We start from the raw sequence: 43,484 nt of genomic DNA on the forward strand, positions 1-43,484 counted from the left end.
GCGTTTGTCGTCAGTTTCGCTGGTGCCTTCGGAAGACAATTATATGGTGGAGATTGCCTTCCCGGACGGACTGACCACCAATTATAGGAAGAATCTGCCTGTTTCTTATGAAATGAAAGCCACTGCTGAAATTGTAACTGATGATGTACGTTTGATAGAACGTTTCTTCCAGCCACTAAAAAAGATATTGAAAGAGGGATTCTAACCTCTTTTTGTTATATTTGCCTTCTAAACCACTATAAAGTAATGTATTATGAGTAAATTTCTACTAAGGATTTTGTGCTGTGTCCTGATTATTAACGGAGCGGCTTTTTTTAGTTATGTTAGTGCCCAGTCTGTTCCCAATGGCGATTTCTCTGCTGAATGGGAGACCGGCTATAATGGAGTCGGCAAGCAACCTGCTTTCTGGAAAGCATCGAATGTCAGTCAGATGGGTGTGAAGAAAGAGTTGGTAACTCGCAATTCGGATGGCTCCGTGCAGTTGACCAACCAGTTTGTCGGTTTGTTCGGACTCGGAGCGCCTGCGCCTGCTTATATCTCTTTGGGAACTCCCTGGGTATATGCCAATATTTCGGATATATCCAAGAGTGACGGAGGAACAACCGGAGGATTGGAATTTACCCACCGTCCGGATTCTATTGTCGGCGTATTCAAACGTAAAGTTGTTGCGGAAGAGATAGGCTGGATGGTCCTTTATCTTTGGAAAGGAACAGTCGTTTCCCAAAGTCCGGATGGCAAAGAGTTGATCGATAATGAGAAAGACGTGCTGGCGGAGAATGGCTCTGTCACCCTGATCGGTAAAGCTGAATTTAAAATAGAAGGCGAGTTATCCGACTGGACGCGTATCTCGGTACCTGTCGACTACCTGTCGGAAGAAGCCCCGGAGAAGATGAATATAACTATATCCGGTGCCGATTACCGTAATCGCAGCCTGATAAAGGAGAATAACACCTTGTCGGTGCAAAGTGTGGAACTGATCTATAAAGACCCGGTTTCAACAGAAAAAGTACAATTGCCATCCGATTTGATTTCCGTCGTTGACAATATCCTGTATCTGAATGGTAATTACAAAAACCTGACGGTTTATGCAATGAGTGGAAAACAGGTCTACTATTCTGCCCGTCCGGGAGAAACCGTTTCCCTGTCCTCCCTTCCTGTTGGAATTTATTCCTTGAGAGTCGAAGGAGAACAAGGTGTGCAGACGATGAAGTTCCGGGTTCGTTAAAAGATATTATTATTCGGAGGATGAAGGAGATTCTGACTAGAATGGCGTATATTTGCCCTATATCCAACAAACACTTTAATTTATCAATTTGAAATGAAAAGACTATGTATGGCTGTTATGGCAATGTGTTTATTGCTGTCATGCGGCGAAAAAAGAGAAGAGGCTACACTCTCCGGGTTAATGAAGTCTGATTTTGTATCGGAAGTGGAAGGTAAGCCGACTGCCTTGTATGTGTTGAAGAATAAAAATGGGGCAGAGGCTTGTATTACAAACTACGGTGGACGCCTGGTTTCTGTAATGGTTCCGGATAAGAATGGCAAAATGACCGATGTCGTGCTGGGTTATGACAATATCGGGCAGTATGTGCAGTCAGACGGAAACTACGGTGCTTTGATCGGACGTTACGGAAACCGTATCAATCAGGGTAAGTTTACTTTGGATGATGTAGAATATACTCTTCCTCAAAATAACGGTGCGCATTGCCTGCATGGTGGTCCGCAGGGGTATCATGCCCGCATGTGGGATGCTAAGCAGCTGAACGACCAGGCGCTGGAGTTGACTTATCTTTCAAAAGACGGTGAAGCGGGTTTCCCCGGAAATCTGGATATCAAGGTTACTTATACACTGACAGATGACAATGCAGTCGGTATCAAATATGAAGCAACAACCGACAAGAAGACGGTTGTGAACCTGACAAACCATAGTTATTTCAATCTCTCCGGTGTTCCCGGTTCCGATGTGTTGGACCAGTTGGTTATGATTAATGCGGATAACTATACTCCGGTAGACAGTACCCTGATTCCAGTAGGTATCAGTCCTGTTGAAGGTACTCCGCTGGATTTGCGTACTCCGGTAGCTATCGGCAAACAGATTAACGACCCGTTCCAGCAATTACTGTTCGGGCGTGGGTATGACCTGAACTGGGTACTGAATACAAACGGCGATAAGAATGTTCTGGCAGCCAAGGCGTATTCTCCGACCAGCGGTATCGCTCTGGAAGTATATACCAATGAACCGGGTATCCAATTCTATACCGGAAACTTCATGGATGGAAAAGATACCGGAAAGCATGGTGTTTTATATCCGCATCGTGGTGCTTTGTGTCTTGAAACACAGCATTATCCGGACAGTCCCAATCACCCGGATTTCCCGAGTGTAGTGCTTAATCCGGGAGAAAAGTACCTCAGTGAATGTATTTATAAGTTTACGGTGGAGTAAGTAGTTCCAGTTTGTAGAAAGGAACGCGGACGACGCAGACGGAGCGCAGAATAACGCAGATAATATTTTAATTAATAAGTCTGCGTTATTCTGCGCTTTCTGCGTCGTCTGCGTCCGGTAATATCCTGTATATCTTTTTTTCTTGTTAATAATTCTTTGCAAAGAATATATATTATTGCTTTTAACTATCTTTGTTTCGTTCAATGGGGAAGCCGTCCTTTGAGTTTCGGTTACTCTCCAGGGGAACGATATGTAAGCGTTTAAGATATTATCTTTGGAACTGAAAATCGCCAAGTTTCTAGTCGGACGAAGATGATAGACAACTGAACGCTCACGCTTGTTATATATACTCCTGTATGTAGAATAGAGCGTGGGCTGTTGTCTTATTATTTGTTCGATGGGTGTTTGGCGATACCTCAGTTCCGAATAATGGATTAACAGTTTCCACGCTTCTTTATGATATAAAATGCCAAACGAGGGAAACGGGGCGGCTTGATTGACGTATGAATCCAAAAGAAAGAGAACGGATTGCTGTTTGCCGTGTTTTACTGGATATCGCCGAAGGAACGGAGGGCTATGCCTCCGTATCTGATTGTCCTCATTATCAACAGTTGCAGAATAAAATCCTTTTGACGGAGCAGGATTTCGAGAAGGCACGGGATACCTCGGTCCTGGAAAGTCTGGTGATCCTGAAAGGGGCGCATTACAACACCAAGATGATGCTGGCACTGACCGTATGTGACCTGTATTCGGAGTATATGGTTATTCCGCTTAACTACCGCCTGGTTTTCGAAACATTGATGAGTGCGATTGACTGGCCCATCTCTTTTTCCGAAGTGCTGGCGAAGAGTAAAACGGAATAACGACTTTTAGAACAGGTTATAGTTTGTTCTGAGTACTTTAAATTCTGTGCGGCGGTTTATCTGGTCTGCTATTTCCTGTTGTTCGGGAGTCAGCGTCAGGATAAACTCTTCCGTCAATACATCTCCTTCATTCAGGAAATCGTAGTTCTTAGCCATTTTCTTATTGATAACTTTCGGTACGCTTTCGCCATAGCCTTTGGCTTCCAGGCGTTCTTTTTCGATACCTCCTGCAATCAGGTAATCCACCACTGATTGGGCGCGGCGTTGTGCCAGACGTTCGTTATACTGGTCGCTTCCTTTACGGTCGGTATGAGCTCCCAACTCGATTGTCACGTTCGGGTTATCGTTCAGCATCTTGATCATTTCATCCAGCGCCTTCTGTGATTCGGGGCGCAGGGTTGCTTTGTCGAAGTCATAGAAGATATTTTCGATAACTACCGGTTTGCTTATCGGGGAGAGGTAGAAGTCTACGATATACGTCTCGTTCTTTTCTTCCGGTCCGGTTTTCAGTTCGAAATTCTGGTTGAGGTAACCGCGGGCGCTTGCCATCATTACGTAACGGATGTCACGTTCCAGTTCTACGCGGTAGGTTCCGTCTTTTTTTGCCAGTACTTTTTCGTTCAGACCGTCTTTACCGACGATGCGGACTGTTGCGTCTTCAATCGGATTCTCGTCCACATCAAACACGATACCTTCGATAAAGATGGTTATGATAGGAAGCTCGAATGAGTACAGGTGGTCGTAGCCGCGGGCGTCATTGCGGTTGGAGCTGAAAAAGCCTTTTTCCTTATCTCCTTCGAAGGTGATACCGAAATCGTCTCCCATCGAGTTGATGGGTGCTTTCAGATTCTCGACATGCCATTTGCCGGTGCTGTCCTGGGTCGCTTTGAACAGGTCCAGTCCGCCCATGCCCGGATGGCCGTTGGAGGCGAAATAGAGTGTGACGGAATCGCGTACGTACGGAAACATTTCGTCGCCGGGCGTATTGATGTCCGGCCCTAGGTTTTCCATGGGGCCGAAGTCATTACCTACGAGCCGGGAGCGGAATATATCTTTTCCTCCGAAACCGCCGACAGCGTCCGATACATAATACAGGTATTTCCCGTCGGGTGAGACTGCCGGGTGTCCCAGGGCAGTAACCGAGTCTTTCACGATGCTGGCACGCGTCCCTTTTCCCCATTTGGCGCTGCTGCGGGTGGATACATATATTTCTGACGTGCGCGGTCCTTCCGGGTCCTGTGCGCAGTAGGTGTAGTACATGGTGTTGCCGTCTTTGGAGAAAGAAGGGGTTCCTTCATCAAATTCGGTGTTTACTTCATCTTCCAGTTCGACGGGGGCGAGCCAGTTGCCCTGTTCATCCTGTTTGACCAGGAAGAAATCGTTGTTTCGCTGGCCGGTGATGGCACTGATCGTTTCGTCTTTGTCCTTGTTGGCACCTTTCGGTGTACGGGAAGAGGTGAAGTAGAGTTGGTCGTATTTCTCACCGTAAAGCATCGGGCAGAATTCGCCGCGGCGGGAGTTGAATTTCTCCATCCGCTTGACGATATAACGGTTCGGGTTTTGTTTCCATTGCGGGGCCAGTTCGCTTCCTTTGATACCGTTAAGGGCCAGTTGACTTTCCGGGTTTAATAACAGGAAGTCGTTGTAATGGCGTATGGCGTCCATATATTTTCCGCTTTTCTGGTACATCTGTCCCAGGCGCAGGCTCACGATACTGTCGGGATAGTCATAACGCAGCGCATTCATATAGGCACTGGTCGCCCTCGGGGTGTTATTGATAAGCCGGTTACATTCAGCCATCCGGTAGGCGATGTACCCGCGTAAGTCCCGTTTCTGCGGAGACGTTTTCGTATACACCTTCCGATAAATAGCCGCCGCCTCAAAGTATTCACCAATCCGTTGCTTCTCTTCTGCATCGCTCAGCTTCGCCGATTTGCAGGAAAACAGCAGTAATGCGGTTAAAAACAGTAGTATATAGGGAGTAATCTTCTTATTCATCACCGGATAATCTTTATATTATGTAATAACGAACGGATTGATAGGATATTGCCCGGACCGGGATTCATTATTATAATAGCAGCGAACTATCCCCATAACTCAAAAAACGGAAATCATGTCCCAGGGCATAATCATAGATGTTTTTCCAATCGCCTTTTACGAAGGCTGAGATTAACAGCAGTAAAGTGCTTTTCGGCTGGTGGAAGTTGGTGACGATTCCCTTTACAATCTTGAATTCATATCCCGGGGCAATGATAATCTGCGTGGCTGTAATCAGCGTATTTAGCTGGTGTTTGTCCAGATAATCGAGTATGTTTTGCAAAGCCTCGGCCGGTGTCAGGCGGTTATTGGCGTCCTCATACGGCATCCATTGTCTGACAATCAGCTCTTCGGAAGTCGCATCCGGATGGGCGGCAAGCGTGACGCCGATATAATACAGGCTTTCGAGCGTGCGGACAGAAGTCGTGCCGACAGCAATGATTTTGCCGAAATTCTGCATTACCCGTTCAATAGTGCTGCGGTGTACGGAGATATATTCGGTATGCATCTCGTGTCCTTCTATCGTTTCGCTCTTGACAGGTTTGAATGTCCCGGCCCCGACATGCAACGTCAGTTCTTCACGACCGAAACCTTTGGCATCCAGGTCGGCCAGTACTTCCGGTGTGAAATGAAGCCCGGCTGTCGGTGCGGCAACCGAACCTTTTATCTTGGAGTAAACGGTCTGATAAGTCTTTAGATCACTTTCTTCCGTTTTCCGGTGAAGATACGGAGGTATCGGAAGTTCTCCCGCAGCATCCAGTACTTCGGCAAAGCTGAAACCGCCATCCCAACTGAAACGTATCTGATGCGTCTCTCCGTAACTCTGCACTTTTTCGGCAGATAGTCTGACCGTCTGGCCCGCGACGGTAATCTCCCGGGAAAGAACCGGCTCCTTCCATTTTTTAGCGTTTCCTATCAGGCAAATCCAGTTACATGCTTCTGTCTGCTGAAAGATGAGTTCATAATCGTGCGGGGCGGCAGGGTCGAGGCAGAACACTTCGATTTGTGCCCCTGTTGCACGTTGGAATAACAATCGTGCCTGGATTACGCGGGTATTGTTGAATACCATCAGTGAGCCTTCCGGCAGATAATCCGTAATATGCTTGAAGACGCTTTCGCTGACCTTTCCGTCACGGTAAAGTAATAATTTGGACTCGTCCCGCTTGGGGAGGGGAAAATTGGCGATTCGTTCATCAGGCAACGAATAATTATAATCTTCAATACTTATCTGTTGAGTTTTTGTAACCATTGCTATCTCTGTTTATCAGGCACATTCTTGTTGAACCCGGGTGCAAAAGTACAAATTTGTATGATATTATGGTATAATGAAGTATCTTTGTCGATACGAAATATAAACGACAAAAGCTATGAGTAATATAAAGGTAGGTGATAAAGTCCGCTTCCTGAATACAACGGGAGGCGGTATCGTGCGTGGTTTTAAAGGAAAAGACCAGGTACTGGTGGAAGATGAAGACGGATTCGACATTCCGGCGCTGATTCGTGAATGCGTTGTGGTTGGCGGAGAGAATGAGATGCAGGTGCATAGTTCGAACCGTCCGAAAGTACAGCCGCAACCGCAGGTGCAACAGTCGGCCCCTAAACCGCAGCCGAAACAGGAGGAAGTGAAAATAGAAGAAACAGCCGAGGGGGAACGGATGAATATCTACCTGGCTTATCTTCCGCTCGAACCGACAAAGGTCATGCAGCAAAGCGGTTATGAAGCCTATTTCATCAACGACAGCAACTACTATCTGTTCTTCAACTATATGAACCGCCATAACAACAGCTGGGTCAGCCGTTACAATGGTCTGATAGAACCGAATACGAAAATCTTCCTGGAAGAATTCGGCAAGGAAGACCTGAACGACCTCGAACGGATATGCGTGCAGTTGATTGCTTTCAAGAAGGACAAACCTTATTCCCTGAAGAACTCCATCTCTGTAGAGTTACATCTCGATACGGTCAAGTTCTATAAGCAGCATTGTTTTATGGAAAACGATTTCTTCGAGGAAGACGCAATGGTGTATCCCATCGTTCGCAACGACGTGCCGGAAAAGGAATTGCTTGTTTCTGCGGCCGACCTGAAAGAGGCGATGTATCAGAAAGCTCAGGAAGACCGTCGTGCCTCCCAGACTATCGTGAAGAAGAAATCGGACAGCGCCGTATTGGAAGTCGACTTGCATATCACGGAACTGCTGGACAATACAAACGGATTGAGCAACGCGGATATGCTGACCTACCAGTTGGATAAATTTCATGAAATACTGGGTAAGTACGCAAATCATAAAGGACAAAAGATTGTCTTTATCCACGGCAAAGGGGATGGCGTTCTGCGTAAAGCGATAGAAAAGGAACTGAAAACAAGATACAAACAATACTATTATCAGGATGCTTCTTTCCGTGAATACGGTTTTGGTGCCACTATGGTGACTATCAAATAAGAATTACCTCCTGATAAACAGCCAATAACAACCGGGTAAATCTTATTTACCTTTGCAGGAAATCTGTTGCCGACAGTGTCGAAAGCTTTGCCGACAGCGTCGATAATTTTGCTGACAGTGTCGACAATATTGCCGACGTCGTCGGCAACAACTTCCCTGCTGAGGAAAAAGGTATTAGCTCCGGTTTATAACAGCAACAGCTATGGCAACCGAAATAGAAAGGAAATTCATTGTAAAGGGAGACTTCTCTAAAGATGTCTGCAATTCCCAGCGTATCGTGCAAGGTTACATCTGTTCGCAACCCGGTCGTACGGTGCGTATCCGTATAAGAGGTGAGAAAGGTTTTCTTACCATTAAAGGCCCTTCCGATGATAAAGGCCTGAGCCGTTACGAGTTCGAGCAGGAGATTCCTTTGCCGGATGCCGAACAGCTTCTGACCCTCTGTGAACCGGGAGCTATCGACAAAGTGCGCCATCTGGTCCGCGCCGGCAAACATACCTGGGAGGTCGATGTCTTTCACGGAGCCAACGAAGGCCTGGTTATGGCCGAAATAGAACTGGCCTCCGAAGATGAGCCGTTTGAGAAACCCGACTGGATAGGGGAAGAGGTCAGTGGCGTCCGTAGATATTACAACTCGATGCTGACTAAGGAACCCTATTCCCAATGGACAAAGAAATAATAATAATTTAAACAATAAAACACCATGAAGAAAATCTTATTATCCGTTCTGGCCGCCGCTTTGTCATTGCCCGCTGTTGCGGATGAAGGCATGTGGTTGCTTCCGTTGCTCCAGCAGCAGAAGTTTCCGGAAATGCAGGCGCTGGGACTTAAATTGCAGGATTACGATATCTACAGTCCTGATTCCGCATCCCTGAAAGATGCAGTCGTTATCTTCGGCGGAGGCTGTACAGGTGAAATCGTTTCGCCGGACGGCCTGTTGCTGACAAATCATCATTGCGGATACGGCCAGATACAACAACACAGTACGCTGGAACATGATTATCTTACCGATGGCTTTTGGGCGACAACCCGCGATCAGGAATTGCCGAACCCCGGACTGACCGTCACCTTCATCGACAAGATAGAAGATGTAACCGACTATGTAAAGAAAGAACTGGAGAAAGATACAGACCCGCAAAGTATGAACTTCCTTTCCCCGAAATACCTGAACGGGCTGGCGAAAGCCAAAGTCGGAGAAAAGTTCCTGCAGGATAATCCCGGTACGGAAGTAGAGATTAAGGCCTTCTACGGAGGTAACGTATATTATATGTTTACGAAGAAAATCTATTCCGACATCCGTCTGGTCGGTGCTCCCCCTTCATCTGTCGGTAAGTTCGGTGCGGATACCGACAACTGGATGTGGCCGCGTCATACCGGCGACTTCTCCGTCTTCCGTGTTTATGCCGATGCGAACGGTAATCCGGCGGAATATTCCGAATCGAATGTCCCGCTACGTCCGAAACGCTGGTTTAAAATATCCGTCAAAGGTGTTGAAGAAGACGATTATGCCATGATGATGGGATTTCCCGGCCGCACAAACAAGTACTATACCTCCTGGGAGGTGGCCGAACGTCGCGATATAGACAATACTGTCCGTATCAATATCCGTAACCTTCGCCAGGAAGTCATGTTGGACGAGATGCTGAAAGACCCTTCTGTCCGTATCCAGTACGCCAGCAAGTATGCCGGTTCGACCAATGCCTATAAGAATGCTATCGGAAGCAACTGGGCAATAAAGAAACGTAACTTCGAGCAGGTAAAGAAAGAAGAACAAGACCGTCTGATTGCCTGGGCGCAAAAGAATAACGAATCAAGCTACCCGGAAGCCTTGTCGACCCTTGAACAGATAGTTTCCGACCGGAAAGACCTCCGTTTCCGTAGCTGGATGCTGGATGAGGCCATCCAGCGTGGAATTGAATTTACAAAAGTACCGACAGAGGTGCAGTCCGTCAGTGATGCCCTGAGCGGAAAAGACCGCAACGAGCAACAGAAACAAATCCGTCTGCTGGATATGGCTTACCATCGTTTCGCCGATAAGGATTATGCCCCGGAAGTAGACAAGAAGATTGCAAAAGTTATGCTGAAGGAATACCGCCGCCTGGTTCCCGCAAAGTCCCAGCCAGCTTATTTCTCTTTGATTGACAAGAAATTCAAGGGTGATGTAGACCGTTTTGTAGATTACCTGTTCGAAAAATCTATCTACGGAAGCGAAGAGAACTTCGACAAGTTCAAAACGCGCCCTTCCGTGAAAGCTCTGGAGCAGGACCCGATGATCTTGTTTGCCAAATCTGTGCAGGAGGAAAAAGCGAATCTGAATGCCGCCCTGGCTGATTTCGATACCGGATATGCGTTGGCTCATAAAGAATATGTAAAAGGATTGCTGGCAATGTATCAGGATAAAGCCAATTTCCCCGATGCCAATTTCTCTCTGCGCCTGACCTATGGACAGGTGAAAGGTTATCGTCCGAAGGATGCCGTTTATTATAACTGCCAGACCACTCTGGACGGTGTGATGGAAAAGGAAGATTCTACGAATTGGGAGTTTGTTGTACCGTCCCGCCTGAAAGCGCTTTATGAAGCCAAAGACTTCGGCCGCTATCAGATGCCCGACGGACGAATGCCGGTAGCCTTCAGCGCAACGACCCATACTACCGGAGGTAATTCCGGCAGTCCTGTCCTGAATGCGAACGGCGAACTGATTGGTATCAACTTCGACCGTAACTGGGAAGGTGTAGGCGGCGATATCCAGTACTTGCCGGACTATCAGCGCAGTATCATCGTCGATATCCGTTATGTATTATTCCTGATCGACAAATATGCCGGAGCCGGCTATCTGCTGGAGGAGATGGATTTGGTAGAATAATAGGAAAGAAATCTGAATTCCGGATAGCAGGATGTGAACGTCTGGCTATCTGGGATAGGATTAAAGTCATAAAAAAAGCGAATGATTGATACAATCACTCGCTTTTTTTATATTCTGATATAATTAAAACATGCCTTTTTCAAGTTCAGCTGCTTTTACGCGGAAAATATATCCGTTACGTGAGAATACTAATTCTCCGTCTTCTTTCTTTTTCTGGTTAACTAAGCGTTGAAAAGCTATATTGGCTCCTTTAACTATATTCTCTTCAAATTCTCTTACTTCTTGTTCACTCATGATGTTCAAGTTTAGTGTAAATATCCGAATTATATATCTCTTTTTTTTCATTCTTGAATCCTTTGGCGATTACTTCCATCGGAGACATAGAATTGTCTGTTACCATCCAATAATCACTAATGGGGATATATAGTTCAAAAAGATTGTGAATACCCGCCTCGTATCTGCGACGGATAGTACTTTCCGGTATGTTATGACCACCGGCAGCCACTCTCATTTTTACCCGTTCCACTGCCAAATCCGGCGTATTCAACCAGAAATATAACAATGTCACATAATATCCTTCCCTTTGTGCTTCCCTGATCAGGTTTGCGACTGATCGGGTGGCGAGCGTAGTTTCCATTGCAAAAGTCTCACCGGCTGCGATGAGTTCTTTGATGCGCTTATACATAATACGGCTTGCTTCTACAGCTACGGCGATACTATCTGCATTAAAAGGGGAAAGCCCCTTGGCTATCTCGTCGGAATTCACGAACTCCTTACACTTCAACATTTCTGGAAGTATTGTAAAGGAAGCCGTTGTTTTTCCTGCTCCGTTGCAACCTGATATTATATATAAATATGGCACTATTTGCTGCTTTTGACAGGGCAAATATAGATAATAGTTTTATATGTTGTACAATTTATTTCTCAAAAATCGTGAAAATGTGCAGAATTTGTACGAATAACCCCGCATTTCGTTGTTTCGGAGGGCTGTTTTGTTAAAATTAGACCCATAAAAGGTCGCTCATGATGCCATCGGAGATAAAAATCCCTTCCCTGGAAAGGAGTAAAGTTTCGCCTTTTTGAATAAGCAGGCCCTGTTTAAGGTAAGGGGCTGCCTGCTTTTGGCAGTAGGCAAGTTTCTCTTTTCCGAACAGTCTTTGAATTTCAATTAAACTGACGCCCCACATGGTGCGAAGTCCGGTGATAATGAAGTCATTGTAGCGGGTGTTTAAATCCAGTTCCTCTATTTCTATGTCGGGTGAACCGCTGTCGATTCCCCGGAGATAGGCTGGGAGTGAGGATATATTCCATTGGCGGCTTATTCCGTTATAGGAATGGGCGGACGGGCCTATCCCCAGGTATTTCCTGCCGGTCCAGTACGAGCTGTTATGGCGGGAGAGCATTCCGGGACGTGCAAAGTTGGATATTTCATACTGCTGATATCCGTTTGCCGTCAGCCGTTCTATCAGTGAGGTGAAAAGGGCTACGCTGACCTCTTCTTCTACGGGAGAAATCTTTCCGGCTTCCTTTAGTTTATATAAAGCCGTTCCTTCTTCATATATTAAATGGTAAGCGGAGATATGTGGAATGTCGAGCCGGATAGCGGTGTCGAGATTGGCTTCCCATTCTTTTACTGTCTGCCCCGGCAGGCCGTATATCAGGTCGATGCTGATATTTGATAAGCCGTTCTCCTTGCATAACTCGACTGCCCGCAAGGCCTGTTCCCGGTTATGGCGACGGTTCAGGAAGCGGAGGTCCTCTTCCTTGAAACTTTGTACTCCCATACTGACACGGTTAAAGGGTAGTGAGCGCAGGGAGGCCACATATTCGGGTGTCATATCGTCCGGATTGGCTTCCAGAGTGATTTCCTGACAATGGCTTACATCGAAAAGCCGGTGGATGGCATTGAATATACGGTCGAAATCTATTGCCTCCAGTTGGGATGGTGTCCCGCCACCGAAATAAATGGTTTCGACAGGTTCGCCATCCGTATACTCCTTGCGTAATTCCAGTTCACGGACCACGGCGGCAAGGTATGGCTCTTTGTACTTCATCTCCGTATTGGAGAAAAAATCGCAGTACAAACAACGTTTTGCACAAAAGGGAATATGGATATAAAGACCTGCCATATTATACATATATTTAATGGCAAAAGTAGTGAATCTATCTCTGATTTCATAGGCCTGTTACATAACATAGTTCTCAAACACGGGGCAGATAATTGTTTTTTTCCTGTACATTCTCTAATTTGCGGCCTCGTGAGTAATTCACGTAATGATATTTATTGTTAAACTCAAAATACCTGATATCATGAAAGTATACCAAACAAACGAAATTAAGAACATCTCTATCTTGGGAAGTTCGGGCTCTGGGAAAACCACTCTCGCTGAAGCAATGCTTTACGAGGGTGGAGTTATAAAACGTCGTGGCTCTGTGGACGGAGGAAATACAGTGAGCGACTATTTCCCGGTTGAGAAAGAGTATGGATACTCAGTGTTCTCAACCGTTTTCAGTGTTGAGTGGCAAGACAGGAAGCTGAACTTTATCGATTGTCCGGGTTCGGATGACTTTATCGGTGGAGCTGTTTCAGCCCTGAACGTTACCGATACGGCACTGATGGTTTTGAATGCCCAGTATGGTGTGGAAGTGGGAACAATGAACCAGTTCCGGTATACAGAACAATTTCATAAACCCGTTATCTTCGTTGTCAATCAGTTGGATAACGATAAAGCGGACTACGACGGAACAATTGCCCAGCTGAGAGATCAGTTTGGCAGTAAGATTGTTCCTATCCAGTATCCGGTTAATACAGGAGCCTCTTTCAATGCCGTTGTCGATGTGTTGAAAATGAAGATGTATCGTTGGAAACCCGAAGGCGGTGTACCTGACGTACTGGAAATTCCGGCAGAAGAGATGGACAAAGCCATGGAACTTCACAAAGCGCTCGTTGAGGCAGCAGCCGAAAATGACGATATGCTGATGGAAAAGTTCTTCGAAGAAGGCACTTTGAGCGAAGACGATATGCGTGCCGGTATCCGTGCCGGTTTGGTTATCCGCGGTATGTTCCCGGTATTCTGCGTTTGTGCTGGACGTGATATGTGCGTTCGCCGTACGTTGGAATTCCTTGGAAATGTGGTTCCTTGTACCGATAAGATGCCTCGTCCGGTAACAACCGAAGGCGTGGAGGTTACTCCTGTAGCCGATGGCCCGACGAGTCTGTTCTTCTTCAAGACTACTATAGAACCGCATATCGGCCAGGTTTCCTATTTTAAAGTGATATCAGGAAAAGTAAAAGCAGGAGACGATTTGCTGAATGCCGACCGTGGTTCGAAAGAACGTATCGCACAGTTATTCTCCGTTGCCGGACAGACTCGTAACGAAGTGTCTGAAATGGTGGCAGGCGATATCGGTGCAACAGTGAAGTTGAAAGATGTGCGTCGCGGTAATACCCTGAATGGTAAGGGATGCGATTATAAATTCGACTTTATCAAATATCCGGACCCGAAATACCGCCGTGCCGTTAAGCCGGTTAATGAGTCGGATGCGGAAAAGATGATGGAAATCCTGAACCGTATGCGTGAAGAAGACCCGACATGGGTTATCGAACAGTCTAAGGAATTGAAACAGACAATCGTTTCCGGACAGGGAGAATTCCACTTGCGTACGTTGAAATGGAGAATTGAAAATAATGATAAGCTGCCGATTGAGTATCTTGAACCGAAGATTCCGTATCGTGAAACCATTACAAAGGCTGCCCGTGCTGACTATCGTCATAAGAAACAGTCCGGTGGTGCAGGCCAGTTCGGTGAAGTTCACTTGATTGTAGAACCTTATTATGAAGGTATGCCGGCTCCGGATATGTATCGTTTCGGCGGACAGGAATATAAAATTAGCGTACGTGATACGCAAACTATTGATTTGGACTGGGGTGGTAAGCTGGTATTTATTAACAGTATCGTTGGTGGAGCCATCGATGCCCGTTTCTTGCCGGCTATTCTGAAAGGTATTATGGCACGTATGGAACAGGGACCGTTGACCGGTTCGTACGCCCGTGATGTGCGCATCATTGTCTATGATGGCAAGATGCATCCGGTAGACAGTAATGAAATTTCTTTCATGTTGGCCGGTCGTAATGCCTTCAGTACTGCCTTTAAAGAAGCTGGTCCAAAGATTCTCGAACCTGTTTATGATGTAGAAGTTTCCGTTCCGGGTGATTATCTGGGTGATGTAATGAGCGACTTGCAAGGACGCCGTGCCATCATTATGGGTATGAACAGTGAAAAAGGCTTTGAAAAGTTGTTGGCTAAAGTTCCTTTAAAAGAAATGTCCAACTATTCAACTTCTTTGAGTTCTATTACCGGTGGCCGTGCTTCATTCACAATGAAGTTCTCTGCTTACGAACTTGTACCGTCAGATGTACAGGATAAGCTGTTGAAGGCTTACGAAGCTACTCAGTCAGAAGATTGATTAATAAATTAGTATCTAACTATAAGGCATCCTCTTTGGGGGATGCCTTTTTTGTTTCTTTTAGCTGGTATCGCAAGTCGTTTTTTCCTTAAAACTCCTGTTTCAACTGCTCTAACGTATGGAATACTGCCGGGCAGGTCTCTGCATTCTTAATTGTCAGTGCATGTATCTGGTAGAACTTTTTCCGGTCCGTATGCGGATATTCCCGGCAGGCTTTCGGACGGTCCTCATAAATACTGCAATAATTATCGCTTCCCAGGAAGGGGCAAGGTATTGAACGGAATACATACTCCTTATCTTCGTCGATATGCAAATGTCGTTGAACGACTTCGTGTGGTTTGATACGCAAGGCTTGTGCAATCCGTTCGATATCACGGTCTGTGATGCGCGGTCCCAATGTTCGGCAGCAATTCCCGCAGTCCAGGCAATTGATAGAATCGAATACCTCCTGGTGAATGGCATGTATCGTGTCGTCCAGTTCCCGGTGACGGTTCTTCTTGATAGATTTGAAAAAAGTCTTTGTTTCCTTCTCTACTTTTTTAGCTCTCTCAGGGAGGGAGTTAATATCCATAAAATGATTATGTTTCAATTTGAAAAGGCAAATGTAAGCATTTACGGTGGAAAAAGAAAAAGCATCTTCATACGGTTGTTGCAATGCTGTAACAGCGGTTGCGTTTCTTTGTGTAGTGTAAATATCTTACGTATGAAACTAAGAAAATATTATCCGACCGTTGTGCTTTTTGACATTCACCTGGGTTCTGAACATTCCAAGACGAAAGAAGTAACCAATTTCCTTAAACATATTGACTGCGACCGTCTGATTCTGGTAAAACTGGCACAGACCAAACGCCTTGACGGAATTATCTGCGTTCATATTCATCAGGCGGCAAATGTCCGGTACGGCAATGTTCATTACCTGAATTCCGGCGATTGGGTGGAAAGCATGACTGCCCTGGTTGAAAATGAACAAGGAGAATGGAATATTCTGACTTACAATAAGGCAGAGTACGATATGGAGGAAGAATCTGTTTCAAAACCTGTATTATATGCTGAAGTGATATGAAAATGCTGTTTATCATACAAGGGGAGGGTAGAGGTCATCTGACACAAGCCTTGTCTCTCCGGCAGAAGCTGACGGACGAAGGTCATCAGGTTGTCGGTGTGCTTGTCGGGAAAAGTCCGGCTCGTTGTATCCCTGATTTCTTTATGGAGAAAATCAATGCACCGGTCTATTCTTTTGAAAGTCCGAACTTTCTGCCTACGGCAAAGAATAAACAGGTTAATTTGCTGAAAAGTATAGGATATAATGTATTGCGACTGCATAAATATACGGCTAGTATACACTATATTAACCGGATGATAAAGGAAACAGGTGCAGATGTGGTAATCAATTTTTATGAGTTGTTGACGGGGCTGACTTATTTGTTTTGCCGTCCGAAAGCGATGATGGTTTGCATTGCTCACCAGTATCTTTTTCTGCATCCTGATTTCTCTTTTCCCAAGCTGAATGCAGTCTCTTTATCTTTGTTGAAGTTTTTTACCCGTGTAACGGCTATTGGTGCTACGAAAAAGCTGGCCCTGTCATTTCGGAAAATGCGCGAAGTTCCGGCAGATAAGATGGTGGTAGTACCTCCTTTATTGCGTAAGGAAATAATAAATAAGACTCCTCGAAAAGGAAACTATCTGCATGGCTATTTGTTGAATAGCGGATTCGGTGAGGAGGTGAAAGAGTGGCATACTGCTCATCCGGAGGTTCCGATGCATTTCTTTTGGGATAAGCGGGAAGCCAAAGAAACCACAAAGATTGACGATACACTTTCTTTTCATCAGTTGAACGATATTCGTTTTGTCAAATATATGGCAAATGCCAAAGCGTATGCAACGACAGCCGGTTTCGAATCTGTTTGCGAAGCGATGTATCTGGATAAGCCTGTCCTGATGGTTCCAACCCATATTGAACAGGCCTGTAATGCTCATGATGCATCTTTGTCGGGAGCGGGTACGGTGGCCGAACACTTCGATTTGGATGCTTTGCTGCATTTATCAGAAACCCACCAGCCGAATCCCGTATTCCGCCATTGGGTACAGCAGGCGGATTGGTTAATCCTGCGTGAATTTCGTGAAGATTTGCTGAGGGAGGAGATGCCGTTATCCGTTTGGCATCGCTTGTCTATGCATTGGGTGTATAGGGTGACGAAGACATTTTCGATTTAACCGGTATCGCATTTTTGTGATAAGTTTTTATTGCGTTAAAGCGGTAATGGCTCTTCGCCATTATTTATTCCGGTTAGTTTATATATAATATAATGTACGTGTACATTTATATTGCTTGCTTATAGCTTTCCTTATCTGGGTTCCCTTTTCATGTTCCTGGTTATAATCCGGAAATGGGAAAGGAAAATAAGGTTTGTCATTTTTATCCCCGATTTTGTACAAACTATCGTATTCAATTGATAAGAAAGGATATGACTTGATAAAAAAATCAATGAAAATAATTGTGGATAAAAAACTATTGTTTACTTTTGCTGAAGTATTTGACGATCGTATGAAAAGCCGGTAGATAAGACCGGTATTATTAGATAGAACTTTAAATTACTTAGTATTAATATTAAATTTTTGATTATGAACAAAAAGTTTTCTACTTTTTTGGCAGGTGTTGCGTTGCTAAGCGCTATGTCTGTTTCTGCTGCTCCTGGTGATCCAGTTCAGTCATTGAAGTTGGGCAAAAATGCTGGCTTGTATCAACTGACTGTAGCAGGAGATAAGGTACTTTCTATGGATGCAGACGGTAAGTTGACAGTTGTTGCTGCTCCTACTACTTCTACTGGTTTGGCTAATACTCTTTGGTGTGTTGAAGTTGCGACACAGGTTCAGGGTCAGGCTCCTAAATTCGATTTCGTAAATAAAGGAACAGAACGTCGTTTGGATATTACGATGGCTGGTTTGGAAGGTTTGGCTAATCACACTCCTTTTGCAGGTGCTCCAATTGAAGTCGGTGGAGAAATTTCTGGTTGGGCATTTTCTAAGACTTATGCTAAAGATTTAGAAGCAAACAAACCTCTTTATTCTTATTTTAAAACTGACTCTGTTATTGGATTGGTTTTGAATGGAACTGATGTTACTGTAGCTAAATGTGGTGCTAACGAAGATGGTACAGCTGTTGCAAACTTTGAAAAGTTTACTTTGAAGAGTTCTGATGTAGTTACTTTGAATGCAAATGAATTGAATACTATCTTAGGTGTTCAAGCTGCAGATAAGGGTGTTAAGCTAACTTTCAAACCGGATACATTGGGTACTACTTTAGAAAACCCATTCAGCTCACAGAAATTTGTTGCTGAAGAATCTGGTGATGCTACTTATTTGAATGTTAAGAGAGGCGATAACTATTTGAGAGTTGATACTACTTTCACAAATGAAAAGGGTGCTCGCTTCCTTGCATATAAATGGACTACTGCTGCTGTTAAAACTGCTTCTACTATTGCTGAACAGTATAAATTTAAATTTACTTACAGCCCATCAAATGACAGTTTGACAATTCAAGTTAAGGAAGCTACATTTGATAATGGTCGCGTTCTTGAAGCATTTGTTTCACTGCAAGATTTGATTAAAGACGAAGCTCGTATCTTAACTGTTGATACACTGGCTCAGAATACAATGATCTCTTTAGGCTTTAAAGGTTGTAATGAAGTATCAAACAGAACATCAATTGCTTCTGACCTGTATGTTATCAAAAATGCTGCAAATAAATATTTAGCAGTTCCTTTGTATGGTGATAGCACTGCTCAATGGGTAACTCTTGACAAGAATATGGATCCTTGGCATATGCCTGCATTCCAGTGGGTTGTAGAAAAAACTCGTACAAATGCAGAAATGGCTGAAACTTCTCCTATCAAGATTACTAACCGTGAATTTGAAAATGTAGTAGTTGATGCTTCTTTACAGTTATATACTGATGGTCCATCTACAGTAGTTGGATCTGAAATTTCAGCTTCTAATTTCACAAAAGACCCTGCAAATGTAAAAGCTAATCCTTATGTAGGTTACAGATTCCTGGATAAAGATTCTTTGACTGTTACTACTTACAAATTGAGATATTTACATGAATTTGCAGATGACAAATACATGGGTACTTCAAGTGATGCTGCTGATTCAGTTTTATATGTAGGTGCTAAATCTACTTTTGAACTGGCTGCTATGGATAAAGATGGTGTAGGATATGGTTATACTACAAGTGCTATCGCTTCAATGAAAAAGCTTGTAAGAAAAGCTTACACATTGAAACTGAAATCTACAGGAAAGTATATCATGGCTGATGCTGAAAAGAGATATGCAGTATCTGCAACAGGCAAACCTGCTGTATTCTATCTGAAAGAAAATAATGACAAAGCTACTCATTACTATGCTTTGATCGATACAGCTTCTTACACTGATGTTCGTAAAGTTGGTGTTGATGATAACAATGTTTATCTGAAAGTTCAGAATTTGAAAGAAACTCGTACTTCTGCATTCTCTGTAGAAATTGATGACGCTCCTTTGTATCGTCGTTTCAACAATGTTGCATTAGGTGAAAGCGCTGTTGATGGTCCTGATAGCTTGAGATTCTACGAAAATATTCGTCACGAATATTTGATGGATGAAACTAACAAAGAATTGAAGAATAAAGGTGTTGCTTACTTAGGTATCTGGACTGCTGATAAGGCTGAAGCTGGTTTGTCATTCCGTATTGATGCTGTTAATATAACAAGCGGTCTTGGTTATATCAAACCTCAGTATTTGATTTCTGTATCTCGTCAGGATCAGGAAGCTGTTGAAGGTACTCCTTGTACTGAAAATTCTCATCACGTAGATGCTGATGGTAATCCAACAGATGCTGCACATTGTGTTCATGCTACTCCTGGAAAAGCTGGATTCGAATATGGTAAATATTTGGTAAGCTTTGCAGATTCTGTTGCTACAGTAGGTCAGGATAAACCTTATACTGATGTTAAAGCAGGTTACACTCGTGTTGGTTTTGTAAAAGCTATCAAGACTGGCGACAGCTTGATCATATTGGTTAATGGTTTTGAAAACATGGATCCGAAAGATCTGAATGTAGAAGAAATTGTTAAGGCTTATACTAAAGCAGGTATTAATACGAAATACATCAATAGTCTGAAGGGTGATAACCATAAGAACTATACTTGGTCATTCCGTTATACAAATCCTGATGGCGCTTCTACTGTAACAGAAGAAGGTGTTGGAAATTCATTCTTGATTGAATCTAACAATTATGACGGTAAAATTATCGCTCCTGAAAAAGCAGCATGGATCAAGATGCAGAATGGTTGCATTGTATTGACAGACGAAAAATCTGAATTCAACAATGCTAAGACAGGTGGTGACGGTGCTCTTATTTTCAATGTTGAAAACATCGAAAATGATGAAATGGCTACAGATACTGAAGATATCACAACTTCTGCTGTAACTGTAATCGCTGGTAACGGTGACATCACAATCAAGGGTGCTGCTAATAAGACTGTTACTATCAGCAACGTTCTTGGTCAGACAATTGCTAGCACAGTTCTTTCTTCTGACGAAGCAACTATCTCTGCTCCTGCAGGTATCGTAGTTGTAGCTGTTGAAGGCGAAGCTGCTGTTAAAGCAATCGTAAAATAAGAATTAAAGAATAATTAAATAGAAAATAGCTTCTCTGCCTTTCCCCTATGGGGAAGGGCAAGTAGCCTGTGAAGGCGAACAGATTGGAAGCGTAATTTTAGTAATAAAAATAAAATAAAGTTCATCCATGAGTATCCCTGCGAAGGGAGGAAATGGACAAAAAACAACCCCGGCGGTATTTAATACCATCGGGGTTTTGTTTTTAATGAGCTCCTGGAAACGGAGTTCATTATGTTTAATAGGAAACCGTATTCTATACAATACGATTTCCTGTTGAATAACTATTGATTACTGATTTAAAGCCTGCTCGATATCCGCAATGATATCGTCCGCACTTTCGATGCCGACAGAGAAACGGATCAGGTCCGGAGCGATACCGGCTTCCTTCAATTGTTCGTCGGTCAACTGGCGATGCGTATGGCTTGCCGGATGAAGCACACAAGTACGGGCATCGGCCACATGAGTAACGATAGCTGCCAGTTTCAGGCTGTCCATAAATTTGATAGATACCTCGCGTCCGCCTTTCAAGCCGAATGACAGGACACCGCATGAACCGTTCGGAAGATATTTCTTTGTCAGTTCGTAATATTTATTTCCTTCCAGATCCGGATAGTTTACCCAGGCTACTTTGTCGCAATTCTGAAGCCATTTAGCTACGGCTAGTGCGTTTTTACAATGTTGCGGCATGCGTAGATGCAATGTTTCCAGTCCCAGGTTCAGCAGGAAAGCATTTTGCGGAGACTGGATAGAACCCAGGTCACGCATCAACTGGCTGGTAGCCTTAGTGATATATGCCAGTTTCCCGAATGTCTTTGTGTAAGTCAGGCCGTGATAAGAATCATCCGGCTGGCAGAGACCCGGGTATTTGTCTGCATGCGCTTCCCAATCGAAGTTACCGCTGTCGACGATACAACCTCCGACGGCAGTCGCATGTCCGTCCATATATTTGGTCGTAGAATGCGTAATGATATCGGCACCCCATTCGAATGGGCGACAGTTGATCGGTGTGGCAAATGTATTGTCGATGATCAATGGAACGCCATGTTTGTGAGCGATACGGGCAAACTTTTCAATATCCAGTACCATCACTCCCGGGTTGGAGATCGTTTCACCGAACAATAACTTTGTATTCGGGCGGAACGCCTTACTGATCTCCTCTTCACTGGCATCCTGGTTGATGAATGTACATTCGATGCCCAGCTTTTTCAGGGTAACGGACAACAGATTGTATGTACCGCCATAAATACCGGTTGCGCTTACGATATGGTCGCCGGCTTCGCAGATATTGAAACAGGCAAAGAAGTTGGCAGCCTGTCCCGATGAAGTCAGCATTGCTGCCACACCACCTTCCAAAGCGGCGATCTTGGATGCAACGGCATCGTTGGTCGGGTTTTGCAGACGGGTATAGAAATAACCACTCTCTTCCAGATCGAACAGTTTCGCCATCTGTTCGCTGGTCTCATACTTGAAGGTAGTACTCTGATAGATAGGCAGAACGCGCGGTTCTCCTTTTTTAGGTTGCCAGCCACCCTGCACACACAAAGTTGCCGGCTTGAATGAATTGCTCATATTATTAAATGTTTGCTATGTAATTATATTCTGCTGACAAAAGTAAAGAATAGTTCGTTCCATTAATACAAATCTACGATCATTTATAAAAAATAGGGTACTGTTTAAAAATAATCTTTACCTTTGTCCCCGGTTTTGGTGTCACAAATCCAGTTCTACGGAAAAGTGATGAAAAGGGAATCAGGTGAAAATCCTGAACAGACCCGCTGCTGTAAGCTCCGCCAAAGTCGTTGAACACAACTCAATCCACTGTTCGCAATGAATGGGAAGGACGTTCAATGACGGAGTAAGTCAGAAGACCTGCCAGAATCAGTAGTTTTAAGCTTTCGAGGAATAAGGCTGAAAAACATGTAAGTAAGGACTTGGTTGTATCCTGTAGAGAGTTCTGGCTGTTCATGTGTTCCGTTCAGTTTTATCGAAAGCCTGTCGTTAATATATAATGTTTTTGATGGAATGAGAGGTTTCATACATGTATTTTTGTTGTTTATTTGTTTGTTCCCTGTAAGTCTGGCGGCGCAAGACAGGGTCACGCTGTCCGGAGAGGTGAGGGGAGAAGATGGTGCTCCGCTTCCTACGGTTACTGTTGCCATCGAAAATACGACGGCAGGGACATACACCGACGACCGGGGGCGCTATTCACTAAGCATGAAACCAGGAAAACATACCCTTATAATTACCCTACTGGGCTATAATACAATAAAAACAACTCTCGATATCCGCAGGAACAAGACGCTCGATTTCGTTATGGCTGAAAATTCCGTTACCCTGAACACAGTCGAGGTGTATGGCAAATCGAAAACACAGAAGATCAAGGAAGGTGCTTTCTCTGTAAATGCCCTTGATGTAAAATCGCAGATCAACTCGTTGAAGAATCTGACTGATATAGTGAACCGGACGACTGGAATAAAGGTCCGGGAAGAAGGAGGAGTCGGTTCCGATTTTGATCTTTCCATCAACGGGTTATCGGGTAATTCTGTCCGTTATTTCATCGATGGCGTGCCTTTGGACAGTAAGGGTAGTAATGTGACGCTTGCCAATCTGCCTGTCAACCTGATTGACCGGGTGGAGATCTATAAAGGGGTAGTGCCTGCTTCGTTGGGAACGGATGCATTGGGCGGTGCCGTCAACATTATTACCAAGGCGGAGAAGGAGAACTTTCTGGATGCATCTTACAGTATTGGTTCCTTTCATACACACAGTGCCGACCTGAATGCACTGTTTGTGGAACAACGCACAGGCTTGATTGTGCGTCCTACCGTTGGCATCAACTATTCGAAAAATGACTACCGGATGAAGGATGTTCAGATGCGTGACGAGACTGGCGACCAATTCATCTATGGCAATCCCAAACGTTTCCATGACGGTTATTTTTCGCTTTTAGCACAGATAGAAGCAGGAATGGTAGGCAAATTTTGGGCGGACGAATTCTTTGTGTCGGCATCTTATTCCAAAACAGACAAGGAACTGCAAACCGGCTCCGTACAGACCAAAGTGTATGGCATGGCGGAGCGTAATTCGGATGCGTGGAATGTGTCGGCACGGTACAACAAATGCAACTTTCTCACAGAAAACATGACATTGAAGGCGACCTTGTCACACACATGGGATCATTCCATCACCATTGATACCGCCTACCGTAAATATTATTGGGACGGAGGCTACATCGTGAGTCAACGCAACGAAATCCGTGGCGGCGAACGCTCCATACGTCACTATAAGCGTCCGCTGACTATTGCTCGTGCCAATTTGGATTATCAGCTGAATGAGCATCACGGCTTTAACCTGAACTATAATCTGAGCCGGACGGGCAACGACCGCTACGACGATTTAGACCAGAGTTTCGAGCCGTCTAACGATGCGGTAACCAAACATATCGTCGGACTGACTTACAGTCAATCGCTTTTCGACGGCAAGATGCAGAATGTATTCTTTGCCAAAGACTACGTGAACCATCCCAATATCCGGCAGACCGATCAATCCACCGTAACCGGCTCGGACAAGGTACAAGGTTCGACTACGAAAAACTATTTAGGATACGGAGCCGGACTGCGTTATACGTTCTTCAACCCGTTGGCGGTAAAGATTTCATACGAGCATAGTGTACGTTTGCCTATTGCCCGGGAACTGTTAGGCAACGGAACGACTGTCTATGCCAATGTGGCGTTAGAGCCGGAGAAGAGTAACAATGTTAATTTAGCCTTGTTCGGGACATGGCGTCCGGCCGCCCGTCATACCGTCTATTACGAGGCAAACGGTTTTCTGCGTTATGTGGACAACTATATACAAACTTCCGTTATCGAAAAAGAAGGTATGTTGCAGTATGTCAACGATCCCGCTGTTCATATCAAAGGAGTGGAAGGTGAAGTCAGCTACGACTGGGACGGACGGTTGCAACTCATGGCTAATGTCAGTTACCAGGATGCCCGCGACCAGCAGAAGTATAAGGAAGACGGCAAGCCTTCTGCCACCTACAACAACCTTGTGCCTAACCGTCCCTGGCTGTTCGGCAGTGCGGAGGCAAGTTATACGTTCCGTAACCTTTGGCAACAAGGCGGCAAGTTGCGGTTAGGTTGTACGTTCCAGTGGGTACATTGGTATTTTCTGACCTGGGAAGCCTATGGCAACCGTGATACAAAGGCGCGTATTCCCTCGCAACACATTTGCAATGCCAATGCTACTTACTCATGGAAGCATGATCGCTACAATATCGCATTGGAGTGTACCAACTTCCTCGATGAAACGGCTTACGACAATTATAAGCTGCAAAAGCCCGGACGTGCTTTCTTTGCGAAATTCAGAGTCTTTATTAATTAACATTCATATTAAAAACAAAAGAAAATGAAGAAGTTCAAATTTGCCTTGTTAGCCTTCATGACAGCCCTGATCTCATTTGCATTCACGGCTTGTTCTGATGACGATGAAGTAAAAGACGTGCCTGTTACCGCAGTCACAGTTTCCCCGACTACATTAGCCTTGAAGACGGGAACTACAGGAACACTGACGGCTACCGTCGCCCCGGAAAATGCAACCGTAACAACTGTTTCATGGACCAGTTCGGACGATAAGATCGCTACAGTAGATAAAGGTGTAGTCACTGCTGTTGCCGAAGGTACGGCGACGATCACCGTAAAAACGGATGATGGTGCTTTTACTGCCACTTGCGCTGTCACGGTGTCCAGCGATGCTCCTGCTTTCGACGAAAGCAAGTATCACTTCGACTTGTTCCTGACGGTAGGGAAGCATGGCGGCATGAGTAGCAAGAATACAACTATTGTAAACAGCATCAATAAGTTGACAGCTGATATGGGAACCATCACCGTTAAAAGGGAAGGAGCAGAGCTTGGCGAGTACTCTATGGAATCTATCTCGAAGGGTAAATATTACTACCAGATATCTTCAAACGAGAATAGTTTTGTAAAGTATCAAATTAAGGATAACAAAGTTGTGGTGGTAGCAGAACGCCCGTTCAAGACAAATACGTATAAGGTACGTTCTTATACCCATGCTTGGATTGACGATAACACGCTTGTCATCATGTCTGCTAACGGTGACGCAAGTAAAATTAACTGGAGCAAGTTGAACGCTGATAACATGTCGATTCTTGAAGAAGGTACATTGAATATCCCATTGCCGAAATCTGAGGTAGAAGGGGAAGAGACAAAGAAGTTTACTACATCGGGTATTCTCACCTATAATGAAAAGTCCCAAAAGCTTTTCTATTTCTATTATGGAAAGAACGGTCTTTCCGGCAAGAGTGGTAAGACGACAACAGCTTTCTATACTGCTGTTCTCGATCCTTCTACACTGGCAGTAGAAAGCAACAAGCGTAACTCACTTGCTCAGGAAATGGCAGGAAGCGCCTATGGGGAACTGATGCAGAATTGTGTAATGTATGACGAGAATGGAAACCTCTACCTGGCTGCACTCACCGACACGGGAGAGATGGAGCAAGGACACTTGTTGCGTATCAAGAGTGGTGAGACAGATTTCGACTCCACTTATGAGGGATACCCGAATGCAGACGGCAAACTGCTTACCATTCAATATCTGGGTAATGGTAAGGCGCTTGCATATGCACGCAACGATGCTGCCGGTACACAGATCGACAGCTATAGCCACTATTATTCCATCATCGACCTTGCTACAGGCGAAAAGACGCGCTTGAGCTACAATGGTAAGGAGTTGGCTTACAGCGGTGGCCGTTTTTCTCAGCGTTCTGTTCTCTTCAACGAGAAAGCCTATTTTGGCGTGAATACCGAAGCTGATGCCAATGCCATCATCTACATCTACGACACCAAGACTGGTACTGTAGAAAAAGGAACGGAAGTGGCTGGCGAATTCTACTTTGATATGATCCGTGTAGTAGAAAACGATTGATCTCTTTCAGGTTTCAGCCGGTGTGATCCACCATATTTCAAAACATTTGGCTGAAGGGATGCATTGCTGATTTGTATTCCGACCGGTAGGCAGCCATGCCCCGGCCAGTAGTTACCCGTTGGACAACGGGTAGTTATTCGTTTTACAAGGTATAGGTGTTTTGATTTGTAAATAAGGGACCTTTGATTACAAAACATATATGTTTTGAAGTCAAAGGTCCTATGTTTTGCTGGAGGTTGTCCTGGTCCGGATTTTCGTATACATCTTTTATCATTTCATCCCTTCAGGGCGGCAGTTTGATTACTAATCTGTTGAAGCGTCTGAAGGCTGAAATCTATAGATTGAAGTTGTATATGTTGCTTCGATCCGGTATATTACAGATTCAAATGTAGGACAGTAGTGTCATAACAGATAGCACACCGTGTTAGCCGTAGTAGCACTATAGTGTTGGTATAATAGAACTTCTCACTTCAATATCTTCTTTTGTAAGGCCCTGAACCAGATAAAGGAAACGATTCCTTTCAGCATGCTGGAGATACTGATTGCCCACCATACACCGACAATTCCCAATCCCATGGCTGATAATACAATAGCCATCGGTATACGCAACGAGTTGAAGGTAATGCTGATGATTGCAGGAGGAACCGTCCGTCCTGTTCCGTAGAACAAGCCCTGCATAGTGATCTCCAGCATCATGAACAACATCGAGTATCCGTCTATCCGCAGGAAAATACCTCCGGCCTCGAAGGCTTCCTTCTGGGGTACGATCAGTGAGAAGACTTCGCTGCCGTAAAAGACGAATAATAAGGTACACAGAATACCGAATACAGTCGTCATCTTCAATGTCGTGTGATAGGCTTCCAGCACCCTGTTCTTTTCGGAGGCCGCGTAGTTCTGGGCAACGAAAGCACTCAGTGCCGTGCTGAATCCCTGGGAGGTGTTCCAGGCTATCGCTTCAATCTGTCCTCCGGCGGTGAGTGTCATCAGGCCGATATGTCCACCGTAAGTGGAGGCTGTGCGTGCCATGAAAATGTTGATGATGGCAAACAGCGTATTCAGCATGGCTACCGGCAGGCCCAGTTGTAGAATCCTTTGTGAATAGTTTTTCTTTAGTTTGACGAAGAAGGAGAATCCTCCCAGTAACTTGCTTCTCCATTTTAACTGATATACGAAAATGGCACATACCGTGGCTTGCGATAACCAGGTTGCCCAGGCGGCTCCGGCTGTTCCCATATCGAATACAAAAATGAATACCGGGTCGAGTATCATATTAATGATAAGTCCCGTTCCGCTGATGTAAAACGGTATTTTACTTAGCCCTGCCGCATTATGGATGCCGGTGAAGGCTGCCGAGAGGAATATAAAAGGAAAGGCGGTCGATACGATCCGTAAATACTCGACAGCGTTTTCCGCGATAGGAGCTTCCAGTTTATAGACACCGATGATCGGATGGGCAAAGACAAAAAGAAGCAATCCCCAGCAAACAGAGATGATCAGGGCAATGGTGAGGTTGTGGGATGAATAATTCCGTGCATCTTCTTCATTCCGTGCACCTATACTTTGCCCCACACTTACTTCCGAACCGACTTTATTCAACAGAGAGATCGAATTGGTCATCCAGGTAAGGATGCCGACAGCTCCGATAGCCGCAACGGCTTCACTGCCCAGGCGTCCAACCCAGGCCATATCGGTGATGCTGTAAGCCATTTGAATAAAAGAAGTACCCATGATCGGCAATGCCAGATTAAATAGTTGCCGTTTGATAGGGCCTTGTGTCAGGTTTTTTGTTCCTTGCATGTTCTGTCTTATTTGGGTGCAAAAGTAGGAATAAAAAAGGAGAACCCGATATTGGATTCTCCTTCTGATCTATGTTTCTTTATCTGATTAGAAATTGATGTTCACTCCGATCATCGCACTGAACTTCTGCAACGGATAACCGTAGTAAAGTTCGTATTTCTGGAACAGTACGTTGTTCAGTTTCAAATACAGTCCGAAGGTATCGTTGAAGTTGTATGCTCCGGTGAGGTTCAGTTCGTTGATGTTGTCCATTTTCAGGTCTTGTCCTAAAGAGACGCAGGTTTCACGTCCTGTTGCCAGGTAGTAATCCAATGAAGCTGACAGGTTTTTGAGGGGGCGAACGGTTACACCGGCAGTTATTTCCATTTCAGGCATACCGAAAGCCTTTATTTTTTTGTCCGCTTCGTTTTCCCAGTTATCATTCAGTTTTGCATCCCAGTTATTATAAACTCCTTTCAATGAAATTTCAAATAATTGCTGGTAGCTGTACTTCAGATTAGCCCCGATAAAGAGTTGATTGGTATTAACATTATTCAGGGGAGCACTGAAATTACCGAAAGCATCGTTTTCATTATTGAATACGGGAACAAAGAAGTAATTATTGTTGGTGATCTTATATCCTCCGAAAACATCAAACCAGAAACCTGGTGCTACTCCGCTTTTTATACCTAAAATACCATCCAGCCAGTTACGGGAAGGAGTTATTCTTGATATGGGAGACGAATAACGGTTTGTCCGGAACAGGTCATACATGCTGTTTGATTGCAATTTCCCATTGGCATTCAGGTATAACACTGTTTTGTCTGCCACTTCAACGTCTGCAGAAATATTGGGTGAAACCATTGCCTTTTTGTATTCTCCGCTGAAGAACATGGCATTTACTCCCAGCTTAATGTGCCAGTTGTCGCCTTCCACTTTATAATAAGGGCTTAAGGTGGCGGTAGCGAAATTATCGAAATAAGTACCATATCCGACTTTTTCACCTTCTGTTATCTCCAGTTCTTTAGGAAGACTGTAATTGAAGTACTGGAAGTTTCCGTCCAATCCGACCCGCTGATTGCCACCGAATGAGGCATTCAAACCGAAATCAAGAGTGAAGGTTCCTTCTGTGGTGCCATCATACGGTTTTCCCATTCCATATTTATAGGAGAAATTGGTATAATCTAAATTCAGCAGATAACCAACCGGAGCATCTGCTTTCGATTCAACACCTACATTCGCTTTAATTGTTTGGGCAACCTGATTGGTCTCGACATCGCTAACGGGATCAGGCAGCGCACTTGAAGCAGGATCAATATAGATCGGAAATCCATAATAATTGAATCCTGAATAACCATACTTAAGGCCCATCTTCAAAAATAATTTATCGAAGTTGTGCTTAAAGTTCAAACCTCCCATATTGTCATTCAGTTTCGCTTTCACCTTTTCGTCAAACTGCAAGTATTTCACCTTGCCGTTGGTGGAACGGTGCGAGAACCAGATATTCAATTGATCCTTGTCCGTGCTGAGGATATGGTATCCCAGGTCGCCGTTCAGGTTCAGATAGGTACCGCCGCCGAAGTTGAAATAACCGCGGCGCTTGTTGTACTGAATATCTGTCATGATATTGCCTGAAGGAAGCAGGCTGATCTCTTTTGCCGGGTCGGCTGCAACCGTGAAATTGGCATAGTCGATCGGCATTTTCTTTACTTCCGGTTCCTTGATGACCGGAAGGGTGTTCACTTTGCTTGCATCCTGTACCGTCGGGTCGTACTCGCGTTCGAGCGTCATCTCCCGGTCCAGATTCTGTTTCTTCGAAGTATCTTCCTGTGCACTCATTGTGGCGGTAGTCCCAAGCAAGGCTACGACACACAGCGCTTTTACATTATATATAGTCTTCATTGTATTCTATTATTGCTTTAGTTTACCTAATCTGTCCTCAATCATAGCGGCGATTTCGTCATCACCCTTATAGTTGTTCTTCAGGTTGTTTAGATAAGCACGTGCCTGAAGGTCGTCGCCCTGGCGGATATAAATATCAGCCCAAAGGATGAAACCGCGAGCCAACCAGTACTGGTGAGGCGTGCCGTTCTTGGCGAAGTCTTCCAGGATCTTTTCCGCATTCTTATCGTCGTTGGTATCGTAGAAGTACTGGGCCAGCAGGTATTTTGCTTCGGCACCGTGTACCGTACGGGTGTCTTTGCTGAGCACTTTCAGGTCTTCGACGGCTTTAGCCGGCTGTTTGTGGTCGATGTAGGCTTTAGCACGGATATAACGGGCTTCGGCTTCCACTTCGGGTGACAGTTTCGGATCTTTCAGCAATTCGTTGGCTGCCAGTTGAGCTTCCTCCTGTTGTCCGGTCTGTAAAGCACAACGCATGATGCCTAAACGGGCAGCTTGCTTGTTCTCCGGATTTTCGGCTATGATCTGTAAGCGCTTGAAGCTTTCCAATGCAGCAGGGAAATCTTGAGTGAGGTATTGCATTTCTGCCGTGCGGGCTACCGATTCTTCAAGGAATTTGGTATCTCCGCTCTCGATAACCGATTTGAAACGCTGAAGTGCTTCGTCGTATTCTTTCTTGCTAAAGGCGATGCTTCCCAGATAATAGTTCGCATTCGAACTGAAAGCGCCTTCGGGGAAGGTCTGCAAATAGTTGATCAGGCTGCGGCGTGCTTCTTCGTTGTTGCCACGGTTGAAGAGTTTCTCAGCGGCAATATAGGTAAGCGAATCCTGTTCGCTGACTTCCAGACGGACATTTCCACCCAGTGAGTTGACGTAGTTGGCGTACGAATTGATGTCGTTCAGATCAATGTAAACCGACTTTAAGTCTTGTAAAGCCACTCTGGCTTCTTCGCTACCCGGATAATTGCTGATCACTTGCTTATAGGCTGTAGCCGCTTTTTCCGGTTGGTTGTCATTGAAGTAAAGCAATCCTAACTGGATACCGGCTTTACGGGCCAGGCTGCTTTGCGGGAATTGCTGTATCAATGTCTCGAAAGCCTGTGCAGCTTGTGAGCTGTTTTCAAGCAATACATAAGAACGTCCTTTTTCGAACAAAGCATCGTCCACATATTGTGATTCCGGATAATCGCGGAGCAGACGGTCCATCGCGCTGATCTTACCCCGGTAATCTTTCTGCAAGCCCAGCAGGAAGCCTTTCTGGTAAACGGAATAGTCGCCGGCAGACGGTTGCAATTGGGCGGCACGTGTATAGTTTTCTTCAGCCTGTGCGAACTGGCGATTCTGGTACAGGCAGTCGCCGATACGGTTGTAAGCATCTGCCAGTGCCGGTGCATCCTGGTTGTTTTCCAGGTTGATATACTGGCGGAAACGGTTTTGTGCCTCTCCGTATTCTTTTAGTTTGAAATAACAATATCCCAGGTTATAATGGGCCAGTGCGTACATATCTGTATTCCGCTGGCGGGTGTTGTTCAGATAAGTACGGTAGTCTGAAATAGCCTGGCGGTAATCTCCTTTGCGGTAATAGGATTCGCCGCGCCAGAAATAAGCGTCATTGCGCGATTCCATATTATAAGAACCCAGGTTGATGGCTTTCGAGAACAGGTCGACTGCTTCATCCAGTTTCATGTTGGTGAAAGCCTGTGTTCCCAGCTGGAACAGAATGTCCTGTTTGGCTTCCAGTATCTTGGTGCTCGGGTGGTTGATCTTATTGATAGAGTTGAGGGCTGCCTGGTAGTTCTTGGTTGTCAGGTAGACTTCCACCAGGTAGTCGTTTACTTTGTCGGCATATTGAGAGTTCGGGAAATCATTCAGGAAATCTTCGAAGATCGTAACCGATTCGCCGAATCCGGTAAAGGCCGTTTCATGGATCAGCAATGCATAATTGAACATGGCTACTTCCTGAATCTGTTTGTCGAATGAAGAGGTTGCCGCAGCCTCGAAAGCCATACGGGCATTGTTCTTGTCTTTCAGCTTCAGGTAAGATTGTCCGAGATAAAGGTAGGCATTCTGCGAGAGTGCGTCGTTTTCACGTACTGTCTGCGACAAGGCGTTTACAGCACTGCTGTAATTCCCTTTATTGAAGTAGCAAACACCCAGAATGTACAAATCTCCTCTTAACGGACTGTCGGTCGACGATACATATTTGCTCAACATGTTGATCGCCTTGTCCTGGTTGCCCAAATGGTAATAGGAATTACCTAGGATACGGTACACTTCGCTGTTATTCTTGCTGTTCGGATAGGAGGAGAGAAGTTCTTCCCCTTCGCTCACTACCTTTTCATATTTATTCTGTATGAAATAGATCTGTGTAATATAGTACAAGGATTGCTCGCGGTAATCCGGCATCTCTTTCAGGCGACTGAACTCTACCAGCGCGTTATTGTATTTGCCGGTTGCATAATCGATATAGGCCACATAATAGGTGGACGCTTCACGGTACTTGGTACCGATTTGCTGTATCCGCGAAAAATATCCGCGTGCCTTATCCATCTCACCGGTCTGCAATAATGAATAGGCCAGCCGGAAGCTGTAAGCCTCCTGTTGCTCCGGACTGAGCATGTCTATATCCGATTCGTTGAACCAGAAAATAGCTTTCTGGTATTCCCCGCGTTCGAAATGAATGGAACCGATCAGGAAATTCACTTCATCGCTATGGCGTGAAGCCGGATAATCTTCCAGATAATCTTTCAATAGTTCGTCGGCATTGGGACGTCCCTGTTCATAAGCTGCATATACGATCATATAGTCAGCTTCCTGGATCAGGTCGGCATCTTTCGAATGCTGTTTGTAGGCTTCCAACTTATCGATACAACCCGGATAGTTCTTTAAACTAAACAATTCTTTACCTTCTATGAACAAACGGTCCGGTGCCTCAAACTGGTACGACCGTTGCCCGCTAGCCACATGACTTCCTACCACCAGGCACAGTGGAATAAGTATTCTTTTCATCGCTCCTTCGCTTTAATATACAGATAATAAACAGTCTCTGTTAGTTCTAAGTTGCAAACTTACATAAAAAACACCGATTTATATGCTTGCTTGCTAAAAAAGGAGAATATCCCTACACTCCTTATAACAGCACCTGAAAAAAACGTGTTAAAATTGCGTTAACATAAACCGCCCTTGAAGGTCCGTTTTGTTAAAGTTTTTCCTCCATTTTAACACCAATCCTAGGGAGTGGAGGTTAAGTGGAGCTTCACTGGAGCTAATACGGAGGTAAAACGGCAATTTTTGTGTTAAAATCGATAAGGATATTTGTGTATATTTAACCGGTTTTCCGTGAACACATTTTTGGTTGGAGGGGGCGTTTTGCACTTAGTGAGTGGGAAGGATCATAAAAATAAAACCGCCGCGAATCACTTCGGGGCGGTTTCGGTTTCCACTTTTACCATCAATTATGTTTTATATAATTATGTGGAGTATTTTTTGTTCTTGTTTTATCGTACCATCTTGTAATAAGTTTTCTTAGCCCAAAAGAGATTTGTGTAATAACCACTTGGCTCTTCGTAGTTCTTAGCGATAGCTGCTTGGCAGTTTTCGCTATTATAAGTCAACTCATCGTTTGGATAAGGCAAACGGTTGGGAGGTGTTGGGAAACCTGTTACCTGGTTATCAGTAGCAAATTCAACAACTGGATAACCGGTACGACGTACCACGTTCCAAGCACTTAGCTTGTCCAAGAAACCGAAGTTCAGCCATAATTGTGTACAGATAGCTTCCTGTGTCGGTTTCCAAATGCTTTCAACATAGGCTGTGATAGCTTCGTCTGTTGGTCTGACTAATGGACGGAATCCTCTGTAACTATCGTTGCCATTTTTATGAAGCGTGCTTGTTTCTTTCATATCCCAATAATATTCGATAGACTGTTTCACGCCTTCTACGAAATTGGCTTTCGCTTTGTTGGCATCAGCAGCTACGCCATATCCCATCAAGTAAGCTTCCGCTTTGCTAAGGCTTACTTCGGCAGCGCTTAACCATAAGCCGAATATGTTTTCATTACCTTGATATTCTGCCCAACCGGCAGCAGCGATTGTATCGATTACACAGAAATAGTTGGCTTGTGACATGCCCCTTGCTACGTACTCTTTCTGTTTTTCGTCTGTTAAGCTTGTAATTTCTGCTTCAGTCATCATAACATCATAAGCGATGTATTGACCGTCGGGATTACAATCGTACATAACTTCCAGACGTGGGTCGGTATTTTCATCAGGAGTACCGTTTGCCGGCAGGTTCATAGCATCTAGGATAGTCTGTGAACAAGCAGACATACCACTTGAACGAAGAGCCTGCGAGAGACTTTTACCGAAGTTGAATTCATCTCTCTGGGTATTGGCTGTCACACCCATGTTTTCCGTATTGTTGTCGATCAATGGGTACTGGCTTGGATTGTTCAGGATTTCAGCAATGGCAGCATGGGCTTCTGCTGTGCAATCACCGGCAGTAGACAAATGAAGGGCAATACGCAAGCGGAGTGAGTTGACATATTTTTGCCATATTGTAGCATCACCTGCTGCGATAGTGTAGTCTTGACGACTTAATGAATTAAGACCGATTGTATTTACATTGCCACTGGCAAAATAGTCACCCACTTCTTTCAGGTCGACAAGGATCTGTTTATAAAGTGCTGCATCGTCCTCATAAACACATTGTTCTTTGGCAGCATTGTATTCACCATCTTTCCAAAGTGTACCGGCACCATTGTAAGGAACATCACCGAACAGAGACAACATTTCATGTAATTGTGATTCTACCAATGTTCTACCCAAATAATAAAATATAATGTTTGAGGGCTTTTCCGTTTCGGAAAGGTTCTCGTAAGTCTGTTCCAACAGACGTTGTTGAGTTAACATATCATAAAAATTCTTCCAACGGTCATCGTAACGACCTTCACCGGATCCCATAAAACGAGCGCGTGAATTGGTTGTACCGATAACTCCGGAAAAGAGACCGGATGTAGTAGACTGTATCCAGTGACGGTAGTAAATCGGGTTCATCCATGTATTTCCTTTGTACATTACGCCGGTGAATACTTGAGGAACACCTACTGTTGTTGTTTGAGAAGGATCTGCATACTTATCATCATACGCTGAATCGGCGCATGAAGAAGCAAGCGATACCAGTGCGATTCCTCCTGCTAACAATGAAAATATCTTTTTCATAAATTCTTCTTTTTAATCTGATTTAATAAGTTGTAAATTAGAAGTTGGCACGAACGGAAAAACCGAATGTACGGGCACTGGCTGTAGAACCGCCTAATTGTGCTTGATAGATCCAGTTGGTACCGTCTGTCGCTTCAGAGTCGAACAATTTTAATGTACGATATACATAGAACGGGTTGCGTACGAAAGCTGAAACCATCAGGTTATTGCAAGCAAACTTTTTAGTCAAGTCTGTCGGCAATGTATATCCTAAGCTGATTTCACGACATTTGATGTAGCTGTTCTTCTGGATGGCATCCTGATAACTCATGCTTGCACCTGTTCCCCAGCCATACATATTGATGTTCGCTTCCATTTGGGTAACAACGATGTCATTCGGAGTGCCGTCTTCTTTTACACCTGGCAGAATCAAACCATTGTCCCAAACATAGTGACCGTTTATCATTGTTTCGCCTCGTTGATAGTTGCCTACTTCGCTTGGGCTGACAACGTGGATGGCACCTTTATCGTCCATTGTTTCAGCATCGCTATAATAGTATAAGCCTCCGGTAGAATGATCGCGAACGCCAACGGCATCGGTGATATTACCTACACACATCATGTACTGCCAAGGAGCATTCAATACATCGCCACCAAAACGGAAGTCGAAAGCCATATCCAATGTGAAGTTTTTGTAGCTTAAACTTGTTCCAAAACCTCCGGTTACTTTCGGCATGGCGTTACCTACTTTGTGACGTTCGGATGTGTCGGTGATGTACAGACCGTTGCTGCCAACGATATAGTTACCATTTTCGTCCGTCTTCCAAGTATAGGTGTACCAGTCACCCATAGATTCGCCTACGTGCGATTCAAGCGAGGCTGCACCACCGTCTACACCACCACTTATATGATTAAGAACATCCAGACCGTCAGCCAGTTTATTGACTGTATTTTTGTTCCAAGCCACGTTGGCACGCAAATCCCACTTCCAATCTTTGTTTTCGATAGGAGTACCGTATACGCTAAATTCAACACCCTTGTTGCTTAACTCACCGACGTTCATCAACATGCTTTGTGCACCCATAGAAGCGGCACTGGTTGTTTGAAGAATCTGGTCTTTGATAGTATTGCTATAGAAGTTGAACTCCATGCCTAAACGGTTATTGAAGAATTTGTTTTCCAAACCGATCTCAAATTCATATTTGGTTTCCGGTTTGATACTTTCATTACCGATGCTTGTATCTATATAGTTGTAGTTATATGTCGATCCTCTCAGTAATGATCCTTGTTTGAATGCCAAAACAGCACGATAAAGTTCAGGAGCATTACCCACAATACCGTAAGAGGCACGAACCTTTCCATAGTTCCACCAAGTCGGCATTTGATCTTTTAATAACTCTGTATAGAGCACACTGGCACTTGCAGAAGGATACCAGAATGAGTTGTTGCCTTTCTTCAAAGTAGAAGTCTTTTCCTGACGGATAGAACCCTCTAAGAATCCCCATCCGTTGTAGCCATAGCTGGCAGTCAGGAAGGCACCTGTCTTAAGCAGGTCTTGTTTATCCATACTTGCATTCTTTGTACCGACAGAGGCATTCAGGTGGAACCAGTTTTCTTGTGTCAGACCTTGGCTGGTGCTAACATCCGATTTGTAATAAGATTCCTGACGAGCTGTCCAACCCAAGTTGGCTGTTATGTTATGAAGTTCATTGAATGTTTTGTCGAACATTAACATCACATCGCTGTACACAATCTGGTAGCGGCTGTTGTTCAATCCATAAGAGTCGCTATACTGACCGTTGGTAGAGAAAATATGTGCGTTTTCTGCACGGTTTTTGTTTTCAATCTTATCAACTGTCAAGTCGGCAGCTGCACGTCCGCTCAAAGTCAATCCGGGGATGATTTCCCAAGTCGGGTTAACAGAACCGATGAAGCGTTGGTGTTCTTCCAGCTGTTCTTTTCCCATGATGTTCCAGAAATATTCACTCATTAATGAGGTAGAACCCATTGGGGTGTAAAGGAATTGTTCATCCGGAGTTAATGTATCGCTTGTTCCACTATTATAAGCAGAGATGCTGTTTTGGTAACCGAGACTTGTCACCGTATGATCGCGTATGTAAGCCACATCGGTAAAACCTCCGAACATACCACCGAAATTGTTAGTCAAACGACTGATACGGTACGGACGGTTTTTGATGTACTGGTTCTGATATGTAGCCGTATAGTTCAACTTGATGGTATTGGTCACATTGAATGTACCGTTCAGGTTGAAGTTGTGCTTATGGTTGTTGGAGTTGAGTTGCATCGCCTTCACATCGTTGTAGGTGTATGAGAAACGTACATTGTTTTTCTCAGTACTGTTGGTCAACGACAGGTTGTAAGTCTGGTTTACACCGGTACGGAAGATATCAGCCCACTGGTTATGGTCGATCGGTTCAAATGCACGCTGTGTACCGTCAAAGTAAGTAACCATCTTGCTTGGATCGTATTTGGCACCCCATGAATAATAAGTTTCACGGTTTGGAGTTGTAATTGCGTTACCGTTGCGGTCTACACGTGACTGACGAAAACCGGTTAGGGCCTCTAAACTGCTGTTACCTAATTGTGAGTTATCATAACCAGGCCCATATTCTTTTTGTATATCAGGCATATAAGCCACTTTGTCGAAACTTACGTTTGCGCTAAAGTCGATCTGTGTACCTGAACCGGCTTTGGCCTTTTTGGTAGTAATCATCACAACACCGTTGGCAGCTTCCGAACCGTAGAGGGCAGAAGCGGCAGCACCTTTCAGGATGGAGATGTTTTCAATATCTTCGGGATTGATATCCACCATACCATTGGAGTTGATACGTTGGTTACCCCAGTAGCCATCGTTGTTTGTATTACCGTTGTGAAGAGGAACACCATCCATGATAATTAACGGCTGAGTGTTACCGGTAATAGAAGAAAGACCACGAACGGAGATAGAAACAGCAGATGTGCCACCACCGGGAGCCGCTTGAATACGTACACCGGTAGCTTTACCATAAAGTCCGGTAGCAATGTTAGAACCACCGGTTCTGGTTAATTCTTCAGAAGAAACGTTACTTACAGCATAACCTAATTTCTTGGCATCTTTCTTGATACCCAAAGCCGTAACCACCACTTCGTCCAATTTTTGAGTGTCTTCAGCAAGTTTGACGTTCAACGAAGCTTGTCCCGTGTAAGTGATTTCTTGAGTGGCATAGCCGATAAAAGAAATCTGGATAACGTCTCCGTTTTTTACTCCTTCCAAGTTGAACTTACCATCCATATCGGTAATACTACCGTTAGTGGATCCTTTGATCACAACTGATGCTCCGGCCACAGGTCCGAAATCATCTTCTACAACACCGCTTACTTTACCACTTTGTTGGGTAATAGCGGTTTCTTGCTTTTCTGGCGCTGAATTGGCATATACACTTGTAGGAAGTGTTATTGCTCCTGCGACAAGAATTAAGCTGACAGGTTTGAAGTGTTTCAACATAATTAATGAGTTTATTTATAATAATACAAGTGTTAGTGGAGTTGCTTTAGATTTGACGTTTATTGATGTTTTTGATCTTAGTTCTAAAAGAACTATGTTGGAACAAGAATAAAAAGACTATAATTATCAATAGTATCACCATGGTTAAGTAGAGTTAAAAAACTTTTTTATAAGATTGTTTTTTCAAGTGTTCTATTTGTTGCTTTTCGTCCTATTAATAAATATTGCTTAAATAATCTAGGGGGATATTACACTAAACAAACTAGTTTATGATTCTATTAAAATATACAATATGAGTGTAATCAAAGGGTGAAGTTTACGGTAAAGTATAGAGTGGTGTTTATATATACCTTGTTATTGTAAATGTTAAAAATAAAGCATAATCCTTCTTTTGTTGACGTAAAATAACAGTATGTAATAAATTATTAATACATTTGTGCCGAATATTTAGTATGGAGTTCTTTTAGAACTATGATGTTTTTTATGATTATATATCCTCTTTTTTTGAAAAAAATCTAATAAACAGGATGTGGTATAAAAATTGTAACACAGAAAATAAGAAGGACGGAATATTCCGTCCTCTAATTGTCAATTGATAGATGAATTGATGGAAGTTAACAGTTGTTTTCTTTGTAAAGTCTAATAGCCTTCTTTATAGACATCAATCCGAACTCTTCCGCTTTCAACTCTTCCTTTTCCAGGATAACGATTTCGGCAGCATCATCTTCTGCGTGGACACCTATGAAATCCTTTACATGGCATTCAAAGAACATATCTACCGTGTGTACTTCGAAACCGCAATACATATACAAATTAGGAATGGAAAAAAGATAACGACATTCGGTAATATCCAGTCCCGTTTCTTCTTTTACTTCGCGGTGTGCCGCATCTTCCGCTGATTCGAACATATCGACGAATCCGCCCGGCAGGTCGAGCGTCCCTTTGGCAGGTTCTTTAGCCCGGCGCACCAGTAGAATCTCTCCGGCGGCATTTCGGATGAAACAGGCTACTGCCGAAGAAGGATTGAAATAGTATACGAAACCGCACGTTGTACACTGTTTCGCTTTTTCATTACGTTCGATGAAGGTGTTGGCTCCACATTTGGGGCAATAGATAAATTGATGCAAAGGATGGTTCATGTCTCTGATAATTAAGTGATATATAAAAAAGAAGGGCGACCTCAGGCCGCCCTTGATCCGGGGCAGAACCCCAGTGAATACGATTACTCTTTCACTTCCCAACCCAAAGCGCTGGCTCCCAATACGGCAGCATCGCTTTCTTTCAATTGAGAGAAAAGAAGTTTTGTTTTACCTTCGTAAACCTTCAGCATGTTCTTGTCCATAGAACGTTTGATCGGATTCATGATCAGATCGCCTGCCTTGGTAAGACCACCGAACAGAATAATGGCTTCCGGACTGGAGAATGCAACAGCATCAGCAAAAGCTTCACCCAGGATATTTCCTGTAAATTCGAAGATTTCAAGTGCCAGTTTATCATTCTTCATGGCTGCATCGAATACATCTTTTGAAGTGATTTCATCCGGATCCAGATCGCGCAACAGACTTTCGTCTTTGCGGATTTCGAGGTATTCACGGGCTGTACGTGCCACACCGGTAGCAGATGCATATGTTTCAAGACATCCCTGACGACCGCAACCGCAAGGACGGCCATTGTTACGACGCATAATCACGTGTCCCAACTCACCGGCAAAACCGTCATGTCCGTAAACCAGATTACCTCCGATAACGATACCACTACCTACACCTGTTCCCAGAGTGATAACGATAAAGTCTTTCATACCACGTGCTGCACCGTAAGTCATTTCGCCGATTGCTGCAGCGTTAGCGTCGTTAGTCAAAGCAACGGGAATACCGCCGATTTGTTCGCTGATCAACTGTGCCAAAGGTATTTTACCTTTCCATGGAAGGTTCGGGGCAAATTCGATACAACCGTTGAAGAAGTTACCGTTAGGAGCTCCTACGCCGACACCTTTGATTTTGTCCGGACCTCCGGCCTGGTCGATTACTGATAAAAGACCTTGTCCCAGTTCCGCAACATATTCTTCTATATCAGTATATTTGCCAGTTTTGATTGATCCACTGTACAAGATTGTTCCTCTTGCATCTACTACGCCGAAAACAGTATTGGTACCACCTATATCAATACCTACTACATAAGGCTTCTCCATGATTTTATATTTATGATTAATAATGAGTCTTTCTGGAAAGCAAATATAAGAGGAATATGCTTAGCTGCAATGATTTTATTAAAAAAAATGCTGAATAGTATCAGTTTTCAAATGTGACAATAAATGTAACTTTACTTAATTGCCGGATCAAAATACGTCATTTTCAACTTTTTTCTCTCTTTGGATAACCGGTACCGGAGCGTTTTTTTTATATTTGGTAGATTCTTAACCCATTAATGAATAACACTATGCCACAGGTTTCAGACATACGGCTTATGGTCCGGGCGGAACAACCTGTTTTATCGACCCGTACGAAAGTCAGTTACAAGGATTTAGAGTGGACGCTTGCCCGAAAACGTCAGGATGCACTGGCACTTCTCCGGAAAACAGGGGAATATATGACGGATGTGCCTTTTATTATTTACTACGATTATCTGAATATGGATATATATGACCTGGATGTGGAAATTTGTTTCCCTGTGTCTTGCCTGATGGAAGGAGATGAAAATGTCCGGTCGCGCGTAATACCGCAATCCAAAGTCGTGCATTGCTTATTTAAAGGCGATTACGAAGAAATTGATTATTTATATGGCGAGATGACTTTCTGGATGATGCAGAAAGGATACGAGCCGGAAGGTACGGCTTATGAATTTTATTACCGGCGGAAAGAGGAACCTTTCGATGACCGGTTAACCAAAATTGTATTGCCGGTGAAGAGCTGATACAATTTTGGTTAAGGTATTACCTTTTTTATTTAGCCGGTAGTATTTCGATCCAGTAATCGTCCGGGTCGTTGATGAAATACAATCCCATGGCGGTATTTTCGTAACATACGCAATCCATCTCCTTATGGAATTTGCGTACTTCATCGTAATCGCCGGCTACACGGAAACAGAGATGGCTTTCGTTATCTCCCAGTTCGTACGGCTCATTACGGTCTTTCAGCCAGGTCAGTTCCAGCAGGAAACCTGTCTGGTCGTCTGTCAGGTAAACGAGAACGAAAGAGCCGTCGGCTGCTTCCTTGCGGTGATGTTCCTTCAGACCCAGTGCTTTGTTGTAGAAAGCAATGCTTCTTTCGAGGTCGAGGACATTGATGTTGAAATGATCAAATCTACTTTTGATTTCCATATTTGTTTTCTTTATAAATTAAAAATCAGTGCTTTCTCCGGGATAGGACAACAAGATATAACGGCATCCCTTCGATTCGGCATAAGGACCGAATGCTACTACTTCGGCGGGATGTTCCCAAAAGTGCATAGGGACTAAAACGTCAGTCTTTATCCGGTCGACAAACTGTTCCGCTCCCCGCATAAAATCTGTTCCAATACGTGGATCGACCGGAAACATGGCGAGATGCAGATGTCCGGTTGCCTGAGCCAGTATATCCAGTTCCCGCAAATAATCGCCTTCGGCTTTAGCCACTTCCTGAGGTGTCGATTCGTCTTTCCAGTGCCAGTTATTCAGGTCGCCGGCATGAAACAGCAGTTTGCCTTCCGCTTCTATCAGGAAAGAAATGCCTACATCTGTCGAGCCGAATGCCCGGATACGGATATTTTCATCTTCAAAAACATCTCCTTTTTTCATATACAGGGCGTCTTCGGCTTTTGCCCGCCGCCGTTTCAGTATGTCTTTGGAGAAAATATATTTGATATCCGGTTTTTTCTCTTTCCACTTCAGTACCTCCGGATTGAAATGATCCGGATGGAAATGGGTGGACAATATATATAATGTACCCGCGCGTTGAAGCAGTTCATCGTGGACAAATCCCGTATCCGGTGTTTTCCCCGTATCTTTAAAATAATCGATCAGGATAGTATATCCTTCTGTTTCGATCGCAAAGCCACTGTGATAAATATATGTAAGTCTCATACTGTATTCTTTTATTTTCATGTAAATAAAACATGATACGGTGTGATTAAGTTGCTTTTGGCGATACAAATATACAAAAGGATGAATGAAACAGATAATAGTTACCGTACGAATGTAAGTAATATAGGATACTGGTTTTGGTTTTCTGCCGAACAAACTGATTGTCGATAGCTGTCAGTAATGTTGTTGATAGCTATCGGTAATTTTGTTAATAATGCGAATCAGGAGTTGGCGACCTGATTCAAAGATTAAAAATTAACATAAGAAAGTAGAGCAATTGCCAATTTTCCAAAGGAGTGTACCAACAGCCCTTTGGTAGCTCTTACTTTAG

At 44.2% G+C, this 43,484-nt stretch carries 29 protein-coding genes, 1 pseudogene and 1 riboswitch; of the genes and pseudogenes, 14 read left to right on the top strand and 16 right to left on the bottom strand.

The features are described from left to right. The 4 genes and pseudogenes from NBH15_RS22930 to NBH15_RS22945 form a co-directional block, all read left to right on the top strand. A pseudogene (locus NBH15_RS22930) lies at positions 1 to 205 on the top strand (HlyD family efflux transporter periplasmic adaptor subunit); the annotation flags it as partial. Between the two features lie 48 nt (positions 206 to 253). Then, positions 254 to 1,225: a T9SS type A sorting domain-containing protein gene (locus NBH15_RS22935; RefSeq protein ID WP_250823630.1), complete on the top strand. Its 972-nt coding sequence runs from the start codon at positions 254 to 256 to the stop codon at positions 1,223 to 1,225. Between the two features lie 93 nt (positions 1,226 to 1,318). Beyond that, the gene (locus NBH15_RS22940) at positions 1,319 to 2,443 is read left to right on the top strand and encodes an aldose epimerase family protein (RefSeq protein ID WP_250823631.1); all 1,125 of its coding nucleotides are present in this window, start codon (positions 1,319 to 1,321) and stop codon (positions 2,441 to 2,443) included. 503 nt (positions 2,444 to 2,946) lie between these two features. Continuing rightward, positions 2,947 to 3,306: a hypothetical protein gene (locus NBH15_RS22945; protein ID WP_128133436.1), complete on the top strand. Its 360-nt coding sequence runs from the start codon at positions 2,947 to 2,949 to the stop codon at positions 3,304 to 3,306. Between the two features lie 6 nt (positions 3,307 to 3,312). Here the strand turns inward: NBH15_RS22945 and porE are convergent, their stop codons facing one another. Both porE and NBH15_RS22955 read right to left on the bottom strand, forming a co-directional pair. After that, positions 3,313 to 5,304 (bottom strand): PorE family type IX secretion system protein, encoded by a 1,992-nt coding sequence (gene porE / locus NBH15_RS22950; protein WP_128133435.1) that lies wholly within the window; start codon positions 5,302 to 5,304, stop codon positions 3,313 to 3,315. A gap of 70 nt (positions 5,305 to 5,374) precedes the next feature. Continuing rightward, positions 5,375 to 6,592, bottom strand: a complete 1,218-nt coding sequence (locus NBH15_RS22955) for an S-adenosylmethionine:tRNA ribosyltransferase-isomerase (protein WP_250823632.1) — start codon at positions 6,590 to 6,592, stop codon at positions 5,375 to 5,377. A gap of 118 nt (positions 6,593 to 6,710) precedes the next feature. Here NBH15_RS22955 and NBH15_RS22960 point away from each other — a divergent pair, with 118 nt between their 5' ends. The 3 genes from NBH15_RS22960 to NBH15_RS22970 all read left to right on the top strand — a co-directional run bounded on the left by NBH15_RS22960 (position 6,711) and on the right by NBH15_RS22970 (position 10,647). Then, positions 6,711 to 7,784: a DUF2027 domain-containing protein gene (locus NBH15_RS22960; RefSeq protein ID WP_186959068.1), complete on the top strand. Its 1,074-nt coding sequence runs from the start codon at positions 6,711 to 6,713 to the stop codon at positions 7,782 to 7,784. Positions 7,785 to 7,986: 202 nt separating this feature from the next. After that, positions 7,987 to 8,463 carry a CYTH domain-containing protein gene (locus NBH15_RS22965; protein WP_250823633.1) on the top strand — a complete coding sequence of 159 codons (477 nt, stop codon included), beginning with the start codon at positions 7,987 to 7,989 and terminating at the stop codon, positions 8,461 to 8,463. A 24-nt stretch (positions 8,464 to 8,487) separates the two neighbouring features. Next, on the top strand, positions 8,488 to 10,647 hold the full coding sequence (locus NBH15_RS22970) for a S46 family peptidase (RefSeq protein ID WP_250823634.1): 2,160 nt from the start codon (positions 8,488 to 8,490) through the stop codon (positions 10,645 to 10,647). A 123-nt stretch (positions 10,648 to 10,770) separates the two neighbouring features. Here the strand turns inward: NBH15_RS22970 and NBH15_RS22975 are convergent, their stop codons facing one another. The 3 genes from NBH15_RS22975 to hemW all read right to left on the bottom strand — a co-directional run bounded on the left by NBH15_RS22975 (position 10,771) and on the right by hemW (position 12,776). Next, positions 10,771 to 10,941, bottom strand: a complete 171-nt coding sequence (locus NBH15_RS22975) for a DUF8506 family protein (RefSeq protein WP_007654848.1) — start codon at positions 10,939 to 10,941, stop codon at positions 10,771 to 10,773. Further along, complete coding sequence (locus tag NBH15_RS22980) at positions 10,934 to 11,533, bottom strand: ATPase (protein ID WP_007654847.1); 600 nt, start codon at positions 11,531 to 11,533, stop codon at positions 10,934 to 10,936. Before NBH15_RS22980 ends, NBH15_RS22975 begins: the two co-directional genes overlap by 8 nt. 115 nt (positions 11,534 to 11,648) lie before the next feature. Next, the gene (gene hemW / locus NBH15_RS22985; RefSeq protein WP_250823635.1) at positions 11,649 to 12,776 is read right to left on the bottom strand and encodes a radical SAM family heme chaperone HemW; all 1,128 of its coding nucleotides are present in this window, start codon (positions 12,774 to 12,776) and stop codon (positions 11,649 to 11,651) included. Between the two features lie 181 nt (positions 12,777 to 12,957). On the opposite strand from hemW, the gene fusA2 reads away from it, so the two are divergent. Next, positions 12,958 to 15,114 carry an elongation factor G2 gene (gene fusA2, locus NBH15_RS22990; protein WP_186959065.1) on the top strand — a complete coding sequence of 719 codons (2,157 nt, stop codon included), beginning with the start codon at positions 12,958 to 12,960 and terminating at the stop codon, positions 15,112 to 15,114. An 88-nt stretch (positions 15,115 to 15,202) separates the two neighbouring features. Here the strand turns inward: fusA2 and NBH15_RS22995 are convergent, their stop codons facing one another. After that, the gene (locus NBH15_RS22995; RefSeq protein ID WP_250823636.1) at positions 15,203 to 15,685 is read right to left on the bottom strand and encodes a YkgJ family cysteine cluster protein; all 483 of its coding nucleotides are present in this window, start codon (positions 15,683 to 15,685) and stop codon (positions 15,203 to 15,205) included. Between the two features lie 132 nt (positions 15,686 to 15,817). Here NBH15_RS22995 and NBH15_RS23000 point away from each other — a divergent pair, with 132 nt between their 5' ends. From NBH15_RS23000 to NBH15_RS23010, 3 genes are all read left to right on the top strand, one after another. Then, positions 15,818 to 16,177, top strand: a complete 360-nt coding sequence (locus NBH15_RS23000; RefSeq protein WP_250823637.1) for a metallophosphoesterase family protein — start codon at positions 15,818 to 15,820, stop codon at positions 16,175 to 16,177. After that, positions 16,174 to 17,328: a glycosyltransferase family protein gene (locus NBH15_RS23005; protein WP_250823638.1), complete on the top strand. Its 1,155-nt coding sequence runs from the start codon at positions 16,174 to 16,176 to the stop codon at positions 17,326 to 17,328. Before NBH15_RS23000 ends, NBH15_RS23005 begins: the two co-directional genes overlap by 4 nt. 408 nt (positions 17,329 to 17,736) lie before the next feature. Continuing rightward, positions 17,737 to 20,769, top strand: a complete 3,033-nt coding sequence (locus NBH15_RS23010) for a DUF6383 domain-containing protein (protein WP_250823639.1) — start codon at positions 17,737 to 17,739, stop codon at positions 20,767 to 20,769. A gap of 288 nt (positions 20,770 to 21,057) precedes the next feature. Here NBH15_RS23010 and NBH15_RS23015 read toward each other — a convergent pair whose 3' ends face one another. After that, positions 21,058 to 22,338 carry an O-acetylhomoserine aminocarboxypropyltransferase/cysteine synthase family protein gene (locus NBH15_RS23015; protein ID WP_250823640.1) on the bottom strand — a complete coding sequence of 427 codons (1,281 nt, stop codon included), beginning with the start codon at positions 22,336 to 22,338 and terminating at the stop codon, positions 21,058 to 21,060. A 119-nt stretch (positions 22,339 to 22,457) separates the two neighbouring features. Next, a riboswitch (cobalamin riboswitch) is annotated at positions 22,458 to 22,660 on the top strand. Between the two features lie 131 nt (positions 22,661 to 22,791). Between NBH15_RS23015 and NBH15_RS23020 the strand changes: the two genes are divergently transcribed. Together NBH15_RS23020 and NBH15_RS23025 are read left to right on the top strand one after the other, a co-directional pair. After that, the gene (locus NBH15_RS23020) at positions 22,792 to 25,152 is read left to right on the top strand and encodes a TonB-dependent receptor (protein WP_250823641.1); all 2,361 of its coding nucleotides are present in this window, start codon (positions 22,792 to 22,794) and stop codon (positions 25,150 to 25,152) included. A 24-nt stretch (positions 25,153 to 25,176) separates the two neighbouring features. Beyond that, the gene (locus NBH15_RS23025; RefSeq protein WP_250823642.1) at positions 25,177 to 26,715 is read left to right on the top strand and encodes an Ig-like domain-containing protein; all 1,539 of its coding nucleotides are present in this window, start codon (positions 25,177 to 25,179) and stop codon (positions 26,713 to 26,715) included. 465 nt (positions 26,716 to 27,180) lie between these two features. Here the strand turns inward: NBH15_RS23025 and NBH15_RS23030 are convergent, their stop codons facing one another. The 7 genes from NBH15_RS23030 to NBH15_RS23060 form a co-directional block, all read right to left on the bottom strand. Then, on the bottom strand, positions 27,181 to 28,512 hold the full coding sequence (locus NBH15_RS23030; RefSeq protein WP_250823643.1) for an MATE family efflux transporter: 1,332 nt from the start codon (positions 28,510 to 28,512) through the stop codon (positions 27,181 to 27,183). Positions 28,513 to 28,599: 87 nt separating this feature from the next. Continuing rightward, positions 28,600 to 30,393, bottom strand: coding sequence for a TonB-dependent receptor (locus NBH15_RS23035; RefSeq protein WP_244050767.1), 1,794 nt, complete (start codon positions 30,391 to 30,393; stop codon positions 28,600 to 28,602). Positions 30,394 to 30,402: 9 nt separating this feature from the next. Beyond that, the gene (locus tag NBH15_RS23040; protein WP_244050768.1) at positions 30,403 to 33,402 is read right to left on the bottom strand and encodes a tetratricopeptide repeat protein; all 3,000 of its coding nucleotides are present in this window, start codon (positions 33,400 to 33,402) and stop codon (positions 30,403 to 30,405) included. Positions 33,403 to 33,890: 488 nt separating this feature from the next. Beyond that, a complete protein-coding gene (locus NBH15_RS23045; protein ID WP_244050769.1) occupies positions 33,891 to 35,612 on the bottom strand; it encodes a SusD/RagB family nutrient-binding outer membrane lipoprotein in 1,722 nt (573 codons plus the stop codon). A gap of 37 nt (positions 35,613 to 35,649) precedes the next feature. Then, positions 35,650 to 39,096 carry a SusC/RagA family TonB-linked outer membrane protein gene (locus NBH15_RS23050; protein ID WP_128135473.1) on the bottom strand — a complete coding sequence of 1,149 codons (3,447 nt, stop codon included), beginning with the start codon at positions 39,094 to 39,096 and terminating at the stop codon, positions 35,650 to 35,652. Between the two features lie 614 nt (positions 39,097 to 39,710). After that, entirely contained in the window at positions 39,711 to 40,235 is a 525-nt protein-coding gene (locus tag NBH15_RS23055; RefSeq protein WP_128134811.1) for an NUDIX domain-containing protein, read from the bottom strand. Between the two features lie 83 nt (positions 40,236 to 40,318). Beyond that, positions 40,319 to 41,284 carry an ROK family protein gene (locus NBH15_RS23060; RefSeq protein ID WP_007654811.1) on the bottom strand — a complete coding sequence of 322 codons (966 nt, stop codon included), beginning with the start codon at positions 41,282 to 41,284 and terminating at the stop codon, positions 40,319 to 40,321. Positions 41,285 to 41,532: 248 nt separating this feature from the next. Here NBH15_RS23060 and NBH15_RS23065 point away from each other — a divergent pair, with 248 nt between their 5' ends. Continuing rightward, complete coding sequence (locus NBH15_RS23065; RefSeq protein ID WP_250823644.1) at positions 41,533 to 42,006, top strand: GyrI-like domain-containing protein; 474 nt, start codon at positions 41,533 to 41,535, stop codon at positions 42,004 to 42,006. A 28-nt stretch (positions 42,007 to 42,034) separates the two neighbouring features. On the opposite strand, the gene NBH15_RS23070 is transcribed toward NBH15_RS23065, so the two are convergent. After that, entirely contained in the window at positions 42,035 to 42,412 is a 378-nt protein-coding gene (locus NBH15_RS23070) for a VOC family protein (protein WP_007654808.1), read from the bottom strand. An 18-nt stretch (positions 42,413 to 42,430) separates the two neighbouring features. Continuing rightward, entirely contained in the window at positions 42,431 to 43,153 is a 723-nt protein-coding gene (locus NBH15_RS23075) for an MBL fold metallo-hydrolase (protein ID WP_250823645.1), read from the bottom strand. Positions 43,154 to 43,484: the final 331 nt, after the last annotated feature.

It is taken from the genome of Parabacteroides caeci, from assembly GCF_023656795.1.
GTDB classification, from domain to species: Bacteria; Bacteroidota; Bacteroidia; order Bacteroidales; family Tannerellaceae; genus Parabacteroides; species Parabacteroides segnis.

Bases quoted from the DNA above. Each gene is read 5' to 3' on its own strand.
- NBH15_RS22935 (WP_250823630.1), top strand. From the start codon at position 254: ATGAGTAAATTTCTACTAAGGATTTTGTGCTGTGTCCTGATTATTAAC.
- NBH15_RS22940 (WP_250823631.1), top strand. From the start codon at position 1,319: ATGAAAAGACTATGTATGGCTGTTATGGCAATGTGTTTATTGCTGTCA.
- NBH15_RS22945 (WP_128133436.1), top strand. From the start codon at position 2,947: ATGAATCCAAAAGAAAGAGAACGGATTGCTGTTTGCCGTGTTTTACTG.
- porE (WP_128133435.1), bottom strand. From the start codon at position 5,304: ATGAATAAGAAGATTACTCCCTATATACTACTGTTTTTAACCGCATTA.
- NBH15_RS22955 (WP_250823632.1), bottom strand. From the start codon at position 6,592: ATGGTTACAAAAACTCAACAGATAAGTATTGAAGATTATAATTATTCG.
- NBH15_RS22960 (WP_186959068.1), top strand. From the start codon at position 6,711: ATGAGTAATATAAAGGTAGGTGATAAAGTCCGCTTCCTGAATACAACG.
- NBH15_RS22965 (WP_250823633.1), top strand. From the start codon at position 7,987: ATGGCAACCGAAATAGAAAGGAAATTCATTGTAAAGGGAGACTTCTCT.
- NBH15_RS22970 (WP_250823634.1), top strand. From the start codon at position 8,488: ATGAAGAAAATCTTATTATCCGTTCTGGCCGCCGCTTTGTCATTGCCC.
- NBH15_RS22975 (WP_007654848.1), bottom strand. From the start codon at position 10,941: ATGAGTGAACAAGAAGTAAGAGAATTTGAAGAGAATATAGTTAAAGGA.
- hemW (WP_250823635.1), bottom strand. From the start codon at position 12,776: ATGGCAGGTCTTTATATCCATATTCCCTTTTGTGCAAAACGTTGTTTG.
- fusA2 (WP_186959065.1), top strand. From the start codon at position 12,958: ATGAAAGTATACCAAACAAACGAAATTAAGAACATCTCTATCTTGGGA.
- NBH15_RS22995 (WP_250823636.1), bottom strand. From the start codon at position 15,685: ATGGATATTAACTCCCTCCCTGAGAGAGCTAAAAAAGTAGAGAAGGAA.
- NBH15_RS23000 (WP_250823637.1), top strand. From the start codon at position 15,818: ATGAAACTAAGAAAATATTATCCGACCGTTGTGCTTTTTGACATTCAC.
- NBH15_RS23005 (WP_250823638.1), top strand. From the start codon at position 16,174: ATGAAAATGCTGTTTATCATACAAGGGGAGGGTAGAGGTCATCTGACA.
- NBH15_RS23010 (WP_250823639.1), top strand. From the start codon at position 17,737: ATGAACAAAAAGTTTTCTACTTTTTTGGCAGGTGTTGCGTTGCTAAGC.
- NBH15_RS23015 (WP_250823640.1), bottom strand. From the start codon at position 22,338: ATGAGCAATTCATTCAAGCCGGCAACTTTGTGTGTGCAGGGTGGCTGG.
- NBH15_RS23020 (WP_250823641.1), top strand. From the start codon at position 22,792: ATGAGAGGTTTCATACATGTATTTTTGTTGTTTATTTGTTTGTTCCCT.
- NBH15_RS23025 (WP_250823642.1), top strand. From the start codon at position 25,177: ATGAAGAAGTTCAAATTTGCCTTGTTAGCCTTCATGACAGCCCTGATC.
- NBH15_RS23030 (WP_250823643.1), bottom strand. From the start codon at position 28,512: ATGCAAGGAACAAAAAACCTGACACAAGGCCCTATCAAACGGCAACTA.
- NBH15_RS23035 (WP_244050767.1), bottom strand. From the start codon at position 30,393: ATGAAGACTATATATAATGTAAAAGCGCTGTGTGTCGTAGCCTTGCTT.
- NBH15_RS23040 (WP_244050768.1), bottom strand. From the start codon at position 33,402: ATGAAAAGAATACTTATTCCACTGTGCCTGGTGGTAGGAAGTCATGTG.
- NBH15_RS23045 (WP_244050769.1), bottom strand. From the start codon at position 35,612: ATGAAAAAGATATTTTCATTGTTAGCAGGAGGAATCGCACTGGTATCG.
- NBH15_RS23050 (WP_128135473.1), bottom strand. From the start codon at position 39,096: ATGTTGAAACACTTCAAACCTGTCAGCTTAATTCTTGTCGCAGGAGCA.
- NBH15_RS23055 (WP_128134811.1), bottom strand. From the start codon at position 40,235: ATGAACCATCCTTTGCATCAATTTATCTATTGCCCCAAATGTGGAGCC.
- NBH15_RS23060 (WP_007654811.1), bottom strand. From the start codon at position 41,284: ATGGAGAAGCCTTATGTAGTAGGTATTGATATAGGTGGTACCAATACT.
- NBH15_RS23065 (WP_250823644.1), top strand. From the start codon at position 41,533: ATGCCACAGGTTTCAGACATACGGCTTATGGTCCGGGCGGAACAACCT.
- NBH15_RS23070 (WP_007654808.1), bottom strand. From the start codon at position 42,412: ATGGAAATCAAAAGTAGATTTGATCATTTCAACATCAATGTCCTCGAC.
- NBH15_RS23075 (WP_250823645.1), bottom strand. From the start codon at position 43,153: ATGAGACTTACATATATTTATCACAGTGGCTTTGCGATCGAAACAGAA.